The organism is Bradyrhizobium sp. UFLA05-89, from assembly GCF_059803475.1.
Genome location: NZ_JBANBA010000008.1, coordinates 1 through 57,671 on the forward strand (window position 1 = coordinate 1; position 57,671 = coordinate 57,671).

A 57,671-nucleotide genomic window follows, 5' to 3' on the forward strand; every position below is an offset into this window, starting at 1 on the left:
CGATCTCTATCCGAGCCAGCTCCTCGGCGACAGCGGCTATGGCTCGGCCGAGATGCTGGCCTGGCTGGTCTATGAGCATGGTATTGAGCCGCATGTGACCGTCTTCGACAAGTCGGCCCGCACAGACGGGATCTTCGCGCGCGATGACTTCACCTATGACCACGCTGGCGATCTCTATCGTTGTCCGGGCGGCAAGGCTCTTACTACGACCGGAACGCTAGTGAATGACGGTGCCACCATTCTTTACATGGCCAGTAAGCGCGATTGTGATCATTGCGCATTGAAGTCCCGGTGCTGTCCCAAGCAGCCCTCAAGAAGGGTGCCGCGCTCGATCTACGAGGGCGCTCGCGACATGGCGCGCGAGATAGCACGATCTTGGGAAGGCCGCACTTCGCGTCGGCTTCGCAAGAAGATCGAGATGCTGTTCGCGCACCTCAAGCGCATTCTCAAACTCGACCGTTTGCGGTTACGAGGCCCAAACGGCGCGCGCGACGAGTTCACTCTCGCAGCCACCGCTCAGAACCTTCGCAAGATGGCCAAGCTGATCCCGATGCAAACCCTTAAGCCCGCATAAAGGCCGACACAGCCGCTCGGCCGCATCGCCGCTGACGCCAATACATCGGATTACTGCCGCCCTTTTTCAACGGAATCGGCCCCAAGCCGCGCAGGGCTTAAGCCGTTGCGACGTCGGCTGTCGGCGGTAAAGGGTGTGCTTGCCTCGACCGCCCTTGTGGACCCGTAACTCACATTGGCAGCGGCACGGTGGCAAATGCGCCTTTGCTGATATCCGCGGAATGCCCACTTGTGACCAGAGGTGCCCTCTTTGTCTATCTAACTCAGCGCGATCTGCAAGCTGACCTCCTGTCCTGTGTTGAATTTCTTGGCCGTGGCCATGGTGATCGTGGAGTCGGCACGCGAGAAGCTGCTTTATTGCCGGTCCGCCCGCGGCTAGTCTCGACTTATCTGTTCAGACGATATCCACCTTACTCCCGCCGCGAGGTGGGCAATCGGTGCGTTCGCTTACTTCGGAAGGACGACAGCATGCGGGCAGTGATCGTCGGCGCGGGAATGGGCGGGTTGATGACGGCGTTGGCGCTGCGACAGTCCGGCGTCTTCGCATCGGTCGATGTCTACGAGCAAACCAAGGTGCCGAGCACCGCAGGCGCCGGTTTGAACATCCCGCCCAACGGGGCGCGGCTATGTCGTTGGCTGGGCGTCGACCTCGACGGTGGGGATCCCAAGGGGCCCGACGGGGCGGCCGATGGCGGCCGGGCGGCCATTCTGGAGTCGACACGGCAGTTCAACGCGGACGGGAGCGTAACCAAGCGGCCGTTCGATCATGTCACCGCCGCGGGCGACGGTGCCGGGTTTCATCACATGCACAGGCTGGACCTGTTGATGTGTCTGTACAAGCGGGTGTTCGAGTTCGGCCCCGATAGCGGCGCGCCGTGTCCGATCACCGTGCACATGGACTCCAGGCTGACGCAGTTGCGTCAGACCGCCGGCGAGGTGACGGCGAACTTCTCAAATGGCCGAACCGCCACCGGAGAGGTTCTCGTGGGTGCCGACGGGATCAACTCTGCCACGTTGCAGCTGGCGTGGCCGAACCCGCGTCCCAAGCGATGGACTGAGGTGACCTGCTTTCGTGGACTCATTCCGCGGGCGGCAGTCGCCTCGCTCAGCAAGGCCGACGGCAGCCCGCTGGACAACAATCCGATCGACTCCTTCAGCATGGACCGCCATCGCAGCGACAAGAGCGGCGCGACGACGTACTGGGTGCGCGGCGGTGAATTGTTGAACGTGTGGATCGCCCGCTATGAGCCCGACTCTGCCGCGTTCGAGAAGGAGGAAGGCGACTGGTTTCCGGTGGCTCGGGAGGAGATCGTTCGTGAGGTCGGCGAGGCATTCACTGGGCACCCCAGTCGAGACGACCTGCTCACTCTGGCGGGAGCAATCGTTCGTCCGACGAAGTGGGGCCTCTACGATCGTGACGCCCTCGAGACCTGGGTGCAAGGCCGTATCTGTCTACTCGGTGACGCGGCGCACCCGATGCTTCCCACGTTTGGCCAAGGCGCCGCGCAGTCCTTCGAGGATGCCGCCGCACTCGCCAGCGCCTTCGCCCTGCACAAAAATGATGTGGCGACAGCGCTGTTGCATTACGAACGCGTGCGGCATTACCGCGCGACCCGCTTCCAGCTCGGCTCCAAATTCGCCTTTGATCACTTGCGGGCCAAGGATACCGCTGAGCAGAAGGCCCTACTCGAGAAGCTCGACGAGCGGGTAAGCCCAGCCTTCGCTCACGATAAGCGAGGCGGCGATGACGACTCCTGGATCTACGCGTACGACGCCCGCAATATCGGCGCCGAACTGCCTTCCAAGAGATTAGGACCGTGGGATTTCCGTCGAGCCGCCGAGGCCAACTACGCCACGATCACCCGCATGCTCTGGATGCCAGGTGTTCCCGCCAAGGGGACACGCCCCGTCACGCGCGAAGAGGTCACCCGACACAACACGCGAGACGACTGCTGGGTCATCATTCGGGGAAAAGTCTACGACATCACCGAGTGGGCACCCCATCACCCCGGTGGCGCGGGAATCGCCCGAATGTACGCCGGCAAGGAAGCCACTGCCGAATTCGGTGACTACCACAGTGCCGAGGCTGTCGCGCACATGGCTCATTTCTGCATCGGCGACGTCGTCGAGAAACTAACTGCCTTCCCGTGAGGGGGCACGATGGTTGGCACTTTCCAGTGCGCAGCATCACGCGGCGCCGACTACGCCCGCTTCGCGCTAGACGCTCCGGCCGTGGCGCGCCATCCAGACATTTCGCCAGGTCAGCATCACAACGGCGACCCCGAGGATGACGACATTGAACAGCTCCTGTCCTTTGCCTTCGAACAGTTGCGACAGACCGCCAGCAAATGCCGCGACGACGCACGCCCCCGCGACGCCCGCCAGCACGACTCCGGCGATCCAGCGATCGCGGTGCGCGACGCCGCGCGTGGCCGCGAGCACGATGCCGACGATCAAGCCAGCCTCGAAGACTTCGCGGAAGACGATGACGAGCGCGGCGAGCACGAGGCGGGAGCCCTATTCGACGACCAGGGCGCCACGCGCCTTGTCGTTGAAGTCATCATAGAACTCATAGCGCCCCGCCTTGAGAGCTCGGACGTTGACCACGCCCTGAGTCTTGGGGGCGACAACTTTTTCCACCCTAAGCGAGTTGCTTTCGAACTCCATCGCCTTGCCGTCTAGATTCCTGATCCGGAATACGACCGGCTTGTCCGCCGGCGCTCGTACCTCGCGCGGCTGAAACTGCCCGTTGGAGTAGCTGATCTGAATTTCGGTCGCCTGCTGGGCCGATGCCATCGACAACGGCAGCACCGCCGTGCAGAGCGCCGCGAGAGCGAGCTTCCTGGTCATGGTCAACATCTCAGAGCCTTCGCATTTTGAGGAGGTTAGAACTCGACCGCGAATTTGAGTCTGGCGCGGTTGCGCTGGAATTCGGCGAGATTGAGCGAGAACGGCGTTCCGACCTCGCGACCCCATATCTGGGTGTTCCAGGCAGCGGTCATGAACATCTTCGGCGTGAATCGGACATAAAGTGTCGGTCCGAGCATTACGGCATCGCCGGTGAAGGCTGAGAGCGCGAAGTCGTCATAATGGCGCAGATACCAGACTTCGCCTCCGATCACGACATTGGGCGTGAAGCGGAACGACAGAGCTGCGGAGCCGCCGAGCTTGGTTTCCCGGATGGTCTCGTTCAGCAGCGTGTGGGTATATTCGGGCTCGTAAAGCAGGTTGAACCCAGCATACAGCCGGTTTCTCACGAGCTCGAGGTCGGCATTGAGCGTGGTCTCGAATTCGTAGTTGTGAACCCGCTCGCCGCTTGTCTCATCGACGAGCCGCACCGTCGGCTCAAATGCAAGCGTCACCGACAGCGGATTGTTCGACGTCCGCTCGAGGGCGAGGTAGCGGAATTCGCCAAACCCGCCGCTGAACGCCACCTGACGACGGTCGTCGAGATCGGTCACGTTCCGGATATCGTGGGTCGATCCAAGCGCCCCAAACTCGATCTGTACGAATTGAGACGGGGTGAATTCGAACTCGTATTTGGTCTCGGTCGCGTTGTAGCGTCCGTCGCGCTTGCCGAACCGGCCGATCGTGTCGGTCGTGAATTCCTTTTCGCCTTCGATGCCGATACCCGAACCGGTCGTGAAGCCGAAGATGTATTTTGTTTCGATCTCGCGCCAGGAGCTTGCGTCCCCGGTAGTTGCGTCGTCGGCGTGTGCAAATCCGCCGAGACAAAGCAGCGCAATGAACGCCCACATCAGAGCGCTGCAATGCTGCGCAGATTGGATTGTTTTGCGCATGCTGAAGACCCATCGCTTGCCCCTTCGACGTCATCAACTTACGGCATATCGTGGCACAGCCAAAAAGATTCATTCTAAGCTGGAACGATTCTAAGCGCTTTCGGGTCGCGGTGGCGCAAGTCCGCTTCTAGGCGATCGCCTTCCACGTGATCCTGTTGATCCTTTCTCGGTCGCGCCAGGCTCGCCAAGAATAGGTGATGAAGGTTGGAAACGCCGGCACGTCCGGTTGTGATAAGGTCGCGACGACTTGCGAGATGCGCTCGCGCGTCGAGGTCGAAGAGATCGTTCGTAATGAGGTCTATGAGGTGCTGGAGGAGTTGAGCCGTCCCATCCTCCCCCTCGATCCGCCTCCGGGTTATCTCGGCGATGAAATGAGCGCTGGGGAAGCCGGCACCGCTGACGATGATGAGATGGCGTGATGTTCGACCCAGGACGCATGATCGCCCAGCTCCTCGCGATGCTGACCGAGCTGGGCTGGACGCCCCCGACGATCGAGGACGTCATCGACCTCATTCTGGCGGGCGAGTTGCTGACGCTCGACCAGGCGGGCGACGTTTGCATGTGCAGCGACGAACAGGTCCGCAGGCAATGTGAACTGGCGGCCAAGGGCGGTAATCCTCTGGGCGTTCAGTTCGGCCGGCGCTGGTTCGTCAGCAAGGCGCGGCTGCTCGATGATTTCGAGCGCGGCAGGATCAACAACAAGCGTCGTGGCCCTCACGAGCGCGGGCTCGCCGAGGACCGCGCGAAGAAATACGAGGGTTGGGCGCGAACGCAAGATCCGCTGATGGAGGTTCCGGCGCAGGAGGCGTGAGCTGTTCGGTCGCTATGCACGGTTTCGGGCGTCCAGCCACGGCCGCGCGGGGTTCTGGCGGCTGCTGCCTCCGCCGACCGTGTAGATAGCGCGCCTCTCAGACAGCCTCGCTGCCGAACTATCGTCGCCCTTGAGGGAATCTCCTTGCCCCATCATAGTGATAACTGCCCTTGCGTGGCGCAATGGTAGGAGCTGGCATCCGGGAATATCGGGATGTGGCTCGCTCGTCTCTGCTCCGAAATGGGGACGATCCCGATGGTAATTACCCCAACATACGATCCGTCTCTCGTTGTCCTGTCCATCCTGGTCGCTGGCTTCGCGTCTTATACGGCCCTGGATCTCGGCGGACGCGTGGCACTAGCCCAAGGACCCACGCACCGCATCTGGCTGGCTGGGGCCGCGCTCACCATGGGGGCCGGCATATGGTCGATGCACTTCGTCGCCATGATCGCCTTCGAGCTGCCGATGCCGGTGTCCTACGATGTCGGCTTGACTGTCCTTTCCCTCGTGCTGGCGATCCTGGGCACGAGCGGCAGCTTCTACTTCATCAGTCGCCCGGGCGGCGTATCCCGCCCCCGCCTCGTCCTCAGCGGCGTCTTCATGGGGTTCGGCATCCTCGCCATGCACTACACCGGCATGGCGGCCATGCGGGGGCCCGTCGAATTGAGCTACGACCCCCTGTGGGTCGCGCTCTCCGTGATCGTCGCGATCGGCGCGGCGACGGCGGCGCTGTGGCTGGCGTTCGGAACCAAAGACCCTGGGCAGAAGCTCGCCGCCGCCATCGTCCTGGGCTTCGCCATTTCCGGCATGCACTACACCGGGATGCGGGCGGCCATCTGTACCGCTCCCGCCACGACGGAGGTCGCCCAGGAGGTCACGACCCTCGATCGGACCCCCCTGGCGGTGGCGATTGCCGGTTTCGTGCTCGCCGATTTGGCCGCCCTGTTCGCCTCCGCGTACAGGCGCAAGCGCGCCGACGAGGCCCTGCGTCAGACGCAGGCGGATCTTGCCCATGTCCAACGGGTCACCGCCATGGGAGAGCTGGCGGCCTCGATTACACATGAAGTCATGCAGCCGCTCGGGGCGGGAATGAACAATGCCGGGGCGGCCTCGCGCTGGCTGGATGCCCAGCCGCCAGATCTGGATAAGGCCCGGCAGGCGCTTGGTCGTGCCCTCGAGAACGGAATGCGTGCGTCCGAGATCATCGGCCGCATCCGTACCCTCGTCAAGAAGGAGCCCCCGCGGAAGGATGCGTTGGAGGTCAACGAAGCGATCGTTGAGGTCATTGCCCTAACCCGTGGCGAATTGATGAAAAACAATGTCTCGGTGCAGACGCAACTCGCGGAGGGCTTGCCGCTCATTCAAGGAGATCGAGTCCAAGTGCAGCAAGTGATCCTTAACTTGATCAACAACGCCGTCCAAGCGATGAGCGGTGTCAGCGAAGGGTCGCGCGGGTTGCTGATCAGCACTGGGAAAGATGCATCGGGCAGAGTGCTCGTCGCCGTGCAGGATTCTGGCCCGGGACTGAAGCCGGAGGGTTTTGAACGCCTGTTCGACTCATTCTACACCACCAAGCCCGGCGGCATGGGCATGGGGCTATCGATCTGCCGTTCGATTGTCGAAGCTCACGGGGGACGCATATGGGCCACCCCGAACGCCGGGCTAGGCATCACCGTGCAATTCACTTTGGCGATCAACGATCAAGCGACGGCATCCGCGCGTTCGGCGGCGTGATCTTCACAACTATTCAGAAATTCTGTCTCGCCGCCAACAAGAGATGATGAAGGTCGGGCACTCCGAGAAGTCTGGTTTTTGGCCCTTCTGCGACATCCGGGCACGTCCGCTATTGCGCCGCTATCGGCGGACGAGCGGACGTTAGCCGGTACTCTTCAGGCCCCGTAAGTGAAGACGGCGCCACCTTGGCGCACGCCACAACACCCCCTGCCAAGTCGCCCTAAGATCGCCCGCCGTTTGGCGCCCTCCACAAGTCCAGCCTTTGCCAAGCATGCGACGAGCCGTACTCTGGCAGCGCACCAGCATTCTTCCGAAAAAAATCACCCATGGAAAAATTCGAACACGAACTCGCGGCGTTGCGTGCGCGCGCCGCGGCCCTTCACAGCCCTCATAAAGCCGCTGAAGCCGTCTTTGTTGAAGCCGAGGCGAAGCTCCAGCACCACCTGCTGGAAGCCGACCTCGACGGCGACGAAAAGGTCCGCACGAAGCTGGAGGCGACGGTCGCCGGCTGCGCACTGACGCGTGACAACTTCGCCAAGGCGATCGCCGTGCAGAACATGAAGATCGTCGAGGTCGAGGCCCAGATCGCCGCTCAGCGCGCGGCCATTGAGCGTAACGCGGCGGCCGACAAGCTGGCGCGCGACCTCGACGAGATCGACAAGGCGCTGCCGGCATATCAGACAGCCGCTCGCCAGCTCGCCGATGCCGTCGAGGCTGTCGCTCACCTCCATTTCGAAGCCAACGAACCGGGTACGGTCGCGCGCAACTGGGCGGCGCAGATCGACGTCGCTGGGGCGCTTGCTCTGGTGGAGCTGCGCGGAATGGTGGAGCAGATCAGAACCGGGGCTGACGCCATTCCGCCGAAGCCTGCGGTTGCGGCGCCGCCGCCCACCATGACCATCTTCATGCTCAAGTCGGCCCGCTATCGCGACCATGATGGCCGCAAGCGCTTCGCCGGCCAGTTCGACGACGCAACCATGCCGGCGGCGACGGCCCAGGCGCATTGCGCCTCGGCATCGCGGTAGCCACCGCCGATCCGCGCCGCGCCCAGCTCCGTGGCACGCGCGGCGGCGACTTCGCTCCGAATGCCCTGACGTGGTCGATCTCGACCTCACGGAGCCGCCGAGCACCCCCCCGATGCCGTGCTCCGCGAAGCCAACTTCGAAGTCATCGACCGGAGCGCTGAAGCGCGCACGGCCGAGATTACTGTGGCTCGGTTCTAGTCATGGGCAAGAAATTGCTTCCTCCCGATTTTGTTTCCCATCGGATCGCCCATAGGCTTGATGGCTACGTTATCGGTCACAATGGCGGGGTTCCTCGCGCTGTCGCTGAGGCGATGTTCGAGGCTATGCCGTCCGTTGGCGGCTCCAGCGAAATCGATCGCATTCGCCGGCGCATGCTCGTTCGGCAGCATCAGCATGAGTTTGCGCAGAAGGTGCGCAAGGCTCGTGAAGAGCGCTTCAAACGCGCGAGAGGGTGCAAGAAGCCAGTATGAATATCAGTTCCGGTGAACCTGGGCCTTGTTGCGGTTCTCACTTTACGCAACAGCGGTTCATCGGGAGCGCGGCCGCGCTGTCGGTCGGATAGCGCGGCCGCTGGAGGTTTGAAATGACCAACATGATCGACGAAGAAAAGGGCGACGAGTACGACGAACTCCTCGCCTCGATCGGTCGGTCGTGTGACGAAGACATGCGGATCGCGATTCATGAGAGCGGCCATATCGTGGCCGCGCGGCTGCTCGGACATTCGCTTGGCGGAGCGACGGGCAATCCCGGCCCGGGCTACGGCGGTCGGGTTTGGAGCGAGCGGCACATGGAGGCGTGTGCCGAAGGCCGGGGCGATGCTTTCCACGTCCGCCATGCACTTGCTCCGTTGATGCCGCAGCCCGGTGAGGATCACAGCTCGGTCTCCGACATCTACGGGAATTGTTACACTCAGGTGATCGAGCTGATGGCCGGCCGCGCTGTCCAGCGCGGTGTCGTCGAGCTCCTCCGGTATCGGCCAGGTGATGCCGGTCACCGCGGCGCGGCGGACATACTCCGCGATCGCGCCGTACGCCCGATCCCGACCGATCGGGCGATCACCCGATCGCTCGCCCCACAGGCATACTTCAGGCGCAGAACTTCTCGAATCTTCCGCATCGGCAATCTCTCGGCGGGCAGGGCCCTTCAAGATCATCAAGCCGGTTTGGGGTGATTGCGGTTGCTGCTCGAAAGGCTCAGCCTGGAAGGGAAGCCGAACGCGACCATGCGGTCCGATCGAATGCGGCCACCAGCTCGCGTCATGGCGCAGTCTCAGCCCAACGACTTTGAGAGAGGCCCGACAGCTTCACCTGGCGAAATTTCGGTCATCATGCGGAATCCGAGGCAAAGCGGCCACCGATTCCGACGGAAGGCGGCCACCCTGTTGATAGGGTGAGGCGGGGCGCGTTGTCGGCAATCTGAACGGGGCAAGGTCCTCCTTTTGCGGTCCACGCAATGGGAGGTCCGATGAAGACGACGCAGCCGAGGCGCTCTAGCACAAGTCTCACTTCGTCAATGCCATCGGTGTCGAAGGAAAGCTGTTCTCGCAGCGGCGCGCGCAACGATATCGCAACGAATTGGGTGAAATCACCGTGAACAAAACGGGACGGAAACAGAGGCCACGGCGAGAAAAATCAACAACTTAGAACATGTTCACTGCGTTCGGGACGCAGGGGTCGCAGGTTCGAATCCTGCCACTCCGACCAGAAATCATTAGAGTTTTTCTTCTGATTTTGGTCCTCGGTCAAGCTGGCCACCGTTTTCGGCCACCGCAACATACCGGCCCTTTTTGCTGATCGCGGATTCCGCTCCCTGCAGGTAATCGGGGTGATGCTGGTGATAGGTCCCCTGTAGGATCTCCGGGGACATCCCCAGGAACCGGGCGGCCGGCCAGATTGGCACGCCACGCTGCATTGGCTGAGCGTCGGGCCCACGACAACATCATCGGGCCCTGCAATTCTTTCCAGTCCCATGTCTCTTTCAAGTCCCATGTGGCGCGGTCAATGCCCGCCGTGAGCCCGGCCATCTGATTGGAACACCAGGTAACCGCGAGGAAGCTAAGCACCACTCCGGCAAATTACAAAATGAAACGACGTTCTAAAATTTATTGCAACGCCGTTCTATTTTTGTTATCGGGACGTCATGGCCGGGGAACAACGGTCGATCTGGAGGAAACTCAATGGCAGGTGTCACCGCCGTTTCAGCCGGCACCAATCTTACGCCCGAGCAGGAGAAGATCCTCTCGAAGGTCATCTGGCGGATCGTGCCGTTTCTGCTGCTTTGCTACATCGTCGCCTACCTCGATCGGGTGAACGTCGGGGTCGCCAGCCTGACGATGAACCAGGATCTCGGTATCTCGCCGTCCGAATTCGGCTGGAGCGCAGGCCTTTTCTTCTTCGGTTATTTCCTGGCCGAGGTGCCGAGCAATCTCGCCCTGCAGGCCATCGGCGCGCGCAAATGGATCGCACGGATCTTGATCACCTGGGGTCTGCTCTCGGCCGGCACGGCTTTCGTCGTCGGCCCCGCGAGCTTCGGCTTCATGCGCTTCCTGCTGGGGCTCGGCGAAGCCGGCTTCACGCCGGGTGTGTTTCTGTATTTCACCTACTGGTTTCCGGCGCGCGTCAGGGGCAGGGCGACGGCAGCGTTCCTGCTCGGTATCCCGATTGCGAACATCCTCGGCGCACCGCTTTCGAGTATGCTGCTGACACTCAATGGTCTCGGAGGCCTGCATGGTTGGCAGTGGCTTCTGATCATCGAAGGTCTGCCCGCAACCATCCTCGGCTTTGTCTGCCTGTTCACACTGACGGACAAGCCCGATCAGGCAAAATGGCTGAGCGTCGACGAGCGGGCGTGGCTTATCAAGCTAATTGCCAGCGAGCGCGAGGCGATTGCCACCAAGCATCCATCCAGATTGAGGGATGCTTTCACCAATTGGCGGGTGCTCGCATGCGCGTGCATCAACTTCTGTGCAATCATCGGTTCGGTCGGTCTCGGCTTGTGGATGCCGCAGATCCTGAAAGGATTCGGCTTTAGCGTCGTGACCGTCGGTTTTCTTGCTGCTCTGCCTTATGTTTGCGGTGCTGTGGCCATGATGCTGTGGGCGCGCCTGTCGGATCGCGGCGGCGAGCGGAGCTGGTTCGTCGCATCCGCGCTGGTCGTGGGCGCAGTGGCGCTGATCGTGTGTGGCTATGCTACATCGTCGGCCTTGATCTCCATCATCGCACTCTGCGGCGCCGTCGTCGGGATCATGTGCTACCAGTCGACCTTCTGGCCGATCCCGTCGAGCTTCCTCACCGGCAGCGCTGCCGCGGGTGGACTCGCACTGATCGTCTCGATCGGCAATCTCGGTGGTTTCGTGGGCCCTTATCTCATCGGCGAAATCCGCCAGGCCACCGGCAACTTCTCCTGGGCGCTGATCTCGGTGGCCGGATTCCTCGTCCTCGCCGCCATCCTCATCTGGTTCGTCGGCGTCAGCTTGCGGGATGGCAAGTTCGCCTCTCCCAAGATGGCGCGCGCATGACCTCAAAAAATTCAGCGAAGGAGTACACAATGAGCCAAAAGCAGCAATTTCGCCTCGGCCTGGTCGGCTATGGCGAGATCGGCAGCACGTTGGGCAAAGGGCTGCGCGGCGCCGGCCTGGAGCAGATCTTCTGCTATGACAAATATGCCTTCGACGGGCCTTATGCCGATCTGATCCAGAGCCGCGCGAAAGCGGCCGGCGTCACGCTCGTCAAATCCAACAAGGAACTGGCGGATGCGGCCGAGCTGATCTTCAGTGCGACCCCGGGCTCCTCATCGCTTGCGAGCGCGGATGCGTTCGCGTCCGTGCTCGACCGCCGTCACACCTTCCTCGATTTCGCCTCCGCCACCCCGAAGGTGAAATACGGCGTGGCCGAGCGTCTGGCCAAGACCGGCGCCATCCTCGGTGATGGCTCCATCATGGGGACGCCCAAGAATGGTTATTCGATGCCGATGCTGTCGAGCGGTGCTGCGGCGCCACGCGTCATCGAGCTGCTCGTGCCCTGGGGCATGAGCATCGAATATGTGGGCGAGAAGCTCGGGACCGCCTCCGGAATCAAGATCCTCCGTTCGGTGCTGCTCAAGGGCACCGAGGCGCTGATCGATGAGATGGTTTTGGCCGCACGGTCCTATGGCCTGGACGAGGCGGTGCTGGCTTCTGCCTCCAAGACGTTGACCCGACCGTTCATGGATACGGTTGAGAGCCTGACTCCCTCCGGCGTCATTCATTCTAGGCGGCGATCGGAAGAGATCGAGATGGCCGCAGAGGCGGTGGAAGATGCCGGCGTCGAGCCGCTGATGGCACGCGCAGCGGCGGCGCGGCTCCGTTGGAAGGACAGCCTGGGCCTCAAGGAGCACTTCAAGGGCGTCGTCCCGGAGAACTACAAGATCGCGATCGACGCGATCGTGGCCAAGACGCAGAAGACCAAAGCGGCCAAATAAGGCCGAAGGCCGGATAGGACCAGGATAGGTCCAAGGCAAAATCCAATACGAACAGGGAGGCGGACGTGGCGATTGTTCGGACAGACGCCGGCCGGATCGAGAAGGTGACGATGCGCAGGGTTCTCCTGCGCCTCGTTCCGTTCCTGATGGCTTGCTACTTCTTTGCGTTGCTCGATCGCGTAAACGTCGGCTTCGCTGCGTTGCAGATGAACAAGGATCTTGGTCTTACGCCCGCGATGTTCGGCTTCGCGGCAAGTCTGTTTTTCGTTTCCTATTTCCTCGTCGAGGTGCCCAGCAATCTGGCCCTACAGAGGGTCGGCGCCAGGCGCTGGATCGCCCGGATCATGATTACCTGGGGGTTGGTGACGGCGTGCATGGCTTTCGTCGTCGGGCCATATTCGCTGTACGCCATGCGTTTCATTCTGGGCGCTGCGGAGGCCGGTTTCTTTCCCGGCGCGATCCTCTATCTGACCTACTGGCTTCCCTCGCTGTACCGGGCGCGCATCCTGGCGACCTTCACGGTATCCATTCCGCTCGCGACCTTCCTGGGCTCGCCTTTGTCGGTCGGGTTGCTCGAACTTGACGGTGCGCTCGGCCTGCGCGGATGGCAGTGGCTCTTCATTCTCGAGGGATTGCCGACTGTGATGTTGGGGGTAGCGTGCCTGTTCGTGTTGACCGACAGGCCCGCGCAGGCCTCCTGGCTCACCGCTGAGCAGCGCGACTGGCTGATCGGGCGCATGGAAACGGAAGTGGCCACGCGCAAGCCGGTCGGGCACCTGTCATTGTGGCAACTTGCTACCAACAAATACTTCCTCGTGATGGCCCTGGTGTGCTCCGGTGCGTCCGCGACGGGAAGCGTCTTGTCAGTTTGGCAGCCGCAGCTCCTGAAGTCGTTCGGCCTCTCGACCCTGCAGACGGGGTTCGTCAACGCAATTCCCTACGGAATTGCGACCGTGCTCATGGTGCTGTGGGGACGCCATTCGGACAGGACGGGCGAGCGGCGCTGGCACACGGCTATCCCACTGCTGCTCGCGGCGGGTGGCTTCACCGCCTTGGGCCTGACCGGGACTGCGGTCGTGCCTACCATCATCATGGTCACCTGCTGCCTGGTCGGTGCGTATGCCTTCAAGGGTCCGTTCTGGGCGCTCTCGTCGAGCTGGCTTTCGGCGAGCACGCTCGCAGCCGGCCTCGCCGGCATCAACGCGGTTGCGAACCTGATCGGCGGCGGCCTCATGGTGAACGTAGTCGGGCTCGTCAAGGAGCGGACCGGCAGCTTCGTGCTCGGAATGTTGCCGCTCGCGCTGCTTTGCGCTGTGGCGGTGGTTTGCGTCCTCTCGCTGGGGCGCGGCGCCGCGCGCGAGACGGAGATGGCGACAGCGAAGTCATGACGTGACTCTCGGACGGCCCGCGCTGAAGCCCGGTCTGCAACACGTCCTGTTTGAGCCCAGGAAAACCAACAAGTCAGGGAGTACGGCAATGACGCTTTTCCGACAACCCTCTCAGCTTTCGATCGCTGAGGGCAACTCCGATGGTGCAAGCAGGCGAAGTTTCCTGAAATTTGGATGCGCGTGCTGTCTGGCCGCGGCCATGCCGGCTGCTTATGCCGCGACCCCTTCGCCGGACGTTGCACGTCATTTGGCGGCTGCGAAGGAAGCCGCCGGATCCGATCTCGGCTCCTACCTCGTGCTCGGCAACGCCGCGGATCCGGACTACAAGGCGCCTCCAGTGTCGCTCGAACAGCTCATGAAGATCCCGGCGCCTCCGCCGGGAAAGGCCTTTGACAATCTGTACTTCGTCGGCAGCACGTGGGTGAGCTGCTGGGCGATCACCACATCCGACGGTATCATTCTGATCGATGCGATGGACAATGAGGAAGAAGCCGCGCGCATCGTCGAAGGCGGTTTGAAGGCGCTTGGCCTCGATCCAGCGGCGGTCAAGACCATCATCGTCACCCACGGACATGGTGACCACTATGGTGGCGCCAACTACTTCGTGGAGAAATACAAGTCTCGCATCGTCGCAAGCGAGGCCGATTGGTCCATGATGGAGACCAAGCTCGAATTCGACAGTCCACTCTGGGGCAGGCCACCCAAACGGGACATTTCGGTCGTTGACGGACAAAAGATCTCGCTCGGCGATGCGACCATCGACATTCTGATTACGCCGGGCCACACGATGGGGACCATTTCGCCGCTGTTCGACGTCCGGTCGGGCTCGCAGAAGCATCGCGCGCTGTTGTGGGGCGGAACCGGCTTCAACTTCGGAAAGAAGCCAGAACGCATGCAGGCCTACATCGATGCGACGGCACGAGCGCGCGGCCTCGCCAAGGAGCAGGGCGTGGACGTGTTCATCTCAAATCATGAGCATTTCGATGGCGCGCTTGCCAAGCTCGCGGCCCGAACCGCCGATGGCCCCAACCCGTTCGTGCTGGGGGAAGCGACGGTTCAGCGCGCGCTTACCGTCATGAACGAATGTGCTCAGGCAACGCTTGCGTCCTGGAAGTGACGCCTTCCACAACGCGTGCGGACCGGCTCCTCCCTCGCGCTAGAAGCCGTACAGGTTGGTCGGGTTCTCGACGAAGATGCGTTTGCGCAAAGCATCGCTGCCGATCCAGTCGGACGTAAGATCCACCAATAGGGCATCATCGGGCTTGGCGTTCTCGGCTGCGGTGGGGTGCGGCCAGTCCGTACCCCATACAAGCCGCTCCGGCGCGAGTTTCAGAAAGCCCTTGGCGATCTCTGCAGCGTCCGAGTAGGTCGGCGGACCGACCTTCGAGAAAGTATAGGCGCCGGACAGTTTGACCCAGGCCTTGCTCTGCTCCAGGAGCTTTGCGATGACGCTGAAGGCGGGATGCGAGACGCTGGGAAGCTGTCCCATGTGATCGAACACGACCGGCACGGGCAAATTGCGGAGGAGATCTGCGTAAGTGACGATCCGCTCGGCGCCAGCGACGACCTGGACGTGCCAGCCCCAAGCTGCGGTCCGCCCCGCAAGCGGCTGCATCATCTCCACGGGTGCGCCGGCAGGATAGGAGAGGTTGAATCGCACGCCGCGAACGCCGAGGTCGTGCATGGACTTGAGGTCCGCGTTCGCAATGTCGTCCTTCACGACCACGATTCCGCGCGCCGAGGCGCCGAATTCCTTCAGCGACTCCAGCACAAGGCGGTTGTCCGTGCCGTAGGTAGACGGCTGCACGATGACATGTCGTGCAATGCCGACCCGCGCCTGGAGGTCGCGATAGTCGGAGATCAACGCATCCGCGGGCCGCAAACTCGCCTTGGGGTCGGCTGGATACCGCGCATCGTAGATGTGATGGTGACAATCGACAGCGCCTGGCGGCAGCGGGATCTTTGGTCGCTCCGTGCCACCCGACCATTTGACCTGCCGCGCAGCGGCCGCAACCGGCGACAGTGAAGCCCCAACGCTTGCGGCCGCCATTGTGCGAACGATCTCGCGACGGCTCAGGCTTGCTCTCGTCATTGCCGATCTCCAGTCATCTAGAGCGTTTTCCAGCGAAGTGAACGCCGGTTCGCGTGAAGAAAACGCGTCAAAACAAGAATCTGAAGTCCCGTTGCGATGCAATCGGAACGGGACTCTAGTGGTTCTGCATGCCCCATTTGCGAACTGTCATGGCCTCGACGCTGCGGAAAACGAGTCCTTCGACTGCGAGACCGATCAGGATCACGGTCAGCAGGCCGGCAAATACGTTGGCGGTCTCCAGCGCGTTGCGCGCCTCGAAGATGTACCAGCCGAGACCGGCGGCATTACCGGAAACGCCGAACACCAGTTCGGCCGCGATCAGGGTTCGCCAGGCGAATGCCCAGCCGATCTTGAGGCCGGCGAGGATCGAGGGAAACGCTGCAGGAATCAGGATGAACAGCACCATGCGCAGGCCGCCGAGCCCGTAGTTTCGGCCCGCCATGCGCTGGGTCTGGCTGACTGAGAGGAAACCGGTATACGTGTTCAGCGACACCGCCCACAGCACGGAGTGGACGATCACGAACACGATGCTGGTCGTGCCGAGCCCGAACCAGAGCAGCGCCAGCGGCAGGATGGCGATCGCCGGCAGTGGATTGAACATCGCCGTCAGCGTCGCGAGCACGTCAGTGCCGATCCGCGTCGAAACTGCGAGCGTGGTCATGACGGCCGCGATCGCGATCGCCGTCGCATAGCCGATCACCAGGATCCGCAACGATGTCGCAGCGGAGGCCGGCAGCTTGCCGACGATGACATCGGCCGACCATGCCGACAGGGTGTCGCTCAGCGAGGGGAACATCAGAGGATTGGCGATGTAGCGCGCATAGACCTCCCATATGATCGCCAGCACCAGCAGCACGAGCCCTCGCCGGATGGCGGTGACGGCCATGATGGCCTCGACGAGGCCGATCGGACGACTGATGTCGCCGATTTCGCTGATGTCGGCGGGAGTCCGCTCGATGTCGGGACGGGACAAGGACGCGCACGTGGGGATGGCGGAGTCAGCCATGGGCGGTCTCCTCGTCTCCGAACAGCATATTGTGGATATTGCGGTTGAACGCCATGAAGGCGGCATCGCCCTGATGGCCAAAGTCATACGCGGTGGCATCGAGTTCGGCACGGACCTGGCCTGGATGCGGTGTCAGCACCAGGATGCGCGAACCGAGGATGATGGCTTCCTCGATCGAGTGTGTCACGAACAGCAGGGTGAAGCGGACATCCTCCCACAGCTCCAGCAGTTCTTCCTGCATGCGGCGGCGTGTCAGGGCGTCCAGCGCGGCGAACGGCTCGTCCATCAGCAGAATGCGCGGCTCCATGGCCAGCGCCCGCGCGATCGCGACGCGCTGCTTCATGCCGCCGGACAGCATGTGGGGATGGACGTCCTGGAAGCGCTCCAGTCCAACTTTCACGGTGGCGCGCCGCGCCCGGTCGCGAATTTCCTCCTTAGGAAAGCGGCCCGAGCGGCGCATCGGAAACATCACGTTGTCGAGAACGGTGAGCCAAGGCATCAACTGATCGAATTCCTGGAACACCATCATGCGATCGGGGCCTGGTCCCACGATTGCATGGCCGTCGATGGTCATGGTGCCTTCGGTCGGGTTCATGAAGCCGGCAGCGCATTTGAGCAGGGTGGATTTCCCGCAACCGGACGGACCCAGCAGGATGAAGCGATCTTCGCGATGGACGTCGAACGATGCCCGGTAGGTCGCGGTGACGAGCCGATCGCGCGTCTTGTACTGCAGCGTGACATCTCGCACCGACAGCAGTGGCTCGGCCAATGTGATCGTAGGGTCGGGTCTTGCTTGCTCGACCGGCAGAGCTGTCATCAGCTTTCCTTTCCCTGGTTGACCGGCGTGCTGGATCGCAATCTCAGTCGCCGGGTCCGTCGCCGACCGGTGCAAAGAACACGTCTTGCCATTTGGCAGGCGCCGTCTTGATCATCCCGAGCTTGGCCATGAAGTTGGCATAAGCCATGATGCCGTGCGGTTCGGTCGACCATTTGTTGTCCCGGATCATCGCGGTCAGCGTTTCGCCGGAGATATCGAAGGGTTCTGACTTGAGGTAGATCTCGCCCGCCTTGGCCGGATTTGCCCGGATGAAGTCTTCAGCCTCGCGGATCGCCTCGACGATTCCGCGCGCGGCTTGCGGTTGGGCGTCGACAAATTTGCCCGTCGTTGCAAGCAGGCCGCTGGTGGCGGGATGGCCGAGGATCTCGTCCGATGTCGTGACGACGTGGAGCTTTGGAGTTTTCTCCAGCACCGTAATGAAGGGATCGTTGGCGAAGTAGCCGTTGATCGTGGTTGATCCACTCAGCATCATCGCGGTCGCGTCCGGGTGCGGCAGACCGACCATCATCGTATCGAAGTGCTTGATTGCGGCTTCACCCATCGCCTTCACGCCCGCCATGCGGAGCAAGATGGCTTGCGGTGAATTCAAGGCGGTGACGGCGATCCGGCTCGTCGCCGGAAAGTCCGTGACCGTCTTGATGGCGGGATCTGAGGTGTAGAGCGAATAGCGACCCATCGAAAGCGGAGTGAGGCCGCGAATGTTGTAGGACTTTCGGGTCTTCTCCCAGGCGACCAGCAGGCCCGGGGCGCCGTAGGCGCCGATCTCGATGCTGCCGCTGAGCAGGGAGTCGTTGATCGCGGGCGCCCCGCTGAGCTTCTTGATCGCGACCTTGGTGCCGACGGCCCCCTGCGCGGCAACGTTCTTGTCGAACAGTCCAAGCGCATCTGCGACGATGATCGGAAGATAGCCGATGCCGTTCTGCATCGCGATCGTGACAATGCTCGCAGCGCTCGCTCGGCGCGCGAGGAACGGGACGAGGGCGGCGGCGACACCGAGTTTCAGGACCTGACGCCTGGAAACCGTTGCCATCTCTGCCGTGTCGAAACCCGACTGTGGGGGTATCTTGCACGTTGCGTCGGCGGCATTGCTCGCCATCGCCATCTCGCTCCCTGCGGCCCGGGCGTTCTCAACGCCTCTTTTGTTCGAACGCGTCTTGCGTCCCGAACCCGATTTAGCATTTTAGAACGACGTTGCAAAACAGAAAATGAAACGTCGTTCCAATCTGCCGGTCGATGCACAAGTTCCAATGCAATTTGGGAATTACGTTAGAGCGTGACCCGGAAAAGTGTGGAGCGGTTTTCCCTCGCGACAAACGCGGAACGCGTTTGCGCGGAGATCATGCTCAAACAATCTCATCGCGCTTTAGGTCTGGAGCGCGCCGCCGAGCGCCGCGGAAAGCACTTCGGCCTCGTCGCGCAGCGCTTTTCGTGCTTCATCAGCCCGCTTCCGGGTCCAGCGCGATGCCGGACCCGTGATGGCAAGCGCGCCGAGTAGGCGCCCGCCGGCGCCGAACACCGGCATGGCCAGTGACGCGACGTGCGGATCGGTCACGCCGCTGGTATAGATCGGAACCTCGATGACCGATGAGGGTTTCCCGCGGGCCGGATCGAACTTCTGCAGCACTTGCGCGATGGAGGACTTGTCCATCGGGCGCAGGTCGCCCGGACGGACGTGCATGCGCAGGGGGAATGGCGAATCGAGCCGAAAGAGGCAGAGCCGCTGGTCGCCCCGTCGGATATAGAACGACGCGGTCTCGCTGGAGATGGCCACGAGTTTTTCCAGGGCGGGCATCACGTGGGCCTCGAGTGCGAATGACGAGAGGTAGACCGAACCCAGGCGGGCAATCTCCGTCCCCAGCCGGTAGCGCCCATCCGGAATCCGCTCGATCAGGCCGAACCGCTCGAGCGATACGCACAGCCGCATGATGGTGCTTTTGACCAGGCCCGTTCGTTGTGCGAGTTCGGTCAGTTCGAGCGCATCGTCGCCGCGCTTGAACGCCGTCAGGACGGTCAGGAGGCGATCGGCCGAAGCGACGCCTGAGACTTTCGGACGGGCGCGGACTTTTCGATCCATCATGTGAAGCACGTGGTATTCCGGTTGGCTCAACGCCGATGCGCGTACATCGGAGCGCCGGCGACGTCGAGCGTGGCACGCAGAATGGAGCCGGTCTGCGATTCCGTGATGAACAGATCATGCCCGGATGGGCCGCCGAACGCCAGATTTGTCGTTGAAATGCCCGCACAGGAAACGATCCGCCGCAGCGGCTCGGCGGTCCTCGACAGGTGCCAGACCGATCCAAAGCCGGTATGGGCGACCAGCAGGCCGCCATTTTCGTCGAGGGCAAGGCCGTCGGGGCCGCCAAGGCCCCCGTGAAGCTGGGCAAAGACGCCGACCTTCGTGGTGAGGCCGCTGCGTCCCAGCGGAATTCGCCAGACCTGCTGGGCACGAGTAACGGCGATCAGAACGTGCGTCATCTCGGGATCGATGACGATGCCGTTGGGGCTTGGGACGGTGTTGAGCAGGCAGGACAATTGCCCGGCGGCGGTCAGGCGGTAGACGCGTCCCGTTGGGTCGTGCAGGCCGGTCTGGCCCTGATCGGTGAAGTACAGGTCGCCGTTCGGCGCGAACACCAGGTCGTTGACACCCTTGAAGCCTTCCGATGCCGCCGTTTCCAGGAACGGCGTAATGGCGCCCGAGGAGGGATCGAGCAGCACGATGCCGCGCTTGTAGTCGGTGATGAAGATGCGGCCGTCGCTGTGGATCTTCAGCCCGTTGGGCCAGCCGTCATACTCCGTGATCAGCTCCCAATCGCCGCCGGTGGAGATGCGGAATACTCTGCCGAAGGGGATGTCAGTGACGTAGAGCCGTCCCTCGCGATCGAAGGACGGCCCTTCCAGGAAGCTGTCGATGGCGAGGCCGCCGCGATTGGCGTCGGCCCAGGCCGTGTTGCGGCGCTTCCGGAAGCGATCGGGCAGGCGCGTGAACACGTCCGTGTCGAGGTGGGGCGGTGGTGCAAAGAACATCAGCTTCGACCTCCTTGTTGTTAGAGTTCGAGATCCACGGCGGGAAGACCATAGGTTCGCACCGCCGTGCCGCAGAACAGTTCGTGCCGTTCCGACGGCGTCAACTCCCTCGTCATCACCTTGAATGCATTCCAGAGCGACACATAGCTGACCATGCCCTTGTCGACCGGGAAATTGCTCTCGAACATGCAGCGCGAGGGTCCGAACAGTTCAATCGCGGTCATTACATAGGGGGCCCATGCCTGGGCGAGCGCGGTCGATGATGGTGGCTCGGGCTGCTCGTGAAAATCAAATCCACCGATGCGCATTGCAAGTCCGCCGAGCTTGACGATGACGTTGGGAAGCTCGGCGAGCAGCTTCAGGTCCGCGGACCATTCCGCAAACACCCCTTCGCGGCGATTCCGATAACGGCCGATCCCCAGCGGACCTCCGAGATGGTCGAGCACGATCAGGGTATCGGGACAGGACCGCGCCAGCTCGGCGAACTCGGCGAGCTGGGTATGATAGGCCCACACGTCCAGGGTCAGGCGATATGAGGGCAGGCGGCATGCGCCCGCCATGAACTGTGGATGCGTGAGCAGGCCAGGTTTCGGCGGTACCGGATTTGAGACGATGTCGGCATCGGCATGCCAGGCGGTTTGGTTGCGGATGCCGCGAAACCGGTCGCCGCCGGCCCGACACAACACATCCAGCACGGCGTCGACGCGGTCCCCCAGCATCAAATCGGCAAAGCCGACGATGGCGGCGCAGGCCCGGACGCGGCCATACAACCCGCAGGCCGCCTGTGCGGCAATACCGTTGGCGAATTCTACCTCGCCTATGGGTTGGAGGTCCGCTGGCAGGCCCGCGCGATACATCGATCGGCTCTGGACGAAGACGGTGGCGCGGATGTCGTGCCCGCTTCGCGTGTCCGCCAGCAACTCGTCGAACAGATATCGCTGCCCCGGCCGGTCCCATAGATGGTGATGGGCATCGACGATCGGTAACTCAGGCTCGATGGCCTGTTCTCGGCAGAGCGCCAGCCAGTCCGGTCGCACCGGAACGTGCGGCGCTGCCGCCGTGCTCACGACTCGATCTCGCATCCCAGCCGCTTGAGGGCGGCATCGATCCAGCTGCGATCACTGCGACCTTCGGCGATCGCAACCATTTGATTTTCTTCGGCCGCGTGCTTGGCGGCAGCGGCCGCATGGATCGTTTCCGTGTGGTCGAAGGGCACGCAGAGCAGCCCGTCATTGTCGCCGATCACGAGGTCGCCCGGCTCGATCACCATGCCGTCGATGGCAATCGGGACGTTGATTTCACCAGGACCGTCCTTGTACGGGCCGCGATGGCTGATACCGGCTGCGAACATCGGAAAATCATGCTCGGCAATCCAGGCGGAGTCGCGCACGGCGCCGTTGATGACGAAGCCGGCGAGTCCACGTTTTTGAGCGTGCGAGATCATCATTTCGCCGATCAGCGCATTGGTGAGATCGCCGCCGCCGTCAACCACGATCACGTCGCCTGGTGCCGCGATGTCGATCGCCTTGTGGATCATCAGGTTGTCGCCCGGCCGGGTCTTCACGGTCACGGCGGGTCCGGTCATCACGCCGCTGCGATGCAGCGGTCGCAGGCGCGACCCACCGGCCGTCATGCGTGACATGGAGTCGCTGATATTGGCGACAGGTATGGTGCGGAACCGCTCGACGACGTCGGCACTCACGGCGCGGCGACGCTTCAAAATCCGAAATCCAATCATGAGCTTATCCTCCCTTTATGTTGAGCGCGGCTCCAAGGAATTGGATTTCTCGCGCCTCCGCGTGCCCCGTTGACTCGCGAACGCGAGCCGGGTAGCTAATTTGAAACGGCGTTTCAAAAATAACATTTGGAGGAAAGATGCAAGCCTTCTTTTCGCGGCGGGCGTTGATGGGCGGAGCCGCCATGGTCGCGGCGGCGGGCTGGACATCCGCAAGGGCCGCCGGCGCCAAAGCGGTCACCATCGCAATTCAATATGGCTACGCCTATTTGCCGGTCATCATCGCCGACCGGCAGGGACTCTTTGCGAAGCATATTGCGGCTGCGAGGGCCGTCGACGTCACGGTGAAGATCCAGAAGATCAGCGGCGCACCCGCGATCAACGACGCTCTGATCAGCGGTTCCATCGATATCGGCGCCTACGGCCTGCCGGGCATGCTGATCGCGGCGGAAAAGACCCGCAGCTCGATCGACATTCGCGGTCTGGCGGCGCTCGTTGCCGGCGACAACGGGCTTTACACCAACAAGCCCGAGGTCAAATCGCTTGCCGACTTCAAGTCGACCGACCGCATCGCCGTCACCTCGACGACCGGGCAACAGGGCCTGCTGATGCGAATGGCGGCCGAGAAGGCTTTTGGCGAAGGGCAGGCCCGGCGCCTTGACACCATGATGATCCAATTGCCCCATCCCGATGCGACTGCCGGCCTTGTCACCGGCGGCACCATCAGCGGCTATGCAGCGCCGCATCCCTATAGCGACATCGTCGAGAAGAGTCCGTCGGTTCATCGGCTGTTCTTTTTCTCGGAGTATCTGGGCGAGAAGGTCACGAGCGGCTTGCTCGCGACCACGGGCGGATTCGTGAAGAAGAACCCGGAGGTCGCCGCGGCCATCGTCGCGGCAATCGACGAGGCCGGTGCATTCATCAAAGCCAATCCACGGCAGGCTGCCGAGATATCGCTCGACGCGGAGAAGACATCGCTCTCCCTCGACGAAACCGAACTGATGCTGAAGTCTGTTACGGGCGAATGGGGCGTGCAGCCGCAGGGCGTGATGAGCTTCGGAACATTCATGGCCAGGGCAGGGCTTTTGAAAGCGGCGCCGACCAAGTGGCAGGACGTTTTCTTTCCACCTGTCTCGGGAGGAAGCGGGAGCTGAGCGGCCGCGGGGGGCGACTCATGGGGCCCCCGTACGGAAGACTGTCGTCGTGCATCTTAACCGTGGGGCGGCGGAGTCGCTCAGATAAGAAATCGGGGACAAGAGGCGCTCATGGCCATTGATTGCGACCCCTATCCGAACACGAGAGACGTCGACAAGCATGGGCAAACGCGACGGAGCGTGATCCTGGCGGCTTTGTTGTCGCCGATCGCGCTGGCCGCTAACGCCGAGCCGAACTGGCCTTCAAAGCTGATAACCTACGTCGTCCCTTATCCTCCTGGAGGGACGACCGACATCCTCGCGCGCACGACGGCGCAGGGACTCTCGGACATTTTCGGTGTTCCCGTCATCGTGGAAAACAAGCCGGGTGCCACGGGCACAATTGGTGGAGCCTTCGTTGCCCGCGCGGCGCCGGACGGTTACACGCTGCTGGGTACTTCCATCGGGCCTCAGACCATTGTGCCGCATCTGATGCGTCAGCTCCCGTACGAGCCGAGCAAGGCGTACGAGCCGATCGTGCTGGTCGGCACGGTCGCTCACCTGCTCGTGGTCCCGGCGAGCAGTCCATATCTCTCGGTGCAGGACATTGTCGCGGCAGCCAAGGAAAAGCCCGACCTGATCTCGTTCGCATCGGGAGGGATCGGAACAATCCTCCAGATGCAGGGAGAATTTCTACGCTTGCAAGCGAGCGTGAATATGCTCCACGTACCTTACAAGGGCGACGCGCCGGCCATGCAGGACGTCATGGGAGGGCAGGTCACTTTCGCCTTCCTTCCCGTTTCAGCTGCGTTGCCGCAGGTGCAGGCGGGCGCACTCAGGGCCCTTGCCGTGACGTCGGCGCATCGGCTGCAAGATTTGCCCAAGGTCCCGATCATGACCGAGTTGGGTTTCAAGGACTTCGTCGTTGAACAATGGCAGGGAATCTACGCGCCGGCCGGTACGCCGGCGGCCATCGTGCAACGATTGAACGAGGCGATCAACCGCATCTTGAAAGAACCCGCCGTCATGTCACGCTTCGACAAGCTCGGCGTGACGATTGTCGGCGGCGCGCCTGACGTGCTCGCGCGGCAGCAGGCTGCAGATTATGAGCGGTGGGGCCAAGTCATCAAAGCCGCCAACATCAAGCTCGAATGAAGGCTTGCTGATGCCCATTCATCATGAAGATATTATCGCCAGCCCGCAGGTATCGCGGTTGCCGGTCGAGCCGCAATTGTGTGTCATCAACGTTCGTAAAGCCGTATCGCTCATCGGGAGCACCGTCGGATTGTTGTTGCTGCTCCGCCTATCGCGACACAGCCCCAAATCTCGAGTTTCAGGACTTGATCGACAAAATCCTTTGCGACAGTCCGATGCCGTGAAACTTCCTGAAGATGTCGTCGAGCCGACCGTTCGCGAGATTGGTCCGAACCCAGTCGTTGACGAAGTCCTCGAGCGAAGTATCGTCTTTGCGCATACCGATGCCGACGTCGAACTCTGCAATGGTGAATTTCGGCTCGATCTGTCTTGCCGGATTCTGTTTGGCGACCTGTACGATGACCGCTGGTTCCTGCACGACAATGTCCACTTGTCCGCCGGCGAAGGCCGTCTGGTCAGGGCATTGGGCCGGCGGGGAAGGTCACGGTAACGGACAGGCCGCAGCCGTCGATATTGTCCGCCAGTTCGATCGCGCCGCGACACTGTCGCAGCAAGGTTCGGACGATGGATAGCCCGAGCCCGGAACCAGCCGGACGATCGGCCGCTGGAACACGATAAAAGCGGTCGAATACCCTTTCCCGATGCTCGACGACTATGCCGGGCCCGTCGTCGGCGATCTTCACCGCATATCCGTCGCTGAGTGCGAGCACGCTGACGACGACCGAACCGCCTTCTCGATTGTACCTGATCGCGTTGTCGATCAGGTTGGTCAGTATGTCGTGCAGTATTGAGGAATCTATGCTGACGAGCGCGCATTCAACGGCGGGATCAAATGCCAGATCGACGTTCTTTGCTGCCGCAAATGGCGCCATCATTCCAACTGCCTCGCTCGCGCTTGCAACGAGATTGGCTGGCGTGGCATGAACGCCGGGTTCAGTGACAGCGGCCTGCTCGGCGCGGGCCATCGCGATGAGCTGGGCGACCAGCCGATCGAGATGTTTGGTAGATCGTTCGATCTCGGCTATCGTGTCGACGTTGTCCGGCAAGTGTCCCCCATCACGTTGCAGCAGCGCCAAATGGACTCGCAGTGACGCGAGCGGCGTCTTCATCTGGTGCGACGCGTCGGCTATGAAATCACGGATCAGTTGGATCGCGGCCTCGAGCCGCGCGAAGAGCTCATTCATTGCCCGAACGGGCGGATGCGCCTCATGGGGAATGTTCTCGAGCTCCAGCCGGCGGAGACCTGTTCCGGCGCCGAATTGCCGGGAGTCGATCTCACGTCCGAGATCCACAAGCGGCGCAAGTCCGCGACGGACCGCAAACCATCCCAGCGCCGCGGCGGTCGCGATGATACCGATTTCCAGCACGATGAGAGGGAGGAGAAGCTCGCGTTTCGCCGCGGTCCGCGCCTTCGTTGTCTCGGCAACTTGGACCAGGACCGGCGATGGCTTGCCATAGGTGGCCTGAGTCGTGGCCGCAACGCGAACCGATGCGCCTTTGTAGTGAGCATCGAAATGCTTGATGGTGCCGACCGGGATGGTGGCCGGATCAGCCCGCGGCAAGTCCTGGTAGCCGGTGACTGGCGTCTGCTCGTACGAAACGCTGTAGTAGACGCTGTCGTTAGCTCGCGTTTCGAGCATTCCAAGAGCGACTTGTGGAAGATCGACGGAGATCTCTCCGTCTTCCACGGCAATCCGCTCGGCGATGGCTTTCACCGAGCCGTCGAGTACACGGTCGTAGGCCGTTTCGATGGTCTGATTGATGAGCACTAGGCCGGCAAGAGCAAGGGCAGCAGCCAACGCGCTGGTTGGAATAAGCAGGTTGAGCAGAAGCGCGCGGCGCAGCGACGGTGCGCGTTTCGGTGTCACCTGTCCTCCATGAGATAGCCGAGACCTCGGACCGTCTTGATCATGGGGCCGTCGGGAGCAAGTTTCTGCCGCAACCGAGCGATGTAGAGTTCAATCGCGTTCGGGGCTACGGGCTCGTCGAAGCCGAAGACCTCGGAAATCAGGCGATCCTTCCGCACGAGCCGGCCGGCATGTGACATCAGGATTTCGAGTACGGTGACTTCACGCCGGCGCAGAACCAGTGGCTTGCCGGCCAGCGTCGCCGTTGCACAAGAGGTCTCGAGCATCAGGGCCCCGCATTTCAGGACCGGATCGAGACGACCCTTGCCGCGCCGCACCAATGCCTTGACCCGCGCCTCGAACTCGTCGAGGTCGAACGGCTTGGTGAGATAGTCGTCGGCCCCGAGATTGAAGCACCTGACCTTGTCCTTGATTTCCCCGAGCGCGGTGAGAATCAGAATCGGCACTTCGCAGCCATTGCTGCGCAGCCTGCGAAGCACCTCCTGCCCCGGCAAATCCGGCAGGCCAAGATCGAGTATGATGAGCGAATATGCCTCGGACGGGGCAATCTCGATGGCCCCCGAACCGCTCGCCTCGTGATCGACGGCGACGCCGCTTTGCGTCAGGGCCTTCTTGAGGCCCTTCACCAGCGACATGTCATCCTCAACGATCAGGATACGCAAGACGACGAACCTCGGGCAGGGGTGGGGGGCGTTGCCAAGTGGCACAATGTAAGTTCAGATGCATCCCGAGGTCAAAAGATTGCGCACCATCGATGAGAACACGCCATCACGCGTCGCCGCTAGACCGTCTGCTCGTCGGCCTCCGGGTGTCTGCGGCATGGTTCCTGCTGTGCGCCGCAGCTCTCGCCGGGGATACCGGCTCGGACGGAAAGGTTGGCTCCGGCGATACGCGGGCCCGTCTGGTGGTCAAGGCTACCACCGACGTCGCAGAGGCGAGCGAGCTCGTTGCCGAGTTCATGAAGCTCAATCCCGAAGTTCGCGTTCAGTACTCCAAGATCTCGTCCACCGAGCTGTACGACGAGATCGCGAAGCCTTCCGGGCAGGTTGTCGATGTCGCCTGGAGCTCAGCGATGGATCTCCAGATCAAGCTTGCCAATGACGGATATGCGTCCGAATACCGTTCCACGGAGATCGAGGGCATCCCGGGTTGGGCCCGATGGAAGGATCGCGCTTACGGCATTACGGCCGAGCCGGTTGTGATCGTCTTCAACAAGCGGTTGCTTCGAGGCAACCTGGTGCCGAAGGACCACGCAGAACTGTCGCGTCTGCTGATAGATCATCCGGCGGTGTTCCACGGGAAGATCGCGACCTACGATCCCGAACTCAGCGGAACGGGCCTGCTGTTCTTGAGCCAGGACGTGCGCGTCACCGCCGAGACATGGAAGCTCGTGACGACGATGGGGCAGTCGGGGGTCAAGCTCTACACCTCATCTGCAGCGATGATCGATCGCGTGAGTGCCGGCGAGCTCGTCTTGGCCTATAACGTCCTCGGCTCATACGCGCTTGAGCGCGCCAAGCGTGAGCCGGACCTGGGTGTCATCTTTCCGAGCGATTACACGCTGCTGTTGTCACGAATTGCGCTCATCCCGCGATCTGCGGAGCAGCCCGAACTGGCCAGGCGCTTCGTCGATTTCCTGTTGTCGCGCGCCGGCCAGACATTGTTGGCCCGACATTCCCTTGGATCGGTTCGTGAGGACATGAAGCCGGCGATTCCGGGCTTCGTGGATGCAGAAAAAGCCCTTCGGCCGATAGCATTGAGCATCGACCTGCTGACATATCAGGACCAGGCAAAGCGCCGTCGATTCCTCAGGGATTGGAAAGGCGCGCTGAGCGAGCATTGAGCGGGCGGCCCTGCGTGACAGGTTGCTGACAGGTTCGGCGACATATCCTGCCCTCAACAAGAAGACACGGAAAACCTTCGCACCGCGCCCACGATTGTGGAGCGTGGGCGAACGACTACTCCTTGCGAACATAAAAACATTGGGAGGAATACGAGCATGTCAGCGCAGGACGCAGACGGTATCGTTCCGCATCGCGGGAGAGAAGCGGGATCGGAACATCTTAACTCGGCGAATGCCGTGAGCCGGTTCTGGCCCGAAGGATGGTGGCGGCTGACGGACATCCGGATCGGGATCATCCCGATTCCGATTTATCTCCTTCTCATCGTTCTCGTCGGTGCGCTGGTCTATACTGGCGAGATCAAGTCGGACGGACCGACCATGATCGCGGTGCTTGTGCTTGGCGGCTTCACCTGCGCCGAGATCGGCAAGCGATTGCCGGTGCTGCGCAGCATAGGCGCCGGCGCAATCTTCGCCACCTTCATTCCCTCGGCGCTGGCGTTCTATCACTGGATCCCGCCGCAGGTCGAGAAGTCGATCATCGACTTCACCAAGTCGACCAACTTCCTCTACCTCTTCATCGCCTCGATCATCGTCGGCAGTATCTTCGCGATGGATCGCGAGGTCCTGATCCGCGGCTTCCTGAAGATCTTCATACCGCTCGTCGTCGGCTCGATCGCCGCGGCGATCGTCGGTACCGTGGTCGGCACCGCGCTCGGCCTCGGAGCAAAACACACCTTCTTCTATGTCGTGGTGCCGATCATGGCCGGCGGCGTCGGCGAGGGCGCCATCCCGCTGTCGATCGGCTATGCTGCATTGACCGGCGTGCCGCAGGGCGAGGTGTTCGCCGAGGTCCTTCCGCCGGTGATGCTGGGCAGCCTGACCGCGATCCTGCTGTCCGGCGCGCTCAACTTCGTCGGCAAGAAATATCCGCATCTGACCGGCGAAGGCCGGCTGCAGCCGCATGGCGAGGACGAGCTCGACGTCCACGCCGTGCACGAGGAAGGCGGCAACGAGCAGGGCGTCGGACATGTCGGCGTCAGCACGATCGCAGCCGCAGGCTTGACCGCGATCACACTCTATCTGCTCGGCGTTCTCTGTCATCACCTGTTCGGATTGCCGGCGCCGGTGGCGATGCTGTTCCTGGCAGTGCTCGCCAAGCTCAGCCGCGCGGTATCCCCGGAGCTGCAGCAGGGCGGAATGGTGGTCTACGAATTCGTCCGCACCAACATGACCTATCCGCTGCTGTTCGCGATCGGTGTCGCCCTGACGCCATGGGACAAGCTGGTCGCGGCGTTCCACTTCGCCAACATCATCACCATCGCGTCGACGGTGGTCACGATCATGGCGACCGGCTTTGCCGTCGGTCGCTTCATGAACATGTACCCGATCGAGACCGCGATCGTGAACGCCTGCCACAGCGGTCAAGGCGGCACCGGCGACGTCGCGATCCTCACCGCCGCAAACCGCATGCAGTTGATGCCGTTCGCGCAGATCGCGACCCGCATCGGCGGCGCGGTCACCGTCACCTTGGTGCTGATCATCATGGGCTACATGAAATGATCGCGCAGCCGAGCATTGCAGGGGTCTCCCTTAAAAATCATCCGCGCAAGAGGATCGACCGTCCATGAGCAGTCTCGACAGTTTTAAATGCCGCATGACACTGGTCGTCGGCGGGCAGGCCTACACCTATTTCTCGCTGCCGGACGCCGAGAAGAACGGCCTTGCCGGCATCTCTCGCCTGCCGTTCTCGCTGAAGGTGCTGCTGGAGAATCTGCTGCGGTTCGAGGACGGCCAGTCGGTGACGCGCGCCAACATCGAGGCGCTCGCGCGCTGGACCGAAGACCGCGGATCAGCCGGGGCCGAGATCGGCTTTCGGCCGGCACGCGTGCTGATGCAGGATTTCACCGGCGTCCCCGCCGTGGTCGATCTCGCGGCGATGCGTGACGGCATGGAGAAGCTCGGCGGCGATCCCGCGAAGATCAATCCGTTGGTGCCGGTCGACCTCGTGATCGACCATTCCGTCGTGGTCGATCATTTCGGCAATGCGCAGGCGCTGCATGACAACGTCACCCGCGAATATGAGCAGAACGGTGAGCGCTACAATTTCCTGAAATGGGGACAGGGTGCGTTCGCCAATTTCCGCGTGGTGCCGCCCGGTACCGGCATCTGCCATCAGGTCAATCTCGAATATCTGGCGCAGACGGTGTGGACCGCCGAGCGCGACGGCAAGACCTTCGCCTATCCGGACACGCTGGTCGGCACCGACAGCCACACCACCATGGCCAATGGTTTGGCCGTGCTCGGCTGGGGTGTCGGCGGCATCGAGGCCGAAGCCGCGATGCTCGGCCAGCCGCTGTCGATGCTGGTGCCGCAGGTGATCGGTTTCAAGCTGTCCGGCAAGCTCCGCGAGGGCGTACTGGCGACCGACCTCGTGCTCACCGTCACTCAGATGCTGCGCAAGAAGGGCGTGGTCGGCAAATTCGTGGAGTTCTACGGGCCCGGCCTCGATCACATGACCTTGGCCGACCGCGCCACCATTTCCAACATGGCGCCGGAATATGGCGCAACATGCGGCTTCTTCCCGGTCGACCGGGAGACGCTGAACTATCTCAATCTCTCCGGCCGCGCGAGCGACCGCATCGCACTGGTGGAGGCCTATGCCAAGGCGCAGGGCCTGTTCCGGACGCCAGGCATGGCGGATCCGGTGTTCACCGACACGCTGGAGCTCAATCTCGAAGAGGTCGTGCCCTCGCTCGCAGGACCGAAGCGCCCCGAGGGCCGGCTTGGCCTGTCCGTCGCCAAAACGAACTTCGTCACCGCGCTCGAGGGCGAGTACAGCAAGCAGGGCCAGGCCGAAAGGCAGTTCGCCGTCGAAGGCAAGGATTTCAAGCTCGGCCACGGCCATGTCGTCATCGCGGCGATCACCTCCTGCACCAATACCTCCAACCCGTCGGTGCTGATCGGCGCCGGGCTTCTGGCGCGCAATGCGGTGCGCAAGGGCCTCACCGTGAAGCCCTGGGTCAAGACCTCGCTCGCGCCGGGCTCGCAGGTGGTGGCGGAGTATCTTGCGAAGTCCGGACTGCAGGCGGACCTCGACGCTCTCGGCTTCTATCTCGTGGGCTTCGGCTGCACGACCTGTATCGGCAATTCCGGGCCGCTGCAGAAGGAGATTTCCAAATCGATTAACGACAATGGTGTGATCGGCGCAGCCGTGCTCTCCGGCAACCGCAACTTCGAAGGCCGCATCTCGCCTGACGTGCAGGCAAACTATCTCGCATCGCCACCGCTCGTGGTGGCCTACGCGCTCGCCGGCTCCCTCCAGGTCGATCTCGTCAATGAGCCCCTCGGCAAGAACCCTGACGGCCTGCCTGTTTACCTCGAGGACATCTGGCCGTCGAATGCCGAGATCGAACAGTTCATCCGCGACAATGTCACGCGTACGATGTTCGAGACCAAGTATGCCGACGTGTTCGAGGGCGATGCCAACTGGAAGGCGGTCAAGGTCGCGACCGACCTGACCTACCGCTGGAACATGTCGTCGACCTACGTGCAGAACCCGCCTTACTTTGAAGGCATCACCATGAAGCCCGCGCCGACCGGCGACATCGTCGGCGCGCGCATCCTCGGTCTGTTCGGCGACAAGATCACGACCGACCACATCTCGCCGGCGGGCTCGATCAAGCTATCGTCGCCGGCAGGAGAGTTCCTGCGCGGCCGCCAGGTCCGGCAGGAGGATTTCAATCAATACGGCACGCGGCGCGGCAATCACGAGGTGATGGTGCGCGGCACCTTCGCCAACATCCGCATCAAGAATTTTGCCGTGACGGGCGAGGGTGGCGCGACGCCGGAAGGCGGCTGGGCCGTGCATCAGCCGTCCGGCGAGCGGATGTCGATCTTCGATGCGGCGATGCGCTACGAGCGTGACAAGGTCCCGCTGGTCGTGTTCGCCGGCGTCGAATATGGCAACGGCTCCTCGCGCGACTGGGCGGCAAAGGGTACCAAACTGCTTGGCGTCCGTGCGGTGATCGCGCAAAGCTTCGAGCGCATCCATCGCTCCAACCTGGTGGGCATGGGCATCCTGCCGTTTGTCTTTGATGAAGGCACGTCATGGAAGAGCCTCGGCCTGACCGGCGCCGAGCAGGTCTCGATCAAGGGCCTCACCGACATCACACCGGGCCAGCGCATCACGATCGACATCGCGATGGCGGACGGCACGGCGAAGCAGGTCCCGCTGACCTGCCGCATCGATACGCTCGACGAGCTCAACTACTACAAGCACGGCGGCATCCTGCCTTACGTGCTGCGCCAGCTTGCGGCGTGACGTGCCGCCGGTCTCTCAGGCAAGATCAAGACAGAGGAAATGAAGATGGCAGGCAAAATTCCGGCGACATTGATACCCGGTGACGGGATCGGTCCCGAGATCACGGCAGCGGTGACGCGCATTCTCGATGCGCTGGGTTCGCCGTTCGAGTGGGACGTGCAGCAGGGCGGCATGGCCGGGATCGAGAGCGCCGGCGATCCGCTGCCGGGAGCTCTGGTCGACAGCATCCGCCGCACCAAGCTTGCATTGAAGGGGCCGTTGACGACGCCGGTGGGTGGCGGCTTCCGCTCGGTCAACGTCCGCCTGCGCGAGGAGTTCGGGCTGTACGCCAATCTGCGTCCAGTGAAGACGATGGTGCCCGGCGGTCGCTACGAGGACATCGACCTCGTCCTGATCCGCGAGAACATCGAAGGCCTCTATGTGGCGTTCGAGCACTTCATCGCCGTCGGTGACGATCCGCACGCGGTTGCGATCTCCTCGGGCGTCAACACGCACGCGGAGGCACGGCGCATCGTCCGCTTCGCGTTTGAATACGCGCTCGCGCACGGCCGCAAGAAGGTCACCGTGGTGCACAAGGCCAACGTGCTGAAGGCGCTGACCGGGCTGTTCCTGCAAGCCGGCCGCGAGATCGCCAAAGAATATGAGGGGCGGATCGCGATGGATGACCGCATTGTCGATGCCTGCGCCATGCAGCTCGTGATGAACCCGTGGCAGTTCGACGTCATCGTCACGACCAATCTGTTCGGCGATATCCTGTCCGATCAGATGTCTGGCCTCGTCGGCGGGCTGGGCATGGCGCCCGGCGCCAATATTGGCGAGAAGGCCGCGATCTTCGAGGCGGTGCACGGCTCGGCACCTGATATCGCCGGGAAGGGGATTGCCAATCCGCTCGCTCTGCTGCTCGCGGCCGGGTTGATGCTCAAGCACGTCGCCAGGGACGATCTTGCGACGCGGCTCCGCGCGGCGATCGAGCAGACGCTGCAGGTCGACAATGTTCGCACCGCCGATCTCGGCGGCAAGGTCTCGACGGCGGATTTTGCGGGCGCGGTGATCAAGCGCCTGGCGACCTGATTCTGCAAAGGCGGGGAATGGAATGTGGTGAAGCGCTCTGAGCCATTGATCGTCACGGGAGCATGAGGCGGCCGTTCGGATCGCTGGTCACCAGGCCAGCACATCTCCGATCGGTGGGTTATCAGGCGAACTCCCGGCCCGGCAGTCTCGCTATCTGAGACGGAAGGCCTTCGAGCTTTATGACGGTCCACCCTGCAATTGGCAGGACTGTCGTCCCGCATCGTATAGTTCGGCAGGAAACAAGAAACTGAAAGCCGATGGAAGAGAAGCCTGGCGCGATTACGTGGTGCACTGCGGTGCTCGGCAACAAGGAGAGGAAGATGACGAAGGGCTCTGACCTGTTGGTCGCAGCATTGGAACATGAGGGCGTGGACCGGATTTTCGGCGTGCCGGGGGAGGAGAATCTCGACGTCGTCGAGTCGCTCCGCAATTCGAAGATCCAGCTGATCTTGACCCGCCATGAGCAGGCGGCGGCGTTCATGGCGGCGACGCATGGCCGGCTGACGGGACGGCCCGGCGTGTGCATCTCGACGCTCGGTCCGGGCGCGCTGAACTTCTCGACCGGCGCGGCCTATGCGCATCTTGGCGCGATGCCGATGGTGATGATCACCGGCCAGAAGGCGATCATGAGCAGCCGTCAGGCGCGCTTCCAGATCGTCGACGTGGTCGCGTCGATGAAGCCGCTCACAAAACTGTCCCGGCAGATCGTCAGCGCCGCCAGCATTCCGACATTGGTGCGCGATGCCTTCCGTGTCGCGATGGAGGAGCGTCCGGGCCCGGTCCTGCTCGAGCTCCCTGAGGACATCGCTGGCGACGAGGTCGAGCCGGTGCCGATGGTGCCGATCCACCCGATCGAGATTCCGGTGGCGCATCGCGCAGCCCTGGACCGCGCGGCCGAGATGATCCTGACAGCGAAGAAGCCGCTGATCATGCTGGCCGCGGCCGCCAGCCGGCCCCGCTCGACCTTCGGCATCGCCGGCTTCGTGCGGCGGACCGGGATTCCCTTCTTCACGACCCAGATGGGCAAGGGCACCGTGCCCGGTGGCACCAGCCTTTACATGGGCACGGCTGCGCTGTCCGAACGCGACTATGTGCATGAGGCGATCGACCAGGCCGATCTGATCATCGCCATCGGCCACGACACCGTGGAGAAGCCGCCCTTCATCATGGGCCCGAAGGGGCCGCAGGTGATCCATGTCAGCTATACGCCGGCAACGGTGGAACAAGTGTATTTCCCGCATGCCGAGGTGGTGGGCGACGTCGGCCCGAGCCTCGAGCTGCTCGCCGATCGGCTCGAAGGCCGGCTGCCGAACGCCAGGGCGCTGCTGCCGCTGCGCGAAGGCATTCTCGGCCGGATCTCCGACCGCGCCACGGAAAGCCGCTGGCCGGTGACGCCGCAGCGGCTGGTGCACGACATCCGCCAGGTGATCCCCGAGAACGGCATCGTCGCGCTCGACAACGGCATGTACAAGATCTGGTTCGCGCGCAATTACCGGACCTATGTCGCCAACACGCTGCTGCTCGACAACGCGCTCGCCACCATGGGCGCCGGCCTGCCGTCGGCGATGATGGCGGCGATGCTCTATCCGGACCGCCGGGTGATGGCGATCTGCGGCGACGGCGGCTTCATGATGAACAGCCAGGAGCTGGAGACCGCGGTCCGCCTCAAGCTCAACCTGGTCGTGCTGATCCTCAACGACGGTGCCTACGGCATGATCCGCTGGAAGCAGGCGGTCGACAATTTCCCGGACTTCGGCCTCTCCTTTGGCAATCCCGACTTCGTCCGCTATGCGGAGTCCTACGGCGCCAAGGGCTCGCGCGTCACCTCGGTGGACGGGCTGCTGCCGACGCTGGAAGCGGCCTTCAAGGGCGGCGGCGTCCATCTCGTCGATGTGGCCATCGACTATTCCGAGAACACGCGCGTGCTGGTCGATGAGCTGCGCAACCGCAAGCTCGGCGTCGAGCCGTCCTGACGAGAGAATGATGCTACAGGTTGTACAAGCGTTCGACCGGGTCGCCTTTGCCGAGGTCCCGGTCGACGATGTCGAGGCAATGGAAGCCAAGCTTGGGGCCGCGCTGCGCGTCCTCGGCGATCGCGACGGCTGGTTGGCGCCGCATGCGCGCATTGCGGTGCTGCGGCGGGCTGCCGGTCTTCTGGACGGACGGCGGGACCAATTCGCGCGCCAGATCGCGCGCGAAGGCGGCAAGCCGCTGACGGACGCGATCATCGAGGTGACGCGGGCCATCGACGGCCTGCACTGCGCCGCCGACGAGCTCCGGGCCTTTGCCGGGCGCGAGATCCCGATGGGACTGACGGCGGCCTCCGCCAAGCGCTGGGCCTTCACGACGCGCGAGCCGATCGGTGTCGTGTTCGCGATCTCCGCCTTCAACCATCCGCTCAATCTGATCGTGCACCAGGTGGCGCCGGCGGTCGCGGTCGGCTGTCCCGTCATCGTCAAGCCGGCGAGCGCGACGCCGCTGAGCTGCCGTGATTTCGTCGCGCTGCTGCATGAGGCCGGCCTGCCGGAGGCCTGGTGCCAGACCTTCATGCCGCGCGGCAACGCGCTTGCCGAACAGCTCGCCTGCGATCCCCGCATCAGCTTCCTGAGCTTCATCGGCTCGGCCAGCGTCGGCTGGCGGCTGCACGGCAAGCTCGCGCATGGCACCCGTTCGGCGCTCGAGCATGGCGGCGTGGCACCCGCGATCGTCGATCGCAGTGCCGATCTCGATCGCATCATCGAGCCGCTGGTGAAGGGCGGCTTCTACCATGCCGGCCAGGTCTGCGTGTCGACCCAGCGCATCTTCGTGCACGAAGCCATCTTCAAGACCTTCACCGAGCGCCTGGTCGCCCGTGTCGCCAAGCTGCGGACCGGCGATCCGACCTTGCTGGAGACCGAGGTCGGGCCCCTGATCAATCCCAAGGAGGTCGACCGCATCACCGACTGGATCGGTGAGGCGGTGGCGGCCGGCGCGCAGCGGGCGATCGGCGGTGAGCGGCTGTCGGCCACCACGATGCAGCCGACGGTCCTGCTGGAGCCGCCGGCCGACGCAAGGGTGTCGCGCGAGGAGGTGTTCGGTCCGGCCGTGTGCGTCTATCGTTACGCGCATCTGGACCAGGCGATCGCGCAGGCGAATTCGCTGCGGGTACCGTTCCAGGCCTGCGTGTTCAGCGAGGACATCGACGTCGCGCTGCGCGCCAGCGAGCGGCTCGATGCGTCGGCGGTCATGATCAACGACCCCACCACGTTCCGGACCGACTGGATGCCGTTCGCCGGACGGCGCGAGGCGGGCTACGGCGTCGGTGGCATCCCCTACACCATGCGCGACATGACACAGGAAAAGATGGTGGTGCTGCATCGGCGAGCGTGAGTCCGGGCACCATTGAGAAGAGGAGAGGGAACATGATCGGAAAATTCACCTTCCAGTCGCCGTCGAACATCTTGTTCGAGCCGGGTGCCTCGCGGAAGATCGACGAACTCGTCGCCAGCTATGGTGCCCGCCGCGTCATGCTGGTGACCGACCAGGGCGTGCGCGGCGTAGGCCTGACCAAGGGCGCCGAGGATTCGCTGGCCGAAGCCGGGATCGAGGTCAGCGTGTTCGACGACGTCGTCGCCGATCCGCCCTCCCATGTCGTCGAGGCGGCGGTCGCGGCGTGCCAGGCGGGCAACATCGAGCTCGTGCTCTCGATCGGCGGCGGCAGCGCGCTCGATACCGCAAAGCTCGTCGCCTACCTCGCCAAGACGCCGGATCGCCTGGATGACATCTATGGCGTCGGGCTGGCCAAAGGAAAGCGCCTGCCGCTGCTGCTGGTGCCGACCACGGCCGGCACCGGCTCCGAGGTGACGCCGATCGCGATCGTCACCACGCCGACCATGGAGAAGAAGGGCGTGGTCTCGCCGGTCCTGATCCCGGACTGGGCGATCCTCGATCCCGAACTGACGCTGGGCCTGCCGGCGGCCGTCACCGCGGCGACCGGCATCGACGCCATGGTGCACGCCATCGAGGCCTACACCAGCAAGGTGAAGAAGAACCCGATGTCCGACCAGCTCGCGCGGCAGGCGCTGGCGCTGCTGTCGGCCAATGTGCGTCGCGTCTGCGAGAATGGCAAAGACCTCGAGGCCCGCTCGCAGATGCTGCTGGGCTCGATGCTCGCCGGCATGGCGTTTGCGAATGCTCCCGTGGCAGCCGTTCACGCGCTGGCCTATCCGATCGGCGCGATCTTCCACGTGCCCCATGGTTTGTCGAATGCGCTCGTGCTGCGTCACGTGCTCGAGTTCAACCTGGCAGCGGCCGAGCCGCTCTATGCGGAGCTGGCCGAGATCGTGAAGCCCGGCCTACGCGGCAGTCAGGCGGAGAAGGCGCGGGCCTTCATCGACGAGATGACCTCGATCGGTCGCGACTGCAAGGTGCCGCCCTCGCTCGCCGACGTCGGGATCGGCCGCGACGATCTGAAGAAGCTTGCCGAGGATGCGATGAAGCAGACGCGCCTCCTGGTCAACAATCCCAGGGAGCTGACGCTGGACGATGCCTACGCGATCTACAGCGCGGCCTTCGACGACGGCAGCAACCGCTATGTGCAGGCCTCCCATGGCTGAGGAGAGCCAGGCCAATCCGTTTGGGCCGCTCGCCGCGCAATGGATGGAATCCTGGCGCGCGATGGCCGGCGTCACCGCCGGAATCGGCGAGACCTGGTCGAACTCGATGCTGCCCTTCATCATGAAGCGCGCCGCCGAGAGCGGTTTTGGCATGACCGCCGGCAATGACCTCGCTGAAGCCATTGAGCGGATGGCGAAGGGGCCGCGACTTGCCGACGTGCTGGATTTCGACCGCAAGCTCGCGCATCTGACGGCGGCCTGGAGCGACCTGCAAGGCAAGCTCGCGGCCTATCAAGTGGTGGCCGCAAAACCCTGGATGCGCGCGGCGGAGCAGTTCAGCGCAAGGCAACCGGATGGAAAGGCCAAGGACGCCGGCTGGCGCGAGCATCTTGGGGCCTGGAACGAGCTTGCCAATGAGGAGCTGATCGCCAACCAGCGCACCGAGGAGTTTCTGGTCGCGCAGAAGCAATTGCTGCAGGCCGCGACCGAATACCGAGCGCGGCAATCCGAGATCGCCGACACCATCGCTGCCGTGCTGGGCATCCCGACCCAGCGCGACTTCGACGAGGTGACGCGCCAGCTCACCGAGCTCAGGCGTGAGGTGCGGGCGCTGGAGCGGTGCTTGGGTGAAGCGGGATCGCGGGGAGAGGCATGAGCAGCGACCAGCCAAACGGGACCGGCCCGTTCGCCGAGATGACCGACAAGCTGCTGAAGGCCGGTAAGCTGTTGTCGACCATCAGGGACGATGACGTCGATGTCGGCGCAACGCCGAAGACGCTCATCATGCGCCGCGACAAGGTCGAGCTGTTTCGCTACGCCCCCATCGCCGAGCAGAAGGTCAGGACGCCGGTGCTGCTGGCCTATGGCCTGATCGGCCGCTACACCATGGCCGACCTGCAGGAGGACCGCTCGCTGGTCCGCAGCCTGCTGCGCCAGGGGCTGGATCTCTGGCTGGTCGATTGGGGCCAGCCCAACCGCACCGAGCGCTGGCTGACGATTGACGATTACGTTGACGACTACATCCACGCCGCGGTGGAGCGGGTCTGCCGCGAGACCGGCCATGACCGGATCACGCTGCTCGGCATCTGCGAAGGCGGGGTGTTCACGACCTGCTATGCCGCGCTGCATCCGGACAAGGTCAAGGGTCTGGTGCTGACGATCACGCCGATCGACTTCCATGCCGACCGCGACGATCCCGACACCCATCACGGCTTCCTCAACCTTTGGACCCGCAGCCTCGATCGTGCAGACGTCGACAAGCTCGTCGATACCTATGGCGGGCTGCCCGGCGAGTTCATGAGCTCGGTGTTCTCCCTGATGACGCCGATGCGCTCGCTGACCAAATACAACGTCGACCTGATCGACGTCGTCGACGACGAAGCCAGGCTGATGAACTTCCTGCGGATGGAGAAGTGGCTTGCCGACCGGCCGGCCCATCCGGGCGAGGCCGCCAAGCAGTGGCTCAAGGACCTCTACCAGGACAACAAGCTGGTGAAGGGCGAGTTCGTCCTGTCGGGACGGCGCGTCGATCTTTCGAAGCTCACCGCGCCGGTGCTCAACGTGTTTGCGCTGAACGACCACATCATCCCGCCGACCTGCTCGCGCGCGCTCGGTGAGCATGTCGGCACCAAGGATTATTCGGAGATCGAGCTGCCCGGCGGCCATGTCGGCCTGTTCGTGTCGAGCAAGTCGCAGGGATCGCTGAGCAAGGGCATATCGGCGTGGCTGGCAGCCAGGGACTAGCGCGATGACCCGGGAACTCGCATGATGAGCAAAGACAAGATCGTTTCCGCCGACGAGGCTGTCGCCATCGTCCGCGATCGCGACACGGTCTGCACATCCGGCTTCGTCGGCATCGGCACCCCCGACGAGCTCCTGATCGCACTGGAGAAGCGGTTTCGCGAGACCCGCCATCCATCGGATCTGACGCTGATGTTCGCCGCCGCGCCCGGCGATGCCGCCGACCGTGGCCTCAATCGGCTCGCCCATGACGGTCTTCTGAAGCGCGTGGTCGGCGGTCACTGGGCGCTGGTACCCAAGCTCGGTGAGCTCGCGCTCGCCAACCGGATCGAGGCCTATAATCTGCCGCTCGGCTGCATCTCCCATCTCTATCGCAACATCGCCGCGCGCGGTCCCGGCGTGATCTCCAAGGTGGGTCTGAAGACCTTCGTCGATCCGCGCCTGCAGGGCGGCAAGCTCAACGAGAGCACCACCGAAGACCTCGTCGAATTGATGCGGATCAATGACGAGGAGTGGCTGCGCTACAAGTCCTTTCCGGTCAACGTGGCGCTGCTGCGCGGCACCACGGCCGATCCGGCCGGAAACATCACCATGGAGCGCGAGGCGTTGACGCTGGACAATCTGGCGATGGCCATGGCGGCGAAGAATTCGCGCGGCTTCGTCATCGTCCAGGTCGAACGCATCGCGGCGAGCAACTCGCTCAACCCGCGCGAGGTGCAGATACCCGGCATCCTGGTCGACTGCGTCGTCGTCGCCGACCCCACCAATCACGTCCAGACCTACGGCGCGACCTACAGCCACGCCTTCTCCGGCCGCCAGCGCGTGCCGATGGACCGCGTCAAGCCGCTGGAGCTCGACGAGCGCAAGATCATCGCGCGGCGCTGCGCCTTCGAGCTGCCGCCGGGCGGCGTCGTTAATCTCGGCATCGGCATGCCCGAGGGCGTCGCCGCGGTTGCCGCCGAAGAGCACATGTTGAAATTCCTGACCCTGACCGCCGAGCCCGGCATCATCGGCGGCATGCCGCAGGGCGGGCTCAATTTCGGCACCGCGCTCAATCCGGACGCGGTGATCCACCAGAACCAGCAGTTCGACTTCTATGACGGCGGCGGGCTCGATCTGGCCTGCCTCGGCATGGCGCAGGTGGATGGCGCGGGCAATGTCAATGTCAGCCGCTTCGGCGCGCGGCTTGCCGGCGCCGGCGGCTTCATCAACATCTCGCAGAGCTCGAAGAAGCTGGTGTTCGCGGGCACCTTCACCAGCGGCGGCCTGAAGGTCGCGGTCGAGGACGGCGCGCTGCACGTCCTGCGCGAAGGCTCCGCGAAGAAGTTCATCTCCGCGGTCGAGCAGATCACCTTCAGCGGCGAGCATGCCGCCGAGACCGGCCAGCCGGTGTTCTACGTCACCGAGCGCTGCGTGCTGCAGCGGACGCCGGTCGGCGTCGAGCTGATCGAGGTGGCGCCCGGCATCGACATCGACCGCGACATTCTCGGTCAGATGGATTTCGAGCCGCAGATCCGCAACGTGCGCCCGATGGACCCGCGCATCTTCCGTGAGGGACCGATGGGGCTCGCCCACATGCTGCTCGGCCGGGGTCTCGCCGACCGTATCGGCTATGATGCCGAGCGCAACACGCTGTTCGTCAATTTCGAGGGCTTTGACGTCAGGACCGTCGAGGACGTCGATCTGGTCCGGCGCGAGGTCGAGCGCGCCTGTCGCGCCGTCGGCAAGCCGGTGGCGCTGGTCGCAAACTACGACGGCTTCCATCTGGAGCCGAGCGTCAGTGACACCTATTTCTCGATGATCGCTTATCTCGAGCAGCGTTACTACAGCTCGGCCTCGCGCTACACCACCAGCGCCTTCATGCGCCTGAAGCTGGGCGAAGGGCTCGCCGAGCGCCACGTCGCCCCGCACATCTTCGAGACGCAGGCCGAAGCACAGCGCTTTGCACGCTCTCAAGCATCGATCGATCCAGCGAACAGGTAGAATATTCAAGGAGAGATGTATGACGACAGACGCCGACAAGATCGCTCAGGCCGTGAAAGAGCAGATGGAGCAACTCTCACGGACGTTCAAATTGCCCGATGTCGACGTGCCCGCATTGCTCGAGAGGCAGCGCAACACGATCGATGCCATCTCCAAGGCGGCTCAGCTGTCGAACGAAACGGCGGCCGAGGTGTCGCGCCATCAGCTGGAAATTCTTCGCTCCGCATCGGAGCACGCGGCGGCGATGATGCGTGACATGAAGCTTTCCGGCGAGCAGGGACGCGAATTGGCGGCCAAGTCGTTCGAGGCGGCACTGACCAGCGCTCGCGAGTTTGCCGAGATGACGGCGAAGTCCAACGCCGAGGTGTTCAACCTGATCAAGCAGCGCATGACGGACAATTTCGAAGAGATGCGCAAAAACTGGAAATCGTAGCGTTGTTGAACGAACGTCAATTTGGCTCACGGGTTGTCGGCGCCGTGCGCGGCAAGCGTTCGTGTCGTGACTTGCCAGGAGAGGCGGGATGTCTGACGGTTCGGAAGAGGCGGCATTGAGGGTTCGAAGGGACGGGTCGCAGCAGCCTCGGCCTGATCGCCAGGGTGTCGTGCAGGGCCTTTCGCCGTCTGGTTTCCACCAGCTGGCGTACACCGATTGGGGGCCCGTCGACGACAAGAGGCCGATCGTCTGCGTTCACGGGCTGACGCGGCAGGGGCGGGACTTCGATCATCTTGCGGCACGGCTGGTCGCTGCCGGCCGTCGCGTGATCTGCCCGGACCTGCCGGGCCGAGGCCGCAGCGGCTGGATCGACAACCCCGACCACTACACGCTGCCGCAATACTGCGCCGACATGAACGCGTTGATCGCGCGTCTCGGCGTGTCCGAGGTGGATTGGGTCGGGACCTCGCTGGGCGGCCTGATCGGCATGATCATGGCCGGTTTCTCCGGCAGCATCGTGCGCAGGCTCGTCATCAACGACATCGGTCCCTTCGTGTCGTCGACGGGGTTGCAACGGATCGGCCAGTACATCGGCAACATGCCGGCGCTGTTCAAGTCCATCGAGGATGCCGAGACGTACTTCCGGACCGTGCTGGCGCCTTACGGCAAGCTCGCCGATCAGCACTGGCGTCACCTGACCGAACATAGCGTCCGCTGGGATGACGGCCGGCAGGGCTATGCGCTGCTATGCGATCCCGCTATCGCCAAGGGCTTCAGGTTGCCCTGGTTCGCGGCGTTGAACCTGTGGGACTATTGGGAAGCCATCAACGTGCCCGTGCTGGTGCTGCGCGGCATAAATTCGGACCTGCTGTCGTTCGATCTCGCGGCCGAGATGCGCAAGCGCAATCGAATGGCCAACGTCTTTCAGTTCGACGATTGCGGACACGTCCCGCCATTGATGGCGTCCGAGCAGATCGATGTGGTGGCGAAGTTTCTGCTCAGAGACACGATTTCCTCCGGATGGCCAACATCCTGCGAACTGCACGTTAGCTCAGCCGCCAGCACGTAGACGCGGCCTGATGGGCATGACGCCAAAACTTATTTTCTAGAGCACGATCCGGCCCGAAGGGCCGCGTTAGCGCAAAGTGTGAAGCGGTTTTCCCTTGCGACAAACGCGGAACGCGTTTTGCGCGAAGATCATGCTCAAACAATAACCTGAAGAGGGATGACGATTCATCCAGCTATCGCGCTTTAGTCTCACTTCGTGGGACTGCGGACGCCGTGAATGACTGGCGTGACTTGAGCTCAAAGAGCAACCGTGCGCAACATCGCCTTCAAAGAAAAATCGAGAGAAGGAGACGCGCGCTTCTTACGGCAGCATCGGCAGTAACCGTGATCGATGGCTCGTTCCGCGAGGCGACAAAATTCGCGGAATTCGACTTCCTGCTCTGACAAAAAGGACGTCACTGCTCCGTGCTCTGAAAACAACTGATATCGGGGTGGCGTGCGACGTATTCGAGCGCGAATTGGGCCGTGGCGCTTCGGCGGGTGAAGGTCGTTGCGCCCTGTGCGCTGCCAATTTTTACCTCAGCGCTGAGTTCCTCCGTCGATGGTAGCAGGACATCGCGGGCATCTACGGAAACGAATGACCCGGAGAGGTCACTCTTGGAGAGGAAACATGAAGGCATTGCCTGGCTTACGTTGGTACATGTTGGCGCTGGTCGCAACCGGGACCGTGATCAACTACATCGATCGAAACATATTGGGCGTCTTGGCCCCAACGCTCCAGCATGAGCTGAATTTCTCGACCCAACAATATTCCTATATCGTTGCAACGTTCGGCCTCTGCTACGCGTTCATGCAGCCTCTTGCGGGCTACATCGTCGACTTCATTGGCCTTCGACGCGGATTTTCTCTTTTTTCCGTTGCTTGGGGGGCTGCCTGCGCACTGCATGCATTGGCGGGCGGCTGGCTGTCGCTGGCGCTTTTCCGGGCCTTGCTGGGAGTTTCTGAAGCCGCGGCCATTCCATCCGCAGTGAAGACGTTTGGCATTTGGTTTCCGGCGAAGGAACGATCCGTCGCAGCCGGCTGGGTCACCACAGGCAGTTCGATCGGCGGTGCGATCGCCCCGCCCCTCGTAATCTGGCTATCGCTCGCTTGGGGATGGCAGGTCGCGTTTGTGATCAGCGGCACGATGGCTGCCGTCTACGGGCTGCTGTGGTTCTTTCTGTATCGCGATCCGGAGCAGCATGGCCGCCTCGGCGAGGAGGAGCGCACGTACATCCTGGAGGGACAGGACGCATCCGTGCTTGCCAAGCCCTCGTTCAGCGAGGTTCTGGCGAAGCGTCAGTTCTGGGCCATCGCGGTCGCGCGGTTCCTGACCGAGCCGGCCTGGCAAACCTTCAGCTTCTGGATTCCGCTCTATATGATCACCGCGCGCGGAATGGACATCAAGCAGTTTGCCTTGTTCGCATGGCTGCCGTTCCTTGGCTCCGACCTCGGCTGCATCCTCGGCGGATATTTGGCCCCGCTGCTCGTCAGAATGTTCGGCATGACGCGCATCAATTCGCGGATTGCGGTCGTCGGTATAGGCGCATCCTGCATGATCGGTCCGGGGCTCCTCGGGCTGGTCAGCGGCCCGATCGCTGCGATCATGCTCTTCTCCCTTGGTGCGTTCGCGCATGGAATGCTGTCCAGCCTCCTCTATGCCCTCGGCACGGACGTGTTCGAGAAACGGGATATCGCGGCGGCGACAGGGATGTGCGGCATGGCAGGTTGGATCGGTGGAACGCTATTCTCGCTCCTGCTCGGGCAACTATCTGGCGTGTTCGGTTACGAGCCGTTGTTCGTCTTGCTCTCCGTCTTTGACATTGTTGCCTTTCTGGTCGTCGCGATAGTCATCGGTGAGCGGCGCGCGACGGCAACACAGGTCAGCGGTCTTGCTTCTGCGTAACGAGAACCGGACGGCCTTCTTCCCCAAAGCGAAGGAGGCCGCCGAACCCAGCATGACGGAGAACGAAGTTGCAAGGGATCTTTGAGCTGGCCGAGAGTGGGGCGCGACTCCAGATCGCTCCGGCGCTCGGAGGTCGCGTGATCGATCTTCGTCTGGGGCGCGACGGCGTGCCACGAGACATTCTTGTCCCGAACGTTCTCTGCCGGAGGAGCCAGTCACGCTCTATCGCAGCGGCTGGGATGGAACGTTCGAAATTCGCAGGTTCAACCGCGACGTCATCCGCATATGGGCGGATGCGACGTTCGGACACTTGGTCGTGCACCAGCCTGGATAGGCGCAATACCTTTGCGTCGAGCCGACCAGTCACGCGGCTGACGGATTCAATATGACGGAAGCCGGGATACAGGGCGCCGGCCGAGTGGTCTTGCAGCCGGGCCGAAGCCTTCAGGGGGCCGTCCACATTTCGCTGGAGGCTTGAGGCGTGCAGAGGGAGATATCGATATGAGCGCGGAAGATCGGCTGCTGCTAACGGGCGGGGCGGGCAGCGTGGCGAGGATGACGATTCCCCACTTGCGGCGCGCTGGATTCAAACTGCGTCTGCTCGACCGGAGCAAGTTCATTGAGTCCAGCGAAGACGAGCAGGTCGTGTGCGACCTTGCCGACCAGAACGGGTTGCGCGCGGCCATGTCGGGCTGCCGTGCCGTCCTGCATTTGGCTGGTTGCACAACGGATGCTCCGTGGCAGGATCAGATCGCCGGGAACATCGAGGGGTGCATCGCCGTCTTTGAAGCGGCGCGAGCAACCGGTGTCGAGCGTGTCATCTACGCCAGCAGCAATCACGTGGTCGGCATGTATCCCCGCAATCGCCGCCTGAGCGCCGATAGTCCCTTGCGTCCGGACAGCCGCTACGGGGTGACCAAGGCCTTCGGCGAGCTGCTCGGTGCGTTCTTCGCTGCCAAGTACGGACTCCGCGTGCTCTGCATCCGGATCGGTTCGGCCGAACCGGAACCGATCGATCGACGACGACTCTCGATTTGGCTCAGTCCTCGCGATTTCGCGCAGCTCGTGGCCATTGGCGTACGGAAGCCCGATTTGAGATACGCGGTGGCATATGGTGTCTCGGACAATGCGCGTTCCTTCTATGATGGCGCCGAGGCCGACGTGCTCGGTTACAGGCCACTCGACCGGGCGGAAGACTATGCGGCTGCGATCATCGAGAAAGATCCGTACCCCGCCATGGACGCAATCTTGAGGCCCGGCGAATTCGCGCAGGGCGGTTCGTTCGTCGATGGCGAGTTCGTCGGCTCTCCAAGCCGCCTTTCCGAGTGGTGAGAAACGACCAGAATGCGAATGCAGAATGCGCATTGCAGCAGTTGAAGTTTACGAGCTCGACATACCGTTCGCGGACGGAGGAGATGGCATTGATCTCACGCCGCAGCGGTGGGACCGGTTCGAAACCGTCCTCGTACGGATCACAGCGGAGAACGGACTTGTCGGCTGGGGGGAATGCTTTTCCTACGCGTGCCGGCCAGCCGTTTCGGCCGCGATCCTCGACATGGTGGCACCTCTGATCGTCGGGCAGGACGTCTCGGATCCGGCCAGGTTCACGATGGATCTCCAGCGCAGGCTGCAAGGCTTAGGGACCATCCGAGGAGCGTATCCGTGATCTTGATGTTCGAAGACAGCATTGACGGCATCCCGGCGATTCACGCGGCACCACGCGATGCCATGGAACGGCCGCTGCCGACCGTCTTCTTCTTTCACGGCTATCGATCGTCCAAGGAAGTCAGCGCGTTCTTCGGATACATGCTAGCGAGGGCCGGACTCAGGGCCATCCTGCCGGAAGCAGACATGCATGGCGCGCGCTTCGATGGCGATGACGCGGTCCGGCTCGGCCGATTCTACGAGATACTCAAACGCTCGATCGACGAGCTTCCGGCCTATCGCGATTTCTACGAGCGGCGCGGACTCCTCGATACCCGGATGATCGGTGTTGCCGGGACGTCCATGGGCGGCTTCGTCACGCTGGGTTGCCTCGCGCGCTACGATTGGATTGCGGCTGCCGCAAGCTACATGGCATCAGGCTATTTCCGGGATGCCGCGCGGACTGTCCATCCACCGCTCGGCAGCTTTGCCGAGCAGACGCGCGAGGAACATGATCGACGCCTGAAGAGCCTTGCCGATTACGAGGTGACAAACCGGTTGCATGAGATCGGTTCGCGGCCGCTTTTCATGTGGCACGGTCAGCGCGACGAAGTGGTTCCCTATGCAGAAAGCGTTCGACTGCAGGCCGATCTGCTCTCCCACGGCTATGGCGCCCGCCTCGAATTTGTCGGTGATGCGTTCGCCACCCATCGCGTGAGCGCCGATGGCGCCGCGCGCGGGGTCGCATTTCTCGCCCGTCATCTCTCGTCCGCTCGGACGTGACACAGGGACAAGGCACCGATCCAAGCGCGCGGCGTGGTGCCGACCGCGCTACATAACGGCGTCCTGCTGTTGACCTTCCCCATCGAGGCGCGCAACGTCGGCCTCGTCGTTATCATCGACGTGATTCCGCCGTTTTAGGAGCTGGCCCGTGACCGCACCGATCCAAGGCATCATTCCCGTGATGCTGACCCCCTTCACCGAAGCGGATGCCATCGACTTTCAGGGGCTCGAAAACCTCATTGAGTGGTACATAGCAAACGGCGCGGATGCGCTGTTCGCCGTGGCCCAGTCGAGCGAGATGCAGTTTCTTGGCCTCGATGAGCGCGTTGAGCTCGCCCGTTTTGTCGCGCGAAAGGCAGCAGGCCGGCTGCCGGTTATTGCGTCCGGCCATATCAGCGAATCGCGCCAAGATCAGTTGACCGAGCTCACCTCGATTGCCGCCACCGGTGTCGACGGCCTGGTATTGGTGACGAACCGCCTCGATCCAAAGGACGAGGGAAGCGCCGCCTTCATGGATCATCTGCGCTGGCTGCTCGATCGCCTGCCGGCCGATCTGCCGCTCGGCCTGTACGAATGCCCCGCGCCGTTCCGCCGGCTCCTCTCCGACGAGGAGCTGAGATTCTGCGCCGAGAGCGGACGGTTCGTGATTCTCAAGGACGTATCCTGCGATCTCGCCACCGTGCAACGCCGGGTGGCGCTGACGAAGAACTCAAAACTTGCCGTCGTGAATGCCAATGCGGCGATCGCCTTCGATGCGATGAAGGCCGGCTCGCGAGGTTTCACTGGCGTGTTCACGAACTTTCACCCGGATCTGTACAAGTGGCTCATGACACGCCATTCCACCGAGCCGGCACTGGCGGACGATCTTTCCGTCTATCTCGCGCTTGCCGCGATGGCCGAGCCGATGGGCTATCCCAAGCTGGCGAAATTGTATCACCAGCGGCTCGGTACATTCTCCTGCATCGGAAGCCGGGCCGTCGACTTCGACATCCATGAGCGCTTCTGGGCGCTCGATGCGTTGGTCGACAAGATCATGCAGGGGCAGGCGAGCTTCCGCGCCAGGATTGCGGCGACGCGCTGAGCATCGTCGCCGCCACCTGGCACGATTCTCCGGTCGGCGCTTCCGCAAAACACATGCGGCGCGGCCGAGATCGACCGCGCCGCTGTGCCTTGCACTACAGAGCTGAAGCGTCAGTACTCATCCGGAGCGTAGGCCGGCGCGCCCCAGCCGGGCTCGGCGTATCCATAACCCGGGCCCCAGTAGCCATACGTGCTGGTGTGGTGCCAGCCGCCGAGGCGTCGGCACTGGCCGACCCCGGCCATCAACTGGCCGCCGCTCATCGCGGGGCCGGACGCGCCTACGGCGTTTTCACTCGACGGGGTACACCAGCCCGGACCGCGTCCCGCGGCGAGGCTGGGGCTTGCAGTCGCGAGCGGCAAAATCGTGGCCATCAGTGCGGCCGCGCTCACAAGTTTCATACGTGTCATGGTTGTCTCCATGTCCCGGTTTGACAGGGGACCAATCCCTGCCGCTAGCAGCCGTTCCTCAACGAACGGTCGCGATTTCGCGAGCCATCGGGTTTCACCGGGTTTCGCGGAACACCGTGATCTCGTTTACATGAGTCCGATTTAGCGAGCGCGCGCCATCATCTGCGCGCCACCAGTACGCCAAGCAGAAAGGCCACCAGCAACGATGGCAGCGGCGCCTCGCGAACCATGCCGCGGACGATGTCTGGCCAATGTTGGTCGGTGCCGGTCTCGCCTGCCGGCCAGATACCCCATTCCGATGCAAGCATGCCGATTTCGCGCGATGTAAGTCTTGAGGCGTCGCGGATGCGGAAGATCGCAGCCTCCGCGCGATCGCGCGCCGGCAGCGCCATCAGCGTGGCGAGCGCGGTGCGCAGCGTCATCTCGCCGTAGCCTTGCAAGCGAACTGACTCCTCCGGGTCGGATGTCATGCGACTTCTCCCTCACGCAGCGAAGTGACGGGCGATCGTGAAGACAGCGGTCGCGCAGAGAACCAGCGTCGAAACCGCGCCGGCGACGCAGCGCGCGAGGCGGGCGCGTGTCAGGTGCCTTGCCATGTTCCTCTCCTCTTCTTTTCGAGAGAAATCGTGGCGAGGCCGGTTGGTTCCTTACGGATGTTGAACAAGACTCTGCGACAGTTTGGTCCGAGAGCCGCGAATGGCGGTCAAGGTATCATCGATCAAGAGCTGCTTGATTTGGAAACGATTCTAAAGTGTGCGAATGCGAAGGAGCGCACGAGAATTGCAGCCCATCTCCCGTCCGCCCGGCCGGCCGCGCGAGTTTGACCTGGACGTGGCGCTCGACAAGGCGGTGCGAGTGTTTTGCGAACGCGGTTACCATGCCACGTCGATCGGGGATCTGACCGCGGCAATGGAGCTTGCGACAGGCAGCATATACAAGGCGTTTCGAGACAAGCATGCCGTGTTCCTCGCCGCGCTCGAGCGCTACACGGCGCGGCGCCAGGACGAAGTTCGGCGCGCTGCCGCGCAGGGCACAAGCGGACGCGACCGCCTGCGCAACGTGCTGCTTTCCTACGTTGAGGCGTCCCAGGGCAGCGAAGGACGTCGCGGCTGTCTCGTGGTCGGCAGTGCCGTCGAACTGGCCGCCGTCGATCCGGAGATCGCGGCGTGGGTTGCGGCCCGGCTCAAAACCAATGAAGCTTTTCTCGCCGGCCTCATTCGCGAAGGGCAGGCAGACGGCTCGGTCCCTCGCCATGTCGATCCCGACGATACCGCGCGCCTGATGATCTGCATGACGCAGGGACTGCGCGTCGTCGGCAAGGCGCGACTGCCGCTCGACGGCGAGCGTCTGGTCGAGGTCGCGATGAAGCTGCTCGCCTGAATTTTTGACTAATTAGGAAACGATCGTTTCCTATGCACGGAGTGTGTGATGACGATGAATGCCACGATCGAAGCCGTGTCCGACGAGGGCGCGGTTTCGCGACGCTTGACCCTTCTGCTTGCCGCCGCCTGCGGCATGGTCGCGGCGAACATCTATTATGCGCAACCGCTGATCGGGCCGATCAGCACGGCGCTGCGCCTCTCACACGACGCTGCGGGCCTGATCGTTACCATGACGCAGATCGGCTATGGCGTCGGGCTCCTCCTGATCGTCCCGCTCGGGGATCTCGTCGAAAACCGCACGTTGATCTGCTCCGTGATCGGTCTTGGCGCCGCTGCATTGCTGGCCGCCGCCCGCGCGACGGAGGCCCTGCCATTTCTTCTCGCTGCCCTCTTCATCGGGCTTGGCTCGGTCGCGGTCCAGATCATCATTCCCTATGCCGCGCACCTTGCGCCGGCAGCAACGCGCGGACGCGTTGTCGGGAATGTCTCGACCGGCCTGATGCTCGGCATCATGCTGGCGCGGCCGGTTTCGAGCTTCCTGACGTCGATCGCCTCGTGGCATGCCGTCTTCTTTGGCTCGACTGTGCTCATGATCGCGCTTGCTTTCGTGCTCTGGTGGGCGCTGCCGCGGCGCATGCCGGTTGAGCGGTTGCATTATCTCGACTTGCTGCGATCGATGCCGCATCTGGCGCGGAGCACGCCGGTCCTGAAGCGCCGCGCGCTCTATCAGGCCTTTCTGTTCGCAGCGTTCAGCCTGTTCTGGACGGTGACGCCGCTTCTGCTGTCGAGCCCTGCGTTCGGCCTGTCGCAGCGCGGCATCGCGCTGTTCGCGCTCGCTGGCGTCGCCGGCGCCGTGGCCGCGCCGATCGCCGGACGGATCGCCGATCGCGGACATAGCCGCGGCGCGACGCTCGCCGCCATGCTGCTGGTCGCCGCCGCCTTTCTGATCACGCATGTCGGCGTCGCCGGCTCCACGCTGAATCTCGCCTGCCTCGTCATCGCGGCGATCGCGATCGATTTCGGCGTGCAGGGCAACGTCGTCCTTGGCTTTCGCGCGATCTTCGCGCTCGGCCCGGAACACCGCAGCCGTCTCAACGGTCTCTATATGGCGACGTTCTTCACGGCTGGTGCCGCGGGCTCCGCGCTCGGCGGCTTTGCCTTTGCGCATGGCGGCTGGATCCTTGCCTCCTGGATCGGCTTTGCGCTGCCGGCCGCGGCGTTGATCTACGCTGCCTTCGAGTGAGGCACCTGGCGGCACGGGCAAGGATTCGGAAACTATCTGGCGTCTCTCCGTCCGCCGCTAACGAATCGAAAAAGGTTCTGACGCAACTTTGGCTCCAGCGAATGGGAATTGGGGAGTTTTCGAAATGGACGGGAAAGCCATCCTTGAGAACGTACGACGCTATCGGGCGATCGCGTCACTGCACCGCCAGACCGCCGCGTTCCGGCCGCACCAGAGCTGGTCTCTGCTGGAGCAGGCGGGCGAATGGGAATCCCGCGCGCTGGCGGAGCTCGAGGCGTACTTCGCCTGCGGCGATCGTCGCTGGTCCGGGCCCGCTCAAGCCGGTCGGGAACTGATGGCGGCATAGGCGCCAATCCGCAAACGGCCGAGACGAGTTACGGCGTCAACCGTGGCTGCGCGGTGGCTATTTACCGGGCCTCACATGGTCTGTTTCCGCAGTGCACATCTATCGCGGCCCTGAACGGGTGTGCTAGTTTGGTTGGAACCTCAGCCGTGTTCGCGGCGCAAAAGGGGATTTCCAATGAGCCGCCCGGGAGCGTTCTCTGGACCGAAAATACGGCCGTGGTCCTGGCAGGCCTTTGCGTTTGCCTTCATCGTGCTGGCGGCCTCGGCTAGTCTCCAGGGCGTCTGCGTTCTCCTTGGAGCCCAGCTCTACTTCGCCGCGTTCCTGCCGGCCGTGTTCATCGTGGGGATCGTTGCAGGAGCGCCTGCGGCGGTATTCGCCATCCTGCTCGCCGTTCCGCTGGTCTGGTGGGCGTTCATGCCGCCCTTCTTCGAGTTCAGCACGCTGACCCGCGCCGACGCGCATGACATCAATCTGTTCTTCCTGTTCAGCGTGCTGTTGATCGGCTTTGCCGATCTCTGTCGTCAGACCATGACGATCATCAATGGCGGCGGCCTGAAGGGCACGGAGAAGACTGTCGCCCGTAATTCGCAGTGAGGCCGGCGAAAGTTCCGGTACCATCTCACGCCATGCGGTTCCAATCATCGCGATGTTTCATTGCTTCGGTGAAGGCGTGCTAGCACTCTGCTGAACGAATCGCGGGCTGGGACTGTAATGACGACCTTCAATAGGATATTCACCACCGAGCGCTTGCTCCAGATCATCTGCGTCCTGGCAGCGGCGCTGATCATGAAGCTGATAAGCTGACGTTCGACCGGGGCATCGATGCGGCTACTGCGGGGGCCAGCGAGGGTACCGGCCGGCCGGAGAGCTTGCTTCCCGCGGAATAAACGCGGCCTCAGTCAGCGTCCGCGCAATTCCGGCACGTCCGGCAGGTAGTTCGAACCCTCCGAGCCCAGAAAATCGAACATCGCCTGCGCCGGTGGCAGCAGCACCTTGTCGCTGCGGCGGATCACGTACCATTGCCGGACGATTGGCAGGCCCGCGACGTCGAGGATGATGAGACGGCCCTCGGCGAGTTCGTGCGCGACCGTGTGCGCGGAGATGAACGCGATGCCGAGGCCTGCGATCACCGCCTGCTTGATGGTCTCGTTACTGCTCATCTCCATGCCGATGATCGGCTCGAGATCGGACTTCTGAAACATGCCTTCCATCAGCGTCCGCGTGCCGGATCCGGGCTCGCGGGTGAGGAAAGTCTCGTGCACGAGGTCGGTCAGGTTGAGGCCGGAATCCTTCTCCAGCCAATGTCCCTTGCGCGCGACGATGATGTGCGGGTTGCGCCCGAGCTGACGCACGTCGACCGTGACATCGGCCGGTGGCCGGCCCATCACCGCGAAATCGAGATCGTAGCCGTGCATGGCCTCGCGGATGTCCTCGCGATTGCCAATAGTGAGCTTGATCTCGATCTTCGGATAGCGCTGCGAGAACGCCGCAATCGCGTGCGGCACGAAGTATTTTGCGGTCGAGACCGCGCCGAGATGAACCGTGCCGCCGGTTCGCCCGGCCAGAAGATCGAGCGCGCCCTGACAATCCGCGATCGCAGCTTCGACGCGATCGGCGAGCGCAAGCACCTCCTTGCCCGCTTCCGTCAACAACATGCCGTCGCCGGTTCGCTGCACCAGCGGCAGCCCCGCCAGATCCTGCAATTGCCGAAGTTGCTGGGTGACTGCCGGCTGCGTCAGCCCGAGGTGCGTCGAGGCCGCCGTCACGCTGCCCTTTGCCGACAGCGCGGCGAGTGACCGAAGCTGCCGGATCGTCAGATGCCGGAGCTGGGTCGCTGGATGGCCATTATAAGAAAATTCTTTGATGGTCATTATGAATAGAAATTTTCCTTATTGCGTCAGCTCTGTCAATTTCTTCGTGCTGGGACCAGCCGCTCCACTCCCGATCCGGGAACAAGGATAGCGGCGGCCGCGAGGGGATGGACGCAACATGACCGGGCAACTCAGGCTGGACGACTATCTTCAACGGTATTCTGAAACCGCCCCTGAGGCGCTGGCCGTGGCAGGTGCGGTGGATGCCATCGCCGCCGCTGCGATCGATATCGCCGACCTCACCGGCACCGGACAGCTGTCAGATGCCTCGGGTCTGACCACCGGCTGCAACAGCGATGGCGATCTGCAGCGCGACCTCGATCTGCGGGCGGATGCTGTCCTGCGCCGCTGCCTCGGCCAAGCGCAGATCGCGGCGCTTGCCTCGGAGGAGATGCGCGAGCCTCAGATCGTCGACCGCGCGGCAAAAATCTGCGTAGCGATCGATCCGCTCGACGGCTCCTCCAATATCGACATCAACATGACGGTCGGCACGATCTTCTCGATCCTGCCGGCCCCTGATGATCTTGGCCTCGCCTTCCACCAGCGCGGCTCGGCGCAGCTTGCGGCGGGCTTCGTCACCTACGGTCCGCAGACCTCGCTGGTCCTGACGCTTGGCGATGGTGTTGACGTCTTCACGCTGGATCGCGCGCGCTGTTTCCGCCTGGCGCGGCGCGGCGTGCAGATCCCCGAGACGGCCGACGAGTTCGCGATCAACGCCTCGAACCGCCGGCACTGGGATGCGCCGGTGCGCGCCTTCGTCGACGAATGCCTTGCCGGCGTCGACGGTCCGGCAAACCGCAATTTCAACATGCGCTGGGTCGCCTCGCTCGTCGCGGAAGCCTATCGCATCCTGACTCGCGGCGGTGTGTTCCTCTATCCCTCCGACGCGCGCCCCGGTTACGGCGACGGCCGCCTGCGCCTGACCTACGAGGCGCATCCGATGGCCTTCATCATGGAGCAGGCGGGTGGTGCGGCTTCGACCGGGCGCGAGCGCATCCTCGATCTCGCTGCGCACAATCTGCACCAGCGCGCGCCGCTGATCATGGGCTCGCACCACGAGGTGCGGCGGGTCGAGGAGCTGCATTGCGATCCGCTGCTGGTCGCGAGCGTCTCCGCGCCGCTGTTCGCGCGGCGCGGCTTCTTCCGGCTGTGAGGAGGATAGCGTATGTCCAGGAAGCATCCGATCATCTCGATCACCGGCTCGTCCGGCGCCGGCACGACCTCGGTCAAGAAGACCTTTGAGCAGATCTTCTTTCGCGAGCGCGTCAATGCTGTCTACATCGAGGGTGATGCGTTTCACCGCTACGACCGCGCGGAGATGCGCACGCAGATGGCGAAGGAGGCCGAGCGCGGCAACAAGCATTTCAGCCATTTCAGTCCCGAGACCAACCTGTTCGAGGAGCTTGAGCGGGCGTTCCGCGACTATGGCGAGACCGGCACCGCGGTGACGCGCCACTACATCCACGACACCGAAGAGTCTGCACTGTATGGCGCGCCTCCCGGCACCTTCACCGAATGGGAGCAGCTGCCGGAGAATTCCGACCTCTTGTTCTACGAAGGCCTGCATGGCGCCGTGGTCACCGACAAGGTGAACGTCGCGCGCTATGCCGATCTGAAGATCGGTGTCGTGCCCGTCATCAATCTCGAATGGATCCAGAAGCTGCACCGCGACCGCAGCGCGCGGGGCTATTCGACCGAGGCCGTCACCGATACCATTCTGCGGCGGATGCCAGACTACATCCACTACATCTGCCCGCAATTCACCGAGACCGACATCAATTTCCAGCGGGTGCCGACGGTCGACACGTCCAATCCATTCATCGCGCGCTGGATCCCGACGCCGGATGAATCGATGGTCGTGATCCGCTTCAAGAACCCGCGCGGCATCGACTTTCCCTATCTGCTCTCGATGCTGCCGCACAGCTTCATGTCGCGTGCAAATTCGATCGTCTGTCCGGGCGCCAAGCTCGATCTCGCGATGCAGCTCATCCTGACACCTTTGATCATGCAGCTGATCGAGCGCAAGCGAAGCATGAAGTGATGCACAGCAACGACAACAACGGGAGGGTCCGATGAACATCTCGGTTCATGCCGAAGCCGACCTCAGCGCGGTCAGCCATGCTGACCTCGCCAACGCCGTCCGCTTCGTCGCGGTCGATGCCATCGAGCAATCGCAGTCCGGCCATCCCGGCCTGCCCATGGGCATGGCCGACGTCGCGACCGTGCTGTTCTCGCGCTTCCTCAAGTTCGACGCGGCGCATCCCAACTGGCCGGATCGCGACCGCTTCGTGCTCTCCGCGGGCCATGGCTCGATGCTGCTCTACGCGCTGCTGTATCTTACCGGCGGCGCCGTCAGCCTCGACGACATCAAGGCTTTCCGGCAATGGGGCTCGAAGACGCCGGGTCATCCGGAATATGGCCACACGCCAGGCGTCGAGACCACAACGGGTCCGCTCGGGCAGGGGATCGCTACCGCGGTCGGCATGGCGCTCGCCGAGCGCATGGCCAACGCGCAGCATGGCGATGGCCTCGTCGATCACTTCACCTACGTGATCGCCGGCGACGGTTGCCTGATGGAAGGCATCAGCCAGGAGGCGATCTCGCTCGCCGGCCATCTCCAGCTCGGCCGCCTGATCGTCCTGTTCGACGACAACGGCATCTCCATCGACGGGCCGACCTCGCTTGCGACCTCGGACGACCAGCTAGCACGCTTCGCTGCGTCCGGCTGGTCGGTGCGCCGCGTCGACGGGCACGATCCGGAGGCGGTCGCGCAGGCGATCGCGGAAGAGCGCCAAACCGCAGGGCCGTCACTGATCGCCTGCCGGACCATCATCGGCTACGGCGCGCCGGATCGTCAGGGAACCGAGAAAGCGCATGGCGCGCCGCTCGGCACCGAGCAGACGGCGGCAGCGCGAAGGACTCTCGGCTGGGACTATCAGCCCTTCGTGGTACCGATCCCGATCCTCAAGGCGTGGCGCATGATCGGGCAGCGCGGGCAGGTCGACCGTCTCGCTTGGCTCGATCGCTATGAGTGCGCGAGCCCTGCGCAGCGCGAGCTGTTCATCGAGGGCAAGGTTCTGGCCCTGCCGAATGCCTATGCCCAGGCGTCGGCGAAATTGCGCGAGCGCTTTGCCACCGAGCGTCCGAAGCTTGCGACGCGGCAGGCTTCGCAACAGGTGCTCGACGGCATCGCCTCGTCGATCCCGGGCCTCGTCGGCGGCTCGGCCGATCTGACCCATTCGAACCTGACGCATGCGAAGACGCAGGCTCCCGTCACGCGCGGCAGGTTCGCGGGCGACTATATCCACTACGGCATTCGCGAACACGGCATGGCA

53 protein-coding genes and 2 pseudogenes (1 of these 55 running past the window's edge) are annotated in these 57,671 nt (G+C 63.1%); 37 read left to right on the forward strand and 18 right to left on the reverse strand.

The window, feature by feature from the left end; genetic code table 11:
* Window positions 1-574 (forward strand): transposase (locus tag SO139_RS06355; RefSeq protein WP_498539776.1); only part of this gene is annotated, 574 nt, incomplete at its 5' end.
* 467 nt (window positions 575-1,041) lie between these two features.
* Complete coding sequence (locus SO139_RS06360; protein WP_498539777.1) at window positions 1,042-2,724, forward strand: cytochrome b5 domain-containing protein; 1,683 nt, start codon at window positions 1,042-1,044, stop codon at window positions 2,722-2,724.
* 69 nt (window positions 2,725-2,793) lie between these two features.
* Here SO139_RS06360 and SO139_RS06365 read toward each other — a convergent pair.
* The 3 genes and pseudogenes from SO139_RS06365 to SO139_RS06375 form a co-directional block, all read right to left on the reverse strand.
* Window positions 2,794-3,078 (reverse strand): annotated as a pseudogene (locus SO139_RS06365) (FTR1 family protein); the annotation flags it as partial.
* 12 nt (window positions 3,079-3,090) lie between these two features.
* Complete coding sequence (locus SO139_RS06370) at window positions 3,091-3,423, reverse strand: cupredoxin domain-containing protein (RefSeq protein ID WP_498539778.1); 333 nt, start codon at window positions 3,421-3,423, stop codon at window positions 3,091-3,093.
* A 35-nt stretch (window positions 3,424-3,458) separates the two neighbouring features.
* The gene (locus SO139_RS06375; RefSeq protein WP_498539779.1) at window positions 3,459-4,331 is read right to left on the reverse strand and encodes a DUF6662 family protein; all 873 of its coding nucleotides are present in this window, start codon (window positions 4,329-4,331) and stop codon (window positions 3,459-3,461) included.
* A gap of 239 nt (window positions 4,332-4,570) precedes the next feature.
* Between SO139_RS06375 and SO139_RS06380 the strand changes: the two genes are divergently transcribed.
* The 5 genes from SO139_RS06380 (at window position 4,571) to SO139_RS06400 (ending at window position 8,413) form a co-directional block, all read left to right on the forward strand.
* Entirely contained in the window at window positions 4,571-4,792 is a 222-nt protein-coding gene (locus tag SO139_RS06380) for a hypothetical protein (protein WP_498539780.1), read from the forward strand.
* A complete protein-coding gene (locus SO139_RS06385) occupies window positions 4,792-5,184 on the forward strand; it encodes a hypothetical protein (protein ID WP_498539781.1) in 393 nt (130 codons plus the stop codon). The genes SO139_RS06380 and SO139_RS06385 overlap by 1 nt, the downstream gene beginning before the upstream one ends.
* A gap of 255 nt (window positions 5,185-5,439) precedes the next feature.
* Window positions 5,440-6,918 (forward strand): MHYT domain-containing protein, encoded by a 1,479-nt coding sequence (locus tag SO139_RS06390; protein WP_498539782.1) that lies wholly within the window; start codon window positions 5,440-5,442, stop codon window positions 6,916-6,918.
* 326 nt (window positions 6,919-7,244) lie between these two features.
* Entirely contained in the window at window positions 7,245-7,943 is a 699-nt protein-coding gene (locus SO139_RS06395) for a hypothetical protein (RefSeq protein ID WP_498539783.1), read from the forward strand.
* A gap of 200 nt (window positions 7,944-8,143) precedes the next feature.
* Window positions 8,144-8,413, forward strand: coding sequence for a hypothetical protein (locus SO139_RS06400; RefSeq protein WP_498539838.1), 270 nt, complete (start codon window positions 8,144-8,146; stop codon window positions 8,411-8,413).
* A 467-nt stretch (window positions 8,414-8,880) separates the two neighbouring features.
* Here SO139_RS06400 and SO139_RS06405 read toward each other — a convergent pair.
* Window positions 8,881-9,059 (reverse strand): annotated as a pseudogene (locus tag SO139_RS06405) (IS21 family transposase); the annotation flags it as partial.
* 1,060 nt (window positions 9,060-10,119) lie between these two features.
* Between SO139_RS06405 and SO139_RS06410 the strand changes: the two are divergent.
* The 4 genes from SO139_RS06410 to SO139_RS06425 all read left to right on the forward strand — a co-directional run bounded on the left by SO139_RS06410 (window position 10,120) and on the right by SO139_RS06425 (window position 14,906).
* Window positions 10,120-11,460 (forward strand): MFS transporter, encoded by a 1,341-nt coding sequence (locus SO139_RS06410; protein WP_498539784.1) that lies wholly within the window; start codon window positions 10,120-10,122, stop codon window positions 11,458-11,460.
* A 29-nt stretch (window positions 11,461-11,489) separates the two neighbouring features.
* Window positions 11,490-12,401: a DUF1932 domain-containing protein gene (locus SO139_RS06415; RefSeq protein WP_498539785.1), complete on the forward strand. Its 912-nt coding sequence runs from the start codon at window positions 11,490-11,492 to the stop codon at window positions 12,399-12,401.
* Window positions 12,402-12,466: 65 nt separating this feature from the next.
* A complete protein-coding gene (locus SO139_RS06420; RefSeq protein WP_449378756.1) occupies window positions 12,467-13,789 on the forward strand; it encodes an MFS transporter in 1,323 nt (440 codons plus the stop codon).
* A gap of 199 nt (window positions 13,790-13,988) precedes the next feature.
* Entirely contained in the window at window positions 13,989-14,906 is a 918-nt protein-coding gene (locus SO139_RS06425) for an MBL fold metallo-hydrolase (RefSeq protein WP_449378755.1), read from the forward strand.
* A gap of 39 nt (window positions 14,907-14,945) precedes the next feature.
* Here the strand turns inward: SO139_RS06425 and SO139_RS06430 are convergent, their stop codons facing one another.
* The 8 genes from SO139_RS06430 to SO139_RS06465 all read right to left on the reverse strand — a co-directional run bounded on the left by SO139_RS06430 (window position 14,946) and on the right by SO139_RS06465 (window position 22,487).
* The gene (locus tag SO139_RS06430; RefSeq protein ID WP_449378754.1) at window positions 14,946-15,881 is read right to left on the reverse strand and encodes an amidohydrolase family protein; all 936 of its coding nucleotides are present in this window, start codon (window positions 15,879-15,881) and stop codon (window positions 14,946-14,948) included.
* A 115-nt stretch (window positions 15,882-15,996) separates the two neighbouring features.
* Window positions 15,997-16,887 (reverse strand): ABC transporter permease, encoded by an 891-nt coding sequence (locus SO139_RS06435; protein WP_498539786.1) that lies wholly within the window; start codon window positions 16,885-16,887, stop codon window positions 15,997-15,999.
* Window positions 16,880-17,704 carry an ABC transporter ATP-binding protein gene (locus SO139_RS06440; RefSeq protein ID WP_498539787.1) on the reverse strand — a complete coding sequence of 275 codons (825 nt, stop codon included), beginning with the start codon at window positions 17,702-17,704 and terminating at the stop codon, window positions 16,880-16,882. The genes SO139_RS06435 and SO139_RS06440 overlap by 8 nt, the downstream gene beginning before the upstream one ends.
* Window positions 17,705-17,747: 43 nt before the next feature.
* On the reverse strand, window positions 17,748-18,821 hold the full coding sequence (locus SO139_RS06445; RefSeq protein ID WP_498539788.1) for an ABC transporter substrate-binding protein: 1,074 nt from the start codon (window positions 18,819-18,821) through the stop codon (window positions 17,748-17,750).
* 267 nt (window positions 18,822-19,088) lie between these two features.
* Entirely contained in the window at window positions 19,089-19,802 is a 714-nt protein-coding gene (locus tag SO139_RS06450; RefSeq protein ID WP_449378750.1) for an IclR family transcriptional regulator, read from the reverse strand.
* A 26-nt stretch (window positions 19,803-19,828) separates the two neighbouring features.
* Complete coding sequence (locus tag SO139_RS06455) at window positions 19,829-20,752, reverse strand: SMP-30/gluconolactonase/LRE family protein (RefSeq protein WP_498539833.1); 924 nt, start codon at window positions 20,750-20,752, stop codon at window positions 19,829-19,831.
* 17 nt (window positions 20,753-20,769) lie between these two features.
* Window positions 20,770-21,816, reverse strand: a complete 1,047-nt coding sequence (locus tag SO139_RS06460) for an amidohydrolase family protein (RefSeq protein WP_449378749.1) — start codon at window positions 21,814-21,816, stop codon at window positions 20,770-20,772.
* Window positions 21,813-22,487, reverse strand: coding sequence for an RraA family protein (locus SO139_RS06465; protein WP_449378748.1), 675 nt, complete (start codon window positions 22,485-22,487; stop codon window positions 21,813-21,815). The genes SO139_RS06460 and SO139_RS06465 overlap by 4 nt, the downstream gene beginning before the upstream one ends.
* A gap of 137 nt (window positions 22,488-22,624) precedes the next feature.
* On the opposite strand from SO139_RS06465, the gene SO139_RS06470 reads away from it, so the two are divergent.
* Together SO139_RS06470 and SO139_RS06475 are read left to right on the forward strand one after the other, a co-directional pair.
* Window positions 22,625-23,638 (forward strand): ABC transporter substrate-binding protein, encoded by a 1,014-nt coding sequence (locus SO139_RS06470; protein WP_498539789.1) that lies wholly within the window; start codon window positions 22,625-22,627, stop codon window positions 23,636-23,638.
* Between the two features lie 198 nt (window positions 23,639-23,836).
* Window positions 23,837-24,772, forward strand: a complete 936-nt coding sequence (locus SO139_RS06475; RefSeq protein WP_474800896.1) for a Bug family tripartite tricarboxylate transporter substrate binding protein — start codon at window positions 23,837-23,839, stop codon at window positions 24,770-24,772.
* A gap of 178 nt (window positions 24,773-24,950) precedes the next feature.
* Here SO139_RS06475 and SO139_RS06480 read toward each other — a convergent pair whose 3' ends face one another.
* Genes SO139_RS06480 through SO139_RS06490 form a run of 3 tightly spaced genes read right to left on the reverse strand, consistent with a single transcriptional unit; the run spans window position 24,951 to window position 27,302 of the window.
* Window positions 24,951-25,190, reverse strand: coding sequence for a type 2 periplasmic-binding domain-containing protein (locus SO139_RS06480; protein WP_449378745.1), 240 nt, complete (start codon window positions 25,188-25,190; stop codon window positions 24,951-24,953).
* A 37-nt stretch (window positions 25,191-25,227) separates the two neighbouring features.
* The gene (locus SO139_RS06485; RefSeq protein WP_449378744.1) at window positions 25,228-26,640 is read right to left on the reverse strand and encodes a sensor histidine kinase; all 1,413 of its coding nucleotides are present in this window, start codon (window positions 26,638-26,640) and stop codon (window positions 25,228-25,230) included.
* Window positions 26,637-27,302 (reverse strand): response regulator, encoded by a 666-nt coding sequence (locus SO139_RS06490; RefSeq protein WP_449378743.1) that lies wholly within the window; start codon window positions 27,300-27,302, stop codon window positions 26,637-26,639. Before SO139_RS06490 ends, SO139_RS06485 begins: the two co-directional genes overlap by 4 nt.
* A 92-nt stretch (window positions 27,303-27,394) precedes the next feature.
* On the opposite strand from SO139_RS06490, the gene SO139_RS06495 reads away from it, so the two are divergent.
* The 17 genes from SO139_RS06495 to SO139_RS06575 all read left to right on the forward strand — a co-directional run bounded on the left by SO139_RS06495 (window position 27,395) and on the right by SO139_RS06575 (window position 49,087).
* Window positions 27,395-28,483, forward strand: coding sequence for an ABC transporter substrate-binding protein (locus SO139_RS06495; RefSeq protein WP_449378742.1), 1,089 nt, complete (start codon window positions 27,395-27,397; stop codon window positions 28,481-28,483).
* 237 nt (window positions 28,484-28,720) lie between these two features.
* Entirely contained in the window at window positions 28,721-30,043 is a 1,323-nt protein-coding gene (locus tag SO139_RS06500) for a 2-hydroxycarboxylate transporter family protein (RefSeq protein ID WP_449378741.1), read from the forward strand.
* Between the two features lie 64 nt (window positions 30,044-30,107).
* Complete coding sequence (gene acnA, locus SO139_RS06505) at window positions 30,108-32,804, forward strand: aconitate hydratase AcnA (RefSeq protein ID WP_498539790.1); 2,697 nt, start codon at window positions 30,108-30,110, stop codon at window positions 32,802-32,804.
* A 45-nt stretch (window positions 32,805-32,849) separates the two neighbouring features.
* Window positions 32,850-33,875, forward strand: coding sequence for an isocitrate/isopropylmalate dehydrogenase family protein (locus tag SO139_RS06510; RefSeq protein ID WP_498539791.1), 1,026 nt, complete (start codon window positions 32,850-32,852; stop codon window positions 33,873-33,875).
* Window positions 33,876-34,195: 320 nt separating this feature from the next.
* Window positions 34,196-35,848 carry an acetolactate synthase large subunit gene (locus SO139_RS06515; RefSeq protein WP_449378738.1) on the forward strand — a complete coding sequence of 551 codons (1,653 nt, stop codon included), beginning with the start codon at window positions 34,196-34,198 and terminating at the stop codon, window positions 35,846-35,848.
* 10 nt (window positions 35,849-35,858) lie between these two features.
* Window positions 35,859-37,244, forward strand: a complete 1,386-nt coding sequence (locus SO139_RS06520; protein ID WP_498539834.1) for an aldehyde dehydrogenase family protein — start codon at window positions 35,859-35,861, stop codon at window positions 37,242-37,244.
* A gap of 35 nt (window positions 37,245-37,279) precedes the next feature.
* Complete coding sequence (locus SO139_RS06525; RefSeq protein ID WP_498539835.1) at window positions 37,280-38,470, forward strand: iron-containing alcohol dehydrogenase; 1,191 nt, start codon at window positions 37,280-37,282, stop codon at window positions 38,468-38,470.
* Window positions 38,463-39,125, forward strand: coding sequence for a poly(R)-hydroxyalkanoic acid synthase subunit PhaE (locus tag SO139_RS06530; RefSeq protein WP_498539792.1), 663 nt, complete (start codon window positions 38,463-38,465; stop codon window positions 39,123-39,125). Before SO139_RS06525 ends, SO139_RS06530 begins: the two co-directional genes overlap by 8 nt.
* Window positions 39,122-40,213, forward strand: coding sequence for a class III poly(R)-hydroxyalkanoic acid synthase subunit PhaC (gene phaC, locus SO139_RS06535; RefSeq protein ID WP_498539793.1), 1,092 nt, complete (start codon window positions 39,122-39,124; stop codon window positions 40,211-40,213). The genes SO139_RS06530 and phaC overlap by 4 nt, the downstream gene beginning before the upstream one ends.
* Before the next feature lie 21 nt (window positions 40,214-40,234).
* Window positions 40,235-42,193: an acyl CoA:acetate/3-ketoacid CoA transferase gene (locus tag SO139_RS06540; protein ID WP_498539794.1), complete on the forward strand. Its 1,959-nt coding sequence runs from the start codon at window positions 40,235-40,237 to the stop codon at window positions 42,191-42,193.
* 19 nt (window positions 42,194-42,212) lie between these two features.
* Window positions 42,213-42,626, forward strand: coding sequence for a TIGR01841 family phasin (gene phaP / locus SO139_RS06545; protein ID WP_449378734.1), 414 nt, complete (start codon window positions 42,213-42,215; stop codon window positions 42,624-42,626).
* 88 nt (window positions 42,627-42,714) lie between these two features.
* Entirely contained in the window at window positions 42,715-43,695 is a 981-nt protein-coding gene (locus tag SO139_RS06550; protein WP_498539795.1) for an alpha/beta fold hydrolase, read from the forward strand.
* 666 nt (window positions 43,696-44,361) lie between these two features.
* Window positions 44,362-45,579, forward strand: a complete 1,218-nt coding sequence (locus tag SO139_RS06555) for an MFS transporter (protein ID WP_498539796.1) — start codon at window positions 44,362-44,364, stop codon at window positions 45,577-45,579.
* Between the two features lie 501 nt (window positions 45,580-46,080).
* Complete coding sequence (locus tag SO139_RS06560; RefSeq protein WP_449378731.1) at window positions 46,081-46,911, forward strand: NAD-dependent epimerase/dehydratase family protein; 831 nt, start codon at window positions 46,081-46,083, stop codon at window positions 46,909-46,911.
* Between the two features lie 25 nt (window positions 46,912-46,936).
* On the forward strand, window positions 46,937-47,245 hold the full coding sequence (locus tag SO139_RS06565; protein ID WP_449378730.1) for a hypothetical protein: 309 nt from the start codon (window positions 46,937-46,939) through the stop codon (window positions 47,243-47,245).
* A gap of 5 nt (window positions 47,246-47,250) precedes the next feature.
* Entirely contained in the window at window positions 47,251-48,006 is a 756-nt protein-coding gene (gene yjfP / locus SO139_RS06570; RefSeq protein ID WP_498539836.1) for an esterase, read from the forward strand.
* 148 nt (window positions 48,007-48,154) lie between these two features.
* The gene (locus SO139_RS06575) at window positions 48,155-49,087 is read left to right on the forward strand and encodes a dihydrodipicolinate synthase family protein (RefSeq protein WP_498539797.1); all 933 of its coding nucleotides are present in this window, start codon (window positions 48,155-48,157) and stop codon (window positions 49,085-49,087) included.
* A gap of 110 nt (window positions 49,088-49,197) precedes the next feature.
* Here SO139_RS06575 and SO139_RS06580 read toward each other — a convergent pair whose 3' ends face one another.
* Together SO139_RS06580 and SO139_RS06585 are read right to left on the reverse strand one after the other, a co-directional pair.
* Entirely contained in the window at window positions 49,198-49,494 is a 297-nt protein-coding gene (locus SO139_RS06580; protein WP_498539798.1) for a hypothetical protein, read from the reverse strand.
* Window positions 49,495-49,652: 158 nt separating this feature from the next.
* A complete protein-coding gene (locus SO139_RS06585; protein ID WP_498539799.1) occupies window positions 49,653-49,964 on the reverse strand; it encodes a hypothetical protein in 312 nt (103 codons plus the stop codon).
* Between the two features lie 310 nt (window positions 49,965-50,274).
* Here SO139_RS06585 and SO139_RS06590 point away from each other — a divergent pair, with 310 nt between their 5' ends.
* The 4 genes from SO139_RS06590 to SO139_RS06605 all read left to right on the forward strand — a co-directional run bounded on the left by SO139_RS06590 (window position 50,275) and on the right by SO139_RS06605 (window position 53,059).
* Window positions 50,275-50,874 (forward strand): TetR/AcrR family transcriptional regulator, encoded by a 600-nt coding sequence (locus tag SO139_RS06590; protein ID WP_498539800.1) that lies wholly within the window; start codon window positions 50,275-50,277, stop codon window positions 50,872-50,874.
* 48 nt (window positions 50,875-50,922) lie between these two features.
* A complete protein-coding gene (locus SO139_RS06595) occupies window positions 50,923-52,119 on the forward strand; it encodes an MFS transporter (RefSeq protein ID WP_498539801.1) in 1,197 nt (398 codons plus the stop codon).
* 124 nt (window positions 52,120-52,243) lie between these two features.
* A complete protein-coding gene (locus SO139_RS06600) occupies window positions 52,244-52,465 on the forward strand; it encodes a hypothetical protein (RefSeq protein WP_449378724.1) in 222 nt (73 codons plus the stop codon).
* Between the two features lie 174 nt (window positions 52,466-52,639).
* Window positions 52,640-53,059, forward strand: a complete 420-nt coding sequence (locus SO139_RS06605) for a DUF4118 domain-containing protein (RefSeq protein WP_449378723.1) — start codon at window positions 52,640-52,642, stop codon at window positions 53,057-53,059.
* Window positions 53,060-53,364: 305 nt separating this feature from the next.
* On the opposite strand, the gene SO139_RS06610 is transcribed toward SO139_RS06605, so the two are convergent.
* Window positions 53,365-54,336, reverse strand: a complete 972-nt coding sequence (locus SO139_RS06610) for a LysR family transcriptional regulator (protein ID WP_449378722.1) — start codon at window positions 54,334-54,336, stop codon at window positions 53,365-53,367.
* A gap of 118 nt (window positions 54,337-54,454) precedes the next feature.
* Here SO139_RS06610 and SO139_RS06615 point away from each other — a divergent pair, with 118 nt between their 5' ends.
* The 3 genes in view from SO139_RS06615 to tkt are tightly spaced (at most 31 nt apart) and all read left to right on the forward strand, a layout consistent with a single transcriptional unit that may run on beyond the window.
* Window positions 54,455-55,489, forward strand: coding sequence for a class 1 fructose-bisphosphatase (locus SO139_RS06615; RefSeq protein WP_498539802.1), 1,035 nt, complete (start codon window positions 54,455-54,457; stop codon window positions 55,487-55,489).
* 12 nt (window positions 55,490-55,501) lie between these two features.
* Entirely contained in the window at window positions 55,502-56,377 is an 876-nt protein-coding gene (locus SO139_RS06620) for a phosphoribulokinase (RefSeq protein WP_449378720.1), read from the forward strand.
* Window positions 56,378-56,408: 31 nt separating this feature from the next.
* Window positions 56,409-57,671, forward strand: the 5' portion of a protein-coding gene (gene tkt, locus SO139_RS06625; protein WP_449378719.1) for a transketolase. 768 nt of this gene lie beyond the right edge of the window; the window shows 1,263 of its 2,031 coding nt (coding positions 1-1,263); the start codon lies at window positions 56,409-56,411; its stop codon lies off the right edge, out of view.

Excerpts from the sequence above, each read along its gene's own strand:
- SO139_RS06360 (WP_498539777.1), top strand. The coding sequence starts at position 1,042 with ATGCGGGCAGTGATCGTCGGCGCGGGAATGGGCGGGTTGATGACGGCG.
- SO139_RS06370 (WP_498539778.1), bottom strand. The coding sequence starts at position 3,423 with ATGACCAGGAAGCTCGCTCTCGCGGCGCTCTGCACGGCGGTGCTGCCG.
- SO139_RS06375 (WP_498539779.1), bottom strand. The coding sequence starts at position 4,331 with ATGTGGGCGTTCATTGCGCTGCTTTGTCTCGGCGGATTTGCACACGCC.
- SO139_RS06380 (WP_498539780.1), top strand. The coding sequence starts at position 4,571 with ATGAAGGTTGGAAACGCCGGCACGTCCGGTTGTGATAAGGTCGCGACG.
- SO139_RS06385 (WP_498539781.1), top strand. The coding sequence starts at position 4,792 with ATGTTCGACCCAGGACGCATGATCGCCCAGCTCCTCGCGATGCTGACC.
- SO139_RS06390 (WP_498539782.1), top strand. The coding sequence starts at position 5,440 with ATGGTAATTACCCCAACATACGATCCGTCTCTCGTTGTCCTGTCCATC.
- SO139_RS06395 (WP_498539783.1), top strand. The coding sequence starts at position 7,245 with ATGGAAAAATTCGAACACGAACTCGCGGCGTTGCGTGCGCGCGCCGCG.
- SO139_RS06400 (WP_498539838.1), top strand. The coding sequence starts at position 8,144 with ATGGGCAAGAAATTGCTTCCTCCCGATTTTGTTTCCCATCGGATCGCC.
- SO139_RS06410 (WP_498539784.1), top strand. The coding sequence starts at position 10,120 with ATGGCAGGTGTCACCGCCGTTTCAGCCGGCACCAATCTTACGCCCGAG.
- SO139_RS06415 (WP_498539785.1), top strand. The coding sequence starts at position 11,490 with ATGAGCCAAAAGCAGCAATTTCGCCTCGGCCTGGTCGGCTATGGCGAG.
- SO139_RS06425 (WP_449378755.1), top strand. The coding sequence starts at position 13,989 with ATGCCGGCTGCTTATGCCGCGACCCCTTCGCCGGACGTTGCACGTCAT.
- SO139_RS06430 (WP_449378754.1), bottom strand. The coding sequence starts at position 15,881 with ATGACGAGAGCAAGCCTGAGCCGTCGCGAGATCGTTCGCACAATGGCG.
- SO139_RS06435 (WP_498539786.1), bottom strand. The coding sequence starts at position 16,887 with ATGGCTGACTCCGCCATCCCCACGTGCGCGTCCTTGTCCCGTCCCGAC.
- SO139_RS06440 (WP_498539787.1), bottom strand. The coding sequence starts at position 17,704 with ATGACAGCTCTGCCGGTCGAGCAAGCAAGACCCGACCCTACGATCACA.
- SO139_RS06445 (WP_498539788.1), bottom strand. The coding sequence starts at position 18,821 with ATGGCGAGCAATGCCGCCGACGCAACGTGCAAGATACCCCCACAGTCG.
- SO139_RS06450 (WP_449378750.1), bottom strand. The coding sequence starts at position 19,802 with ATGATGGATCGAAAAGTCCGCGCCCGTCCGAAAGTCTCAGGCGTCGCT.
- SO139_RS06465 (WP_449378748.1), bottom strand. The coding sequence starts at position 22,487 with ATGATTGGATTTCGGATTTTGAAGCGTCGCCGCGCCGTGAGTGCCGAC.
- SO139_RS06470 (WP_498539789.1), top strand. The coding sequence starts at position 22,625 with ATGCAAGCCTTCTTTTCGCGGCGGGCGTTGATGGGCGGAGCCGCCATG.
- SO139_RS06495 (WP_449378742.1), top strand. The coding sequence starts at position 27,395 with ATGAGAACACGCCATCACGCGTCGCCGCTAGACCGTCTGCTCGTCGGC.
- acnA (WP_498539790.1), top strand. The coding sequence starts at position 30,108 with ATGAGCAGTCTCGACAGTTTTAAATGCCGCATGACACTGGTCGTCGGC.
- SO139_RS06510 (WP_498539791.1), top strand. The coding sequence starts at position 32,850 with ATGGCAGGCAAAATTCCGGCGACATTGATACCCGGTGACGGGATCGGT.
- SO139_RS06515 (WP_449378738.1), top strand. The coding sequence starts at position 34,196 with ATGACGAAGGGCTCTGACCTGTTGGTCGCAGCATTGGAACATGAGGGC.
- SO139_RS06520 (WP_498539834.1), top strand. The coding sequence starts at position 35,859 with ATGCTACAGGTTGTACAAGCGTTCGACCGGGTCGCCTTTGCCGAGGTC.
- SO139_RS06530 (WP_498539792.1), top strand. The coding sequence starts at position 38,463 with ATGGCTGAGGAGAGCCAGGCCAATCCGTTTGGGCCGCTCGCCGCGCAA.
- phaC (WP_498539793.1), top strand. The coding sequence starts at position 39,122 with ATGAGCAGCGACCAGCCAAACGGGACCGGCCCGTTCGCCGAGATGACC.
- SO139_RS06540 (WP_498539794.1), top strand. The coding sequence starts at position 40,235 with ATGATGAGCAAAGACAAGATCGTTTCCGCCGACGAGGCTGTCGCCATC.
- phaP (WP_449378734.1), top strand. The coding sequence starts at position 42,213 with ATGACGACAGACGCCGACAAGATCGCTCAGGCCGTGAAAGAGCAGATG.
- SO139_RS06550 (WP_498539795.1), top strand. The coding sequence starts at position 42,715 with ATGTCTGACGGTTCGGAAGAGGCGGCATTGAGGGTTCGAAGGGACGGG.
- SO139_RS06560 (WP_449378731.1), top strand. The coding sequence starts at position 46,081 with ATGAGCGCGGAAGATCGGCTGCTGCTAACGGGCGGGGCGGGCAGCGTG.
- SO139_RS06565 (WP_449378730.1), top strand. The coding sequence starts at position 46,937 with ATGCGCATTGCAGCAGTTGAAGTTTACGAGCTCGACATACCGTTCGCG.
- yjfP (WP_498539836.1), top strand. The coding sequence starts at position 47,251 with ATGTTCGAAGACAGCATTGACGGCATCCCGGCGATTCACGCGGCACCA.
- SO139_RS06580 (WP_498539798.1), bottom strand. The coding sequence starts at position 49,494 with ATGACACGTATGAAACTTGTGAGCGCGGCCGCACTGATGGCCACGATT.
- SO139_RS06585 (WP_498539799.1), bottom strand. The coding sequence starts at position 49,964 with ATGACATCCGACCCGGAGGAGTCAGTTCGCTTGCAAGGCTACGGCGAG.
- SO139_RS06595 (WP_498539801.1), top strand. The coding sequence starts at position 50,923 with ATGACGATGAATGCCACGATCGAAGCCGTGTCCGACGAGGGCGCGGTT.
- SO139_RS06600 (WP_449378724.1), top strand. The coding sequence starts at position 52,244 with ATGGACGGGAAAGCCATCCTTGAGAACGTACGACGCTATCGGGCGATC.
- SO139_RS06605 (WP_449378723.1), top strand. The coding sequence starts at position 52,640 with ATGAGCCGCCCGGGAGCGTTCTCTGGACCGAAAATACGGCCGTGGTCC.
- SO139_RS06610 (WP_449378722.1), bottom strand. The coding sequence starts at position 54,336 with ATGACCATCAAAGAATTTTCTTATAATGGCCATCCAGCGACCCAGCTC.
- SO139_RS06615 (WP_498539802.1), top strand. The coding sequence starts at position 54,455 with ATGACCGGGCAACTCAGGCTGGACGACTATCTTCAACGGTATTCTGAA.
- SO139_RS06620 (WP_449378720.1), top strand. The coding sequence starts at position 55,502 with ATGTCCAGGAAGCATCCGATCATCTCGATCACCGGCTCGTCCGGCGCC.